The sequence below is a fragment of the Plantibacter sp. T3 genome (genome assembly GCF_902506515.1).
In the GTDB taxonomy this organism is placed as follows: Bacteria; Actinomycetota; Actinomycetes; order Actinomycetales; family Microbacteriaceae; genus Plantibacter; species Plantibacter auratus.
Genome location: NZ_LR733286.1, coordinates 1,864,596 through 1,921,421, shown reverse-complemented (window position 1 = coordinate 1,921,421; position 56,826 = coordinate 1,864,596). Strand labels below are relative to the sequence as shown.

The window sequence follows — 56,826 nt, the reverse complement described above, 5'->3', positions numbered from 1 at the left end:
CGTCCTTCGTGTGGCCCTTCCGCTCCGCCTTCGCGACGTAGAGCGGGTACACGCTGGCGAAGCTCGTCGTGAAGATGCGGTGTCCGGCCATACCGGCCAGTCTCCCACCGTCGAGCGTTCGGGACCAGGCCGATCGCGGGCTATCCATCGCTCGTAGTCCATCGCTCGGGGGACGCGTCCTGTCGCGACGGTTGCCTACCCTGGCAGCATGACGAATCCTGGACAGCACCCGCAGACGCCTTCGCCATCACCATCACCCTCGACGCCAGCCTCGACGCCCGTCGATCCAGCCGTGCCCCAGCGGCAGCTCGCGACCTACGACCACGCCCTCCGCGCCGCACCGGCCTGGTGGCGCGGCGCCCTCGCACTCCTCCTCCTCGTCGTCGGGTTCCTGATCCTCTCGATCGTTCTCGGCGGCATCGCGCTCATCGTGGACGTGGCCACCGGGGCCTACACACTCGACGACGTCGCGAACGGCCTCATGACGCTGACGCCGGTGACGATGCTCGCGAACAACCTGTCGCTCGCCGCGCTCATCCCGGTGTCGATGCTCATCCAGTGGGCGCTCTTCGGCGTCCGGCCGCGGTGGCTGTCCTCGGTGGAGGGTCGCTTCCGCTGGCGCTGGTTCGGGCGTCTCGCGCTCATCATCGTCCCGGTGTGGATCGTGTACGTCGGAGCGTCCGTCCTGCTCTCGCCGCTCGAGCCCATCGTCGTCGACGGCACCATGATCGCGATGCTCGCCGTCGTGATCCTCACGACGCCGCTGCAGTCGGCGGGCGAGGAGTACGGGGCGCGCGGCCTCATCCAACGTTCCGTCGGATCCTGGTTCAGTCGACCGATCACGGCGTTCCTCGTCGGCACGGTCGTCTCCGGCGCGGTCTTCGCCTCGGTGCACTTCGCCGGCGACCCCTGGCTCATCGCCTACTACTTCGTGTTCGGCGCCTCGATGTCCTTCGCCGCACGCGGGACCGGCGGCCTCGAGGCTCCGGTGCTCATCCACGCGACGAACAACGTCCTCCTCCTCGTCCCCACAGCCCTCATGTCGCAGACCGACCAGGTCTTCGAACGAGGCGAGGGCGCCGGCGGACCGTTCATGCTCATCCCGATGGCGCTCTGCGTGGCCGCAGCCGTCGTGAGCACCTGGTGGGGGCGCAAGAATAGCGTGACCGCGACGGCTCCGCTGCCGCCGAGCCGGGTGACGAAGCAGCAGGGGACGCCGCCGGCCGCCATGGCCGCTCCGGTGGCTACACCGACGCAGCTGCCGACGACCCCGCAGGATCCTTCGGCGGCTCCACCGCGATGACCTGCCCGCCGGTCACCCGCACGAGCTCCTCGAAGGTCGTCGGGAACACCGTGTGCGCATGGCCGGCTGCGGCCCAGACCTCCGGGTAGGCGGCGAGCGCCTCGTCCACGTAGGTGCGGATCGGTTCCGGGTGACCGACGGGCGCGACGCCACCGATCACCTGTCCCGTCGCCGCCTTGACGACCTCGGCGTCAGCACGCTTCAGCCGTCCACCGAGCCGCTCGCCGACCCAGGCGGTGTCGACACGGTGGGCGCCGCTCGTGAGGATCAGCGTCGGCTCGCCGTCGAGCGTGAACACGAGGGAGTTCGCGATCGCCCCGACCTCGATCCCCAAGGCCTCCGCTGCGAGCGCTGCCGTTCGAGCAGCATCGTCGAGCCAGGTGACCTCGCCCTGAGCCCCACGATCACGCAGCGTCTGCTCGACGATTGACACGGCAGGATGCGCTCGATCACTCATGCGACCATGCTGCCGCATCGGGCCGTCGGCGCGCGAGTGCCGGGACGCCGCGGGACGGCAGGACGCGGCGCGAGGTCAGTCGCCGAGTGGGACGAGCGTCACCGCGAGTCCCGCTTCTCGGAGGAGCGCGATGGTCTCGGGCGCGGCCCCGTCGTCGGTCAGGAGGGCGTCGAAGGCCTCCAGCCCGGCGATCCGGCCGAGCTGCCGCACCCCGAGCTTCGAGGCGTCGGCGACCACGACCACCCGCTCGGCGGCGCGAACCATCCTGGCCTTCACCTCGGCCTCGGGCAGGTTGACGTTGGTCACGCCATGGCCGGCGTCGACACCGTTGCACCCGATGAACGCGAGATCGGCATGGACCTGGCTGAGCAGCGACCCGGCGAGCGGATCGACGAGCGAATGCTGGAGTGGTCGAAGCGACCCACCCGTGACGATCACCGAGAACCTCGGGATCTCCGACTCGAGTTCGAGCGCGATGGTCAAGCCGTTCGTGATGACCACCACGTCGGCGAGGTCGCGGCGAGCCTTGAGCGCGCGGGCGAGGGCGAGGCCGGTGCTGCCGACGTCGACGATCACGCTCTGACCGGAGCGCACCATCGCGGCCGCGGCCTCACCGATCCGCTGCTTCGCGTGCGCCGAGGTCGCGGTCGCGAGTTCGATCGGCGACTCCACAGCGCCGCGTCCCTGCACGGGCATCGCACCTCCGTGCACGCGGACGGCGTCGCCCTGGTCGACGAGGGTGTCGAGGTCCGTCCGGGCGGTCACCCGTGAGACACCGAAGTCGTCGGAGATGTCGGCCACGCGCACGAAGCCGCGCTCATCGAGGAGCTCGCGGATGCGGTCGCGTCGCAGCGGGGCGGGCAACAGCATCGGCTCGTCGTCGGACATGCTTGAATCTTCGCTGACTTGCCTATACTTTTCAAGGCGAAACGTTGTACGTTTCCTTTCGACAACCCGTTCTGAGGATCCCCATGCCCCCACTCGACGACACTTTCGTCATCGACCCGGCGATCGCGAGCTCGACCCAGCGCCTCGCCGACGGTCGCGAACTCATCTACTTCGACGACGTCGACTCGACGTTGCCCGCGGAGCGACTGCCCGACGCACGCGAACTCGCCCCACGACCGCCGACCGCGTCCATGCGCCAGGACCCGCTGACGGGTGAGTGGATCTCGATCGCCGCCGCACGCCAGAACCGGGTGATGCTGCCCCCGGCGAACCTCGACCCGCTCGCACCCGCGAGTCCCTCGAACCCCTCCGAGATCCCCGACCAGTACGACGTCGCGGTCTTCGAGAACAAGTCGCCGTCCTTCGGGCCGCTCCTGGAAGACGAGAACGCACCGGTCGATCTCGCCGACCTCGAGACGGTCGGGATCGGCCGGACGCGCACTTCGGTCGGCCGCTGCGAGGTCGTGAGCTTCAGCCCGTCGAGCACCGGCTCCTTCGGTTCGCTGTCCCGCACCCGGGCGCGTACGGTGATCGAGGCGTGGGCCCGCCGGACGCACGCGCTGTCGCAGATCGACTCGATCCAGCAGGTGTTCCCCTTCGAGAACCGCGGGGAGCAGATCGGCGTCACGCTCCACCACCCGCACGGACAGATCTACTCCTACCCCTACGTGACCCCGCGCACGCAGCGGCTCATCGCCGCGAGCCAGGCCTACGGTCCCGGGCTCTTCGCCGACATCCTCGCCGCGGAGCAGGCGGACGAGCGCGTCGTCCTCGCCGGCGAGCACTGGACGGCGTTCGTCCCGTTCGCGGCGCGCTGGCCAATCGAGGTGCACCTGCTCCCCCACCGCCACGTGCCCGACTTCGCCGCGACCTCGCTCGAGGAACGGGACGAACTCGCCCTCCTCTACCTGCGGCTGCTGCGCGGCGTCGACGCCCTGTACGACACCCCGACCCCGTACATCGCCGCCTGGCACCAGGCCCCGACCCGAGTCCACCGCGACGAGCTCCGACTCCACCTGCAGCTCACCTCCCCGCGTCGTGGAGCCGATCGACTGAAGTACCTGGCCGGCTCCGAGGCCGCCATGGGCGCCTGGATCGGCGACGTCCCACCGGAGACCACCGCCACCGCCCTGCGCGCCGCGATCGCCGCAGCCGACGAGGAGAACCCCGTATGACCGACCTGCAGCGCACCGCCACGAGCGGATTCGAGAACGCCTTCGGCAGCGAACCGCACGGACTCTGGACCGCGCCCGGCCGCGTGAACATCATCGGCGAGCACACCGACTACAACGACGGCTTCGTGTTCCCGATGGCGATCGACCGCCGCACCGTCGCAGCCGTCCGTCGTCGCGACGACGACCGCATCCGGGTGTCGAGCAGCTTCTCGCCCGAGATCGTCGAGGTCTCAGTGCGCGCGCTCGATCCCGACGCCTTGCACGGCTGGTCCGCCTACCCGCTCGGCGTCGCGTGGGCGCTCGGCCAGTTCGGGGCACCCTTGCAGGAGGTGCCCGGGGTCGACATCTACATCCACTCCGACGTCCCGGTCGGGGCAGGCCTCTCCTCCTCCGCGGCAATCGAGGCCTCGGTCGCCGTCGCACTGAACGAGATCTGGCACCTCGACCACGACCGCCGGACGCTCGCGAAGATCTGCCAGCTCGCCGAGAACCGGGCGGTCGGCGCACCGACCGGCATCATGGACCAGTCGGCGTCGCTCCTCGGCCGGCGTGACTGCGGCGTCTTCCTCGACTGCCGCTCGCTCGAGACCGACGTCATCCCCCTCGGCTTCGAGGAGCACGACCTCGAGCTGCTCGTCATCGACACGCGCGTCGAGCACGCCCACGTGTCGGGCGGGTACGCGGCACGTCGGGCGTCCTGCGAGGCGGGTGCCGCAGCGCTCGGCGCCGACTCGCTCCGCGACGTCACGGTCGGCGACCTCGAGCGCGCTCGTGAGCTGCTCGACGACGAGACCTTCCGCCGCGTCCGTCACGTCGTGACGGAGAACCAGCGTGTCCTCGACACCGTCCGGACCCTGCGCGAGCACGGCCCGACGTCGATCGGCGAGCTGCTCGTGGCCTCGCACGCGTCGATGCGTGACGATTTCGAGATCTCCGTGCCGGAACTCGACCTGGCCGTCGAGACGTCGATGGCCGCCGGTGCGATCGGTTCGCGCATGACCGGTGGTGGCTTCGGGGGTGCGGCGATCGCCCTGGTCCCCGTCGCCCTGGCGTCGGCCGTGGCGGAGGCGGTCACGGCGGCGTTCGCCCAGGCGTCCTTCACCGCCCCGACCATCTTCCCCGTCCGCCCCGCCGCCGGCGCCACCCGAGAATCCTGGCCCTCCCCTCCCCTGCCCGCGAACTGTCACTTCCGGCTAGTCCCGGCCGCTCGGACTAGCGTCGAGTGACAGTTCGCGGGCAGGGTGTGGAGAACTTCCGACGCCGAAGCGCCGCAGTCGGCACCGTGGTGGGATGGTCCGCCGACGTCCCCTCCCCCTCGAACTCAGCAAGCAGCCGTTCTCCATGGCCGACGCCGACGAACTCGGCGTGCCTCGATCGCGGCTACGAGCGGGCGACCTCGCCACGCCGCACCGAGGCGTCCGGGCACCGCTCGACCAGCCCACGGACATCGCCGGACGCTGTCACGCCTATGCCCCGCTCCTGCACGACGGGCAGTTCTTCAGCCACGTGAGCGCGGCGGCCCTGCACTGCCTCCCCGTGCCCACCTGGGAACACGAGGCACCACTCGATGTCGCCTCCATCGCGCCGGCACGCGCGCCTCGAGGAGCGGGCGTGCGCGGGCATCAACTCGACGGGGACCACTGGGAGGTCGTCGCCGTCGAAGGACTGCCGGTACTGACCGCCGTCGACGCCTGGTGTCAGCTCGGAACCCGACTCCCCTTGGACGACCTGGTGATCGCCGGCGACGTGCTGCTCCGCCGCAAGCGACCACTGGCCTCGGAGCAGCAGATCGTCCGCGGGCTGGCACGGATGAACGGCCGTCGCGGCGCGAAACGGCTGCGGCTCGCGTTCTCGATGATGCGGCCTCGGACGGATTCGCCGATGGAGACCGCCTTGCGCTTGCTGATCGTCCGCGCGGGCCTTCCGGAACCGCTCGTCAACGAGGTCATCTCAGACGCCCACGGACGGTTTCTGGCCTTGGGCGACCTGGTGTATCCCGAACAGCGGGTCCTCGTCGAATACGACGGCGGCACCCACTTCAGGGATGAACGGCAGATCTTCCACGACATCGATCGCCTCGACCGAGTCATGGCAGCGGGCTGGCGGGTCATCCGGGTGAATCGCTCACACCTGACGGACCCGTCGCCCATCCTCACCGCCCTGGCTCGCGAACTGTCACTTCCGGCTAGTCGCGGGGCGCCGGACTAGCGTCGAGTGACAGTTCGCGGGCTGGGTTAGGGGGTGGCCATGCGGACGACGTTGGCGAGGAGACCAACGCGGGTCATGGGGCCGACACCACCGGGGTTCGGGCTGATCCACGAGGCGACCTCGGCCACGTCAGGGGCGACGTCGCCGACGACCCGGGACTTGCCGGTCTCGGGGTCGGTCTCACGGCTCACACCGACGTCGAGGACGATCACGCCCGGCTTCACGGCATCGCGCGTGACGATCCCGGGGACACCCGCCGCGGCGACGATCACGTCGGCGGTGCGGAGGATGTCGTCGAGTCCGATCGTTCCCGTGTGCGTCAGCGTGACCGTCGCGTTGTATTCGCGACGGGTGAGCAGCGGGCCGATCGCGCGACCGACGGTGACCCCGCGGCCCACGACGACGACGTGCTTGCCCGCCCAGCTGATCCCGTGACGTTCCACCAGCTCGATGACGCCCTTCGGCGTGCACGGCAGCGGCGTGTGGATCGGACGGTTCACGTTGAGCACGAGACGACCGAGGTTGGTCGGGTGGAGCCCGTCGGCGTCCTTCTCGGGATCGATGCGCTCGAGGATCGCGTCGGTGTCGATGTGCTTCGGCAACGGCAGCTGCACGATGTAGCCGGTGCAGCTCTCGTCGGCGTTGAGCTCGTCGAGGACGGCCTCGAGCTCCTCCTGCGAGACCGTCTCGGGCAGGTCGCGTCGGATCGACTCCATGCCGACCTCGGCACAGTCGCGGTGCTTCCCGGCGACGTACCACTGCGAACCCGGGTCGGACCCGACGAGGACGGTGCCCAGCCCGACCGAGATGCCGCGCTCCTTGAGCGCGGCCACCTCGATCGCGAGTTCGGACTTGATGGCGGCTGCAGTGGCCTTACCGTCGAGGATCTGTGCGGTCATGCGCCCACGCCCTACTGCTGGAGGCCGGGGTAGAGCGGGAAGCGCTCGGCGAGCGCCGTGACGCGCTCTCGGAGGGCTCCGGCCTCGGCACCGTTGCGCAGCGCGAGAGCGATGATGTCGGCGACCTCGGCGAACTCGGTGTCGCCGAAGCCACGCGTCGCGAGTGCCGGCGTACCGATCCGCAGACCGGAGGTGACCATCGGCGGGCGCGGGTCGAACGGCACCGAGTTGCGGTTGACCGTGATGCCGACCTCGTGGAGGAGGTCTTCGGCCTGCTGGCCGTCGAGCTCGGAGGTGCGGAGGTCGGCGAGCACGAGGTGCACGTCGGTGCCGCCGGTGAGGACGTCGATGCCGGCGGCCTTCGACGCCTCGGAGGTGAGCGCCTCGGCGAGGAGCTTGGCACCGCGGAGCGTGCGCTCCTGGCGGTCCTTGAACTCCGCCGTGGCTGCGAGCTTGAACGCCGTCGCCTTGGCTGCGATGACGTGCATGAGCGGCCCGCCCTGCTGGCCGGGGAACACGTTCGAGTTGAGCTTCTTGGCGAGTTCCATGTCGCGGCTCACGATGAAGCCGGAGCGCGGGCCGCCGATGGTCTTGTGCACGGTGGAGGACACGACGTCGGCGAACGGCACGGGCGACGGGTGCACACCTGCGGCGACCAGGCCGGCGAAGTGCGCCATGTCGACCCAGAGCTTCGCGCCGACCTCGTCGGCGATCGCGCGGAACGCGGCGAAGTCGAGCTGGCGCGGGTAGGCGGACCAACCGGCGATGATGACCTGCGGCTTGTGCTCGAGTGCCTTGTCGCGGACGACGTCCATGTCGACGAGGAAGGTCTCGGGGTCGACGCCGTAGGAGACGGCGTTGTAGAGCTTGCCGGAGAAGTTGAGCTTCATGCCATGTGTGAGGTGACCACCGTGGGCGAGCTCGAGACCGAGGATGGTGTCGCCGGGGGTGGCGATCGCCGAGAGGACCGCGGCGTTGGCCGTGGCGCCCGAGTGCGGCTGGACGTTCGCGTACGCGGCACCGAAGAGGCTCTTGGCCCGCTCGATCGCGAGAGACTCGGCGATGTCGACGAACTCGCAGCCGCCGTAGTAGCGACGACCCGGGTAGCCCTCGGCGTACTTGTTGGTGAGGACGCTGCCCTGCGACTGCAGGACGGAGACGGGCACGAAGTTCTCGCTCGCGATCATCTCGAGGGTGTTGCGCTGGCGACCGAGCTCCTGCTCGAGGACCGCTGCGATCTCGGGATCGACCTCGGAGAGTGGCGCGTTGAAGGTGTCGGACAAGACTGGCTCCCTTTTGTGACAGAACGGATGTCGGTGATGTGCCGTTTCGGCCCAGGCGTGCGGCCGAATCCGCCCTTGTCTTCAAGGTGCAGGGTCGCTCCCCGATGGTGAACCATCTGAGGCGGAGCGGAACTCCGTCTATACGCCAGTTGCGACTGCTAGCAGCATAGCAACGGGACGCCCGGCGCGCACCGTCCTGTGGAGAGGCCGGGCAGCGGTGGGGGCCGGTGTGTCAGGATGGCCCGACGCTTGTTCACCCTCCGAACAAAACCCGTTCCAGCCCCCACGATCCCGCGTCGCCGACGCCGAAGGAACCGCGCATGAGCCTGCTGCCCCGCCCCGTCTCGCAGACCACGGACGCCTCCGCTCCCCCGTTCCGGTTGTCGGCAGATTCGGTGATCCGTACCGACCCGTCGGCGGCGACCACGGCCCGGATCCTCGCCGACGCCCTGCGCGCTTCCACGGGGTTCGCGCTCCCGGTCGAGACCACCGGCACGGAGGAGATCGTGGACTCCGTGGGTACGGACATCACGCTGTCGATCGACCCCCGCCTGTCGACGACGAGCGGGGCCTACCGATTGACCGCCGCGGCCTCCGGTGTCGAGATCGTCGGCGCGGACGCCGACGGGGTCCACCACGGCACGCAGACGCTCAGGCAGCTCCTCCCGCCGGCCAACTGGGCACCGACGGCCGGCGCACAGGACTGGACCATCTCCACGACCGTCATCGACGACGCTCCACGCTTCGCCTACCGCGGCGCGATGCTCGACGTCGCAAGGCACTTCTTCACGGTCGCGCAAGTGCAGCGGTTCATCGACCAGATCGCCGCGCTCAAGCTCAACCACCTGCATCTGCATCTCACCGACGACCAGGGGTGGCGCCTCGAGATCGCCGGGTGGCCGGAGCTCACCGGGATCGGTGCGGCGACCGCCGTCGGTGGAGGCTCGGGCGGCTCGTACAGCGCCGACGACTACCGGGCGATCATCGAGTACGCCGCCGATCGCCGCGTCACGATCGTCCCCGAGATCGACGTCCCCGGACACACGAACGCGGTCCTCGCGGCGTACCCGGAGCTCAACCCGGACGGCGTCGCCCGCGAGCCGTACACCGGCACCGAGGTCGGCTTCTCGAGCCTCGACATCCATGCCGAATCCACCTACACGTTCCTCGAGGACGTGTTCACCCAGCTCGCCACGATGACCCCGGGCCCCTATCTCCACCTGGGCGGCGATGAAGCGCTCGCCACCACTGAGGCGGACTTCCTCCACTTCGCCCGTCGGGTGTCCGAGTTGGTCGGCACGACCGGGAAGACCGCCATCGCCTGGCACGAGTTCGGCGCGTCACGCGACCTCGCCCCCGGCACCATCGGCCAGTACTGGAACTACGTCTCCCCCGAGGACGGTCACGCCGACAAGCTGCGCTCGTTCGTGGATCAGGGCGGGCAGGTCATCATGTCTCCGGCAGACGCCGCCTACCTCGACATGCAGTACCCCGACGTCACGACGGCCGGCCTCACCTGGGCGGACGGCCCCACGAGTGTCGAACGCTCCGCCGTCTGGGAGCCGACCGAGATCGTCGAAGGCGTCGGTGAGGGGGACATCCTCGGCGTCGAGGCCCCACTCTGGACGGAGACCGTGGCCGACGTGCAGACGCTCGAGTTCCTCGTCTTCCCCCGGGTCGCGTCCATCGCGGAGATCGGTTGGTCGGAGCGACGCGCGCCGGACTGGAGCGACTTCCTGGTCCGACTGGCCGAGCTTGCCCAGGGCTGGTCGGCCGCGGGCATCGCCTTCCACCGCTCCCCCGAGGTCAGCTGGCTCGACTGATCCGCGCGTCGGACGGGAAAGCGGCCGGGAGTGACGCTCGCCCCCGAGCACCACTCCCGGCCTGTCGACGGGTACGCACGAAGGCGCCCCCTCCCGTCGAGATCTGCAACGTTTCGGGTCCGTTGCCCGATGCACACCGGCCGTGGCGTGCATCGTGGCCGTCCGAGGACGACCCAGCCGGGTCCCCGTCGCCGGGAATCCTGCTGTTCATCCTGAGAGAGTGCCTCCCGAGCAGGTCATGACGCGGTTTCCCAGAACAATCGAAACGGATCTTCCTCGGCGCCAGCGGCTGTCCGCGAGACACCTCGTGCCAAGATGAGGAATCGGCGTCATGATCCCGCTTCACCCGACTCTCTTGAGCGGGCACGGTGCCCGGTAGTGCGCAGCTCGCAGACGGAGGCATCATGAGCCTGGACACATCCCCGGCTTCATCGCTCGCCGAGCGATCGGATGCCGAGCTCATCGAGCACACCCGCACGGGCTCGCAGGACGCCTACGCGGAGCTGTGGCGACGGCACTCGAACGCCGGACGGACCGTCGCCCGGTCCGTCACCTCGAGCCTCGATCCCGACGACCTCGTCTCGGAGTCCTTCGCCCGCATCTATCAGGCGGTCCGCCGCGGGAAGGGACCCACCGGCGCCTTCCGCCCGTACCTGTTCACCACCATCCGGAACACGGCGGCCGCATGGGGCCGGTCGCGTCGGGAGACCTCGCTCGACACCCTGGACTCCTTCGAGGACCCGGACACGAACGAGGCCTCCTCGATCGAGGCCCTCGATCGCAGCCTGAGTGCCCGAGCGTTCCGGAGCCTGCCGACCCGGTGGCAGGAGGTGCTCTGGTACACGGAGATCGAGGCGATGACGCCTGCGGAGGTCGCGCCGCTCCTCGGGATGAAGGCCAACTCGGTGGCCGCGCTCGCCTACCGAGCACGCGAGGGGCTGCGCGAAGCGTGGATCCAGGCGCACCTGCAGGCGGTCGACGACGACTCGGAGCACGCCTTCACGATCAGCAGGCTCGGATCGTACGCGCGCGGGAACCTCTCCGCACGGGACACGGCCAAGGTCGAGTCGCACCTGGACGCCTGTCAGCGGTGCACCATCGTGGCCGCTGAGGCGAAGGAGGTCGGCTCGCGCATGGCGCTCGTCCTCCTCCCCCTCGTCGCAGGCGCCGCCGGTGCGGCCGGCTACACCGCGTGGTTGCAGACGAACGGTGCGTCCACGACCGCGGTCGCCGCGATGCCGGCCGGCGTCACCGGCGGGGTCGCACTGACGGCGCACCTGAGCACCTCGGTGGCGACCTCCGGCGGAGCAGCGGCTTCCGGTGCAGTCGGTTCCAGTGGCGCCGCGTCCGGTGCCGGCGTCGCGTCGGGTGCGGGCGTCGCGGGTGCTGCGACGGCGGGTCTCTCCGGTGGCATCATCGCCGCGATCGGCGTCGGCGTCGTCGCGGTGGTGACCGCCGCCGCGCTCGTCCTGGGTCCGGTGGTGTTCCCGCCCACAGCCGACTCGGCGACCTCCGTCTCCGCCGACGAGACCAGCGACCCCGTCGCCGTGCCGACACCGGGCGCGACTCCGACCACGGGTCCGACGACGTCGCCGTCCGCGCCGACGACCCCGACACCCTCAGGACCGATGCCCACTCCCCGGCCGACGCCCGGCACGGGAGCAACGCCACCTCCGGTCGCCGAGCCGCAGGTCCCGTCGCCGACGGCTCCGCCCGTCGCCCCTCCCGTCGATCCCGTCGACCCGGTGGGCCCCGTGGATCCGACTGACCCCGAGGAGCTCCCGGCGCCGACGATGGCCGCCGACACCGGTGGCGGCTTCCTGTGGCCCGCCTTCAGCGGTACCGCCGCGGCCGGCGCCACCGTCGACATCCTCGACGGAGACGTGGTCGTCGCGTCGACGGTCGTGCCGGCCTCCGCTCGGCGGGCGTCCGCGACAGCCCCTCCCGAGACCGGGACCTGGTCGACCGGCCCGGTCGACCTCGGCCGCACGGGCACCTTCGTCCTGACCGTCCGCCAGACCCTCGGCGACGAGGTCTCCGTGTCCGCCGAACCGGCCACCATGTCGATCAGCGGGCCGGCCGTCACCGGGCTCCGGACGGTGCTGTCGGTGCAGTTCCTCGATCCGACCGGCCCGCTCGTGGTCGTCGGTGCTCCGAACGGTGCGGTCGGATACACGGTCGACGGTGGTGACGAGCAACGCGTCGCGCTCGACGCCGACGGTCGAGCGACGCTCACCGGCGCCGCCGTCGCCGTCGGGTTCCACGAGCTCAGCGTCTGGAGCGTCGCCCCGTCCGACCCATCGCGCGTGGGACCTGCGACCTCCGTCGAGTACCTCGCGCTGACCGGACTCCTGAGTACCGACGCCGCCGTCGATCCGGCGACGGCCCCGCTCCCGGAAGCGGTTCTGGACACCGCACCGGAGGCGGTTCCCGCTCCGGTCCCGGCTCAGACCATCGTCGACCCGATCGCGGACCAGACCCCGGTGGAAGCGGCTCCCGCGACGGAGACGGACGTGCCGAGTACGACCGAACCGGCTCCGACGACGGAGACGGAGACAGAGACGCCGGTGGAGACCGCGCCCGACGTCACCGCGCCCACCGATGGCGCAGACGCCTCACCGGCGCCGACGACGGACGAACCGGCTGTATCGTAAGCGGTCCGCTCAACGCGTCCGCAACGGGTCGTGCTCGATCAGACGGACTCGCGCCTGCGGGTGCGCAGCACGTCCGCCGCGAGGAGCGAGGTCGCGACCACGGCCAGGCACACGTACACCCACGGCAGCACGCCGAGACCGATCTCGGCGAGGAGCAACGCGCCGAGCGCCGAGCCGCCACCGATTCCCGTGTTGAACGCGGTCGTGTAGAACGCGTTCGCGGTGTCGCGGATGCGCGGGCTCGCCGCGTGCAGGAGGCGCGTCTGCATGAGCGGCGGCAGCATGCCGAAGGCCGTCCCCCAGAGGAAGAACGCGACGAGTGCGCCGGGAAGCCAGCCTGCCGAGAGGGCGAGGACGCTCACCATGGCGGCAGACACGGTCAGGGCGACGAACAGGCCCGTGGTCGCACGCCTCGCGAAGACGCTGCCGGTGAGGATGAGGCCGATCGCGCCCGCGACGCCGTAGACGAGGAGGAGGATGCTGAGCTGGCCGGCCGGGACGCCGACCTCGCCGATGAGGAACGGTGCGATGTAGGTGTAGAACGCGTAATGGCCCGCCATGATGACGCCGACCGCGATGCAGACGATCGCGACCGGGACGATGCTCGGATCACGGCCCGTGGCACCCGAGGCGGCCGCGTGCGACTCCTCCCGACCGACGGGCGGCAGCTTCCACCACACGACGACGGCGCCGAGGAGCATGGCCGCTGCGAGGACGCCGAACGCGAGGCGCCAGCCGAGCGCGTGCCCGAGCGCAGTGCTGAGCGGGACGCCGAGGACGAAGGCGAGCGTGCCTCCGGCGATCGTCACGGACACGGCTCGGGCGAGCTGCTCCTTCGGGACCAGGTGACCGGCGTACGCGCCGACGACCGCCCAGAAGACACCATGGGCGAGCCCGCCGAGCACCCGGGTGGCGACGAGGAGTTCGTAGTTCGGGGCGAGCGCGCCGAGACCGGTGCTCACGCCGAGGACGACGATGACGGTGACGAGCAGCGCGTGTCGCGGGATCCGCCTGGTGAGGTGGATGAGCGCGGTGCTCGACAGCACCACCGTGAAGGCGAACACGCTCACGAGGAGCCCGATCTGCGACTCGGTGACGCCGAGCGAGGTGCTCATCTCCGGGAGGAGGCCGGTCGGGATCATCTCGCCGGTGACGGAGAGGAAGGTGCCCGCCGCGAGCGCGATCAGGCCGACCCAGGGGAACGGCGGTGACGACGGCTTGGAGGGTTCGGCGGCGCGCGCCGAGGAGGGCGAAGAGGAGGTCATCGGATTGCTCCAACGATGGCGTTCACTCGTCGGCTGACGTGGCGGACGAGTTCGTCTACGCGCTGATGTGCGCGCCCAGGGTCAACCGACATCCGGCGACCGCGGACGAGTCTACCCGAGGGCGGGAATGCGGAGGGCTCGATCCGACGTTGCAGCTGACGTGAAGGTGACAGAGAGGCCGCTCATGCGCATTGCAGAACTCGCTGAACGAACGGGTGTCCCGGCCACCCGGCTCCGCTCCTACGAGGAGGAGGGACTCCTGGCGCCCGTGCGCGCGTCGCAGGCGCCCGACGAGTACGAACCGTCCGCCATCGACCACGTCGTCACGGTCGACAACCTGTTCGACGCGGGGCTCACGACCCGCCTCGTGCGCGTGGTCCTCGATCTCGACGACGCACGCACCTCGCGCGCCGTGCCCGACTGCTCCCGCGCGACGGCCGAGTCGCTCCACGCGCAGATCGCCTCGATCGACGCCCGCATCGACTGCCTGCGGCAGAGCCGCGAGACGGTGCGGTCGTACCTGCGTCAGTCCTCCCACGCCGACCTCGTCGACGAGCGGTCCGTCCCTGCGGCTTGAGCGGTCGGGTCCCGGTAACCTGAGTCGGTGACGAACTCGACCGATCCCTCCGCTGTGCCCTCGACCACGCACGAGCGCTCCGTCCACTGGGTGCTCTCGATCATCTGCGAGGACCGGCCCGGCATCGTGCACGCCATCAGCGGTGCGATCGTCGAAGCCGCCGGCAACATCACCGAGAGCCAGCAGTTCTCGAGCGATGACACCGGACGGTTCTTCATGCGGCTCCAGGTCGAGGCGGCGGTCTCGCGCGAGCGGTTCGAGGCGGCCATCGCACCCGTCGTCGAGCGATACGCCCTCCAGTGGCGGCTCGACGTCGTCGGTCGTCCGCTCCGGACGCTCGTCCTGGCCTCGACGGCGGCGCACTGCGTCAACGACCTCCTCTTCCGCCAGCGGGCCGGCCAGCTCCCGGTCGAGATCCCCCTCGTGCTCAGCAACCACGGTTCGCTCCGCGATCTCGCCTCCTTCTACGGCGTGCCCTTCGAGGCGCTGCCCGTGACGGACGCCGCATCGAAGGCGGCGTTCGAGGCCAGGGTCGTCGAGGCCGTCGAGGAACACGACATCGAGCTCGTCGTCCTCGCCAGGTACATGCAGATCCTCTCCCCCGAGCTCTGCGAGCGCCTCGCCGGTCGCGCCATCAACATCCACCACTCCTTCCTGCCCGGTTTCAAGGGCGCGAACCCGTACAAGCAGGCGCACGCGCGCGGCGTCAAGCTCATCGGTGCGACGGCGCACTTCGTGACGAGCGACCTCGACGAGGGACCGATCATCGAGCAGAACGTCGTCCGCGTGGACCACTCCCGCTCCCCCGCGGAGCTCGTCGCCATCGGTCAGGACGAGGAGAGCCGCACCCTCACCCAGGCGGTGAAGTGGTTCGCCGAGGACCGCGTCCTCCTCGACGGTGCGCGGACGATCATCTTCCGCTGACCCGGAGCGGGCTCGCGGCCACGCGCCGTAGAATCGTGTGGTGTCTGAACGAACTCCCGCCGACGTGAAGATCGGCCCCAACGAGATCCTGCGGTTCTTTCTCGAACTCTTCGCCTTCTTCTCGCTCGGCTTCTGGGGCGTCGCGGTGTGGCCGTTCCCGCTGAACGTGGTCGTCGGGATCGCCGCCCCGGTCGTGGCGATCATCCTCTGGGCGCTGTTCCTCTCGCCGCGCGCCGTGATCCGCATCGACCTCTACGGCCAGGCGGTCGTCGAGCTCCTCATCTTCGCGGCGGCGGCGCTCGCCTGGTTGCACCTCGGGCAGCCGATCATCGCGACCGTCTTCGCCGTGGTGGCCGTCGCCAGTGGTGTCGTCCGCGGACGGAAGCAGCTCGCATGACCGAGCTCCTGATCCACTCCGCCACCAAGGTCGACGTCGACGGACACCAGGATGCCTTCTGGCTGCACGCGGTCGACGGCGTCATCCGCTCCACCGGCACCGGCGACGACTGGCGGTCCATCCCCGTCGGCGACGGCGCATCCGTCCACGACGCACACGGCGGCCACCTCACGCCGGGGTTCATCGACCTCCACGTCCACGGCGGCGGCGGTTCGTCCTTCGACGACGGACGCGACGCCATCGGACGCGCGCTCGCGGTGCACCGGGCACACGGGACCACGAGGACGCTCATCAGTCTCGTGTCGAACCCGGTCGACGCCCTCGTCGCGAGTCTCGAGGGGATCGCCGACCTCGTCGCCGAAGATCCCCTGGTCCTCGGCGCCCACCTCGAAGGTCCGTTCCTCTCACCGGCCAAGAAGGGCGCGCACGACCCCGGGGCGCTCATCGACCCGAGCCCGGCGGTCGTCGAACGCCTCATCGACGCGAGCCGCGGCACGCTGCGGCAGATCACGATCGCCCCTGAGCTGCCGAACGCCCTCGAGGCGATCCAGGTCCTCGTCGAGGCCGGCGTCATCGTCGCCGTGGGTCACACCGACGCCGACGAGGCACTGACGAAGACGGCGTTCGATCTCGGTGCCCGACTCGTCACCCACGTGTTCAACGCGATGAACGGGATCCACCACCGTGCGCCCGGACCGATCATCGCCTCCTTCGCCGACGAGCGGGTCACGGTCGAGCTCATCCTCGACGGCGAACACGTGCACCCCGACGTCGCCAAGCTCGCCTTCGAGCAGGCCCCGGGCCGCGTCGCACTCGTCACCGACGCGATGGCCGCAGCCGGCTCTTCCGACGGCCGTTACCTCCTGGGCGCGCTCGAAGTCCAGGTGACGGACGGTCTGGCGCGGCTCGTGGAAGGCGACTCGATCGCCGGCTCCACGCTGACGCTCGACCGGGCGCTCCGACTCGCCGTCGCGAGCGGTGTGGCGGCGGACGCGGCGGTCGGTGCCCTCACGAGCACCCCGGCCCGTGTCCTCGGCCTCGCCGACCGCTTCGGTCGACTGGCCCCGGGATACGCCGCGGACGCCGTCCTCCTCGACCACCAGTGGAACGTCCAGGCGGTCTGGGCCGACGGATCAGCCCTGCCGCGATGACGATGCAGACCGTCCTCGACGCCCTCCGTGACGCCCTCGGCGACGCGGTCTCGACGACGGACGCCGTCCTGGCGGACGCACGGTCCGATAAATCGGGTCACGTGTCCGACGCCCCACCGATCGCCGTGGTCTCCGCGCGTTCCATCGAAGACGTCCAGACGGTGATGCGCATCGCCACCGCGACCGGGACGCCGGTCGTGACGCGCGGCGCCGGTACCGGACTGGCGGGCGGCGCGCTCGGCGGCGCGGGCGAGATCGTCCTGTCGACGCTCCAGATGCAGCGCGTCCTCGAGATCAACGAACCCGACCTCCTCGCGGTCGTCGAACCGGGCATCATCAACGGTGCCTTCAACGACCTCCTGCTCGCCCGTGGACTCTGGTTCGCGCCCGACCCGGCGAGCCGCGCGATCTCGACCGTGGGTGGGAACATCGCGACCGGTGCCGGCGGCCTGCTGTGCGCCAAGTACGGCGTGACACGCGACGCCGTCCTCGCCCTCAAGGTCGTCCTGGCCGACGGACGGCTCATCAGCGTCGGGCACCGGAGCGTGAAGGGGGTCACCGGCCTCGACCTCACGAGTCTCATGGTCGGCTCCGAGGGCGTCCTCGGCGTCATCGTCGAGGCGACCGTCCGCATCCGGCGCGTGACGCCGGGCACCGTCGCGACCATCGCCGGGTACTTCCCGAGCGTGGTCTCGGCAGCGGAGGCCACCGCCGCCGTCACCGCGTCCGGAGTCCAGCCGTCGATCATGGAACTGCTCGACCCCGTCGCGCTCGTCGCCGTGCACCGCTACCTGCAGCTGCCGACCCCGACCAGCGGCGAGGCGCACGTCGTGATCCAGACCGACGGCCCGAACGCCGAGGCGGAGGCCGCCGCGATCCTCGAGGTGCTCCACGCCGGCGGCGGGCGTGCCGAGATGTCCACCGACCACGCGACGGGTGAGCACCTGTTGGCCGTCCGCCGCGCCCTGCATCCGTCACTCGAGCAGTTCGGCACCCCGCTCATCGAGGACGTGTCGGTCCCCCGCAGTCAGTTGGCGGCGATGTTCACGGCGATCGGTGAGATCGAGCGCCGGTACGGCATCTCCATCCCCACGGTCGCGCACGCGGGCGACGGCAACCTCCACCCGAACTTCGTCTTCGAGGGTGTCGAGGTACCAGACCTGATCTGGCAGGCCGCCGACGACCTCTTCACCACCGCACTGCGGCTCGGCGGTACCCTCACCGGCGAGCACGGCATCGGCCTGCTCAAGAAGCGCTGGCTCGGCGACGAGCTCGGCGAGGATCAGCTCGCGCTCCAGCACGGGATCAAGCGGCTCTTCGATCCCGAGAACCTCCTCAACCCGGGCAAGATGTTCTGAGGCCCTTCGACAGGCTCAGGGACCGGAGGGTGGCTCAGGGACCGGAACAGGCTCCGAAAACGGGACAGGGCCCAGGGTCCGGACGGATCCGGTCCCTGAGCCTGTCGAAGGGTGTTACGCGAGCGATGCCTGTCGGGCGACGACCTGCGCGAGCACCGCGGGAGCCAGCGGGTGCTCGGGAGCGAGGCCGGTGACCTCCTCGACGAAGGTGCCCGGCGCGAGCTCGTGGAGCTTCGCCTGCAGGTGGACACTCTGCTCGTCGTCGGCGACGTCGAACTCGAGCGCGGCACCGATGGCCGAGACGAGGGCGTCGTGGGCCATGCCGCGCTCCGCCAGCTCCGCGGCGGGTCCGATGAACCGCTCGGTCCGGCTCAGCTTGCGCAGCGGCTGCCGACCGACGCGCTCCACGGTGTCGGGCAGGTGCACGTTCGCGAAGCGACGGAGGATCGTCTCGCGGTACTCGCGTTGCGCGTCGACGTCGAGCCCGTGCTTGGCGACGAGCAGCGCGGAGGTCTCCTCCAGCACCGCACCGACGGCTACGGCGATGGACGGCTCGGCGAGTGCTTCGGCGATGGTCCCGATACCGGCGCGCGCACCGAAGTAGGCGACGGAGGCGTGGCCGGTGTTCACGGTGAAGAGCTTCCGCTCGATGTACGGCGCGAGCTCCTCGACGAAGTGGGCACCGGGGATCGACGGCAGCGAGCCGTTGAACGCCGGGGTCTCGATCGCCCACTCGTAGAAGGTCTCGACGGTCACGTCTATGCCCTGCCCGGCGGGCTGGCCCGGGACGATGCGGTCCACGGCCGTGTTCGCGAACACGGCCCGGGTCGACAGCGACGCCCAGGCCTCGTCGCCGACCGCCTGGCGCACCTCGGTGGCGAGAAGGTCGGTGGCGTTGATCGCGTTCTCGCAGGCCATGACGGCGAGCGGAGCGGCGTCGGCAGGACGGGCGGCGATCCCACGCGCGATGACCGGAGCTACGAAGCGCAGGATGGTCGGACCGACGGCGGTGGTCACCACGTCGGCGGCGGCGATCTCCTGGACCAGGGCCTCCTCGTCGGTGGCGCTGTTGATCGCGCGGAACCCGGTGACGACCGTGTCCTTCGCGCCGTCGCCCACCTCGTGCACCGTGTAGCTGTCGGCCGCGGCGATCGCATCGATGAGCTCGGCGTTGACGTCCGCGAAGACGACCTCGTAGCCGCCCTCGTGGAGGAGCAGGCCGACGAAGCCGCGCCCGATGTTGCCGGCGCCGAAATGGACGGCTCGCATCACTCGTTGACCTCGCTCAGGAGCGCGTAGAGCTCCTCAGGCGTCTCGGCTGCGAGCAGTTTGGCGACTTCGTCGTCCTCGGAGAAGATGATGGCGATCTTGGAGAGGATCTCCATGTGCCCGCCGTCCTTGCCGGCGATGCCGACGACGAAGCGGACCTCGTCGCCGTCCCAGTCGATGGGGGTCTCGTATCGGGTGAACGACAGGGCGGAATCGCGGACCGCCTCTTTCGCGTCGTTCGTCCCGTGCGGGATGGCGAGGAGGTTGCCCATGTAGGTCGACACGGACTGCTCGCGGGCGAGCATGGCCTCGAAGTACTCGTCGGTCACGGCGCCGGCCGCTTCGAGGGCGTCGGCAGCGCGGCGGATGGCCTCCTCCTGCGTCACCGTCCCGGTGACGATGGTGATCCGATCCTGGGTCAGTACCTGCGACATGTCTTCCTCTGCATTCGTCGTGCGGGGCTCCGCCGGTGCGGTCCGGAGCCGGGTGAAGGGCGGTGGATGGAGCCCCGGGGCGCACGCCCTTCGCGTGCGCCCCGGGATCGTTCCGTTGCTAGTGTGCTCCCTCTCCGCGGAGCAACTCCACCACTTCGTCGTACTTCGGAGAGTTCATGAAGTTGTCGACCGACATGTGCACGGCACTCGGGGTCTTCTCCTTCGCGCGCTCCGTCAGCTCGCGCTGGGTGATGACGAGGTCGACGTCGTCGGCGAGGTTCGCGATCGCCTTGTTGGTGACGGTGATCTCGTCGATGCCGGCCTTCTTGATCTTGTTGCGGAGCACCGAGGCGCCCATCGCACTCGAACCCATACCGGCATCGCAGGCGAAGACGATGTTCCGGATCGGGCCGCGCTCGAGCGTCGTGACGACGCCCTCGTCGACGACGTCCGCTCCGGCTGCGGCGCTTCCGGCGGAGAGGTTGCCGAGCACGCTCGACTTCTTACCCTTGGCGGCTTCGGTCGCGGCGACGGCGGCCGAGAGGTCACCGGCGTTCTCGTTCTCGAGGTCGCGCTTCCGGCTGGCCCGCAGGATGATCGCGGAGATCCCGAACGAGACGGCTGCGGCGACGATGACCGACAGGATCACGCCGAAGTAGCTGTCGGGTGCGGTCTGGATGAGCACGGCGATGATGCTGCCGGGCGAGGCCGGGGCGCGGAGACCCGTGTTGAACGCGACGTTCGTCGCCACACCGGCCATGCCGCCACCGATCGCGGCCAGGACCAGCATCGGCTTCATGAGCACGTACGGGAAGTAGATCTCGTGGATGCCACCGAAGAACTGGATGATGACGGCGCCGGGAGCCGACGCCTTCGCGAGACCGATGCCGAAGAAGCAGAACGCGAGCAGGATGCCGAGGCCCGGGCCGGGGTTCGCCTCGAGGAGGAACAGGATGGACTTGCCGGTCTCCTCGGACTGCTGGACACCGAGCGGGGTCAGGACACCGTGGTTGATGGCGTTGTTGAGGAAGAGGATCTTGCCCGGCTCGATGAAGATGCTCGCGATCGGCAGGAGCGAGTTGGCGACGAGCCAGTCGACGATGCCCTCGAGGAAGCTGCTGAGCGCGGTGACGATCGGTGCGATACCGAAGAAGCCGCCGATGGCGAGGAGGGCTCCGAGGATACCGGCGGAGAAATTGTTGACCAGCATCTCGAAGCCGGCCTTGATCTTGCCGTCCCAGATCCGGTCCACCTGCTTCATGAGCCACGCGGCGAGCGGGCCCATGATCATCGCACCGATGAACATCGGGATCGCGCTGCCGACGATGACACCCATGGTCGCGATGGACGCGACGACGCCGCCACGCTCACCGTAGATCATGCGGCCACCGGTGTTCGCGATGAGCAGCGGGAGCAGGTACGTGATCATCGGGCCGACGAGGCCGACGTACTGCGGGAAGGTCGTGCCGTCGTCGGCCTGCGCGAGCGCCGTCGCGGCACCCTGCCAGCCGATGAGGTCGGCGTTGCCGAAGCCGCCGAGGATCCCGTTCGGGAACCAGCCGGTCGCGATGAAGAACGCGGTGATGAGGCCCCAGGCGATGAAGGCCGCGATGTTCGGCATGACCATGCCGGAGAGGAAGGTGCCGAATCGCTGAACGCCGACTCGTGCACCTCCCGGCTTCTTGGGAGTAGACGTCGTTGTCATGATGAGGTTGCCTCTTTCATTTCGGGAGTCGTTGCAGCGGTGGCCGCTGCCCTGGCTTCGGCCGCACCGTCGGCGGCCAGTGCTGCTGCCGCGATGCGCCGTGCATCGTCGAGCGTGTACTGCTGGAGGGAGTGACGGACGTCGGCGAGCGCCGACGGTGACATGGACAGGGTGGTGGCGCCGAGTCCGACGAGGACGACGGCGAGGAGCGGGTCGGCGGCTGCTTCGCCGCAGATGCCGACCGGCTTGCCGTGGTGCTGGCCGGCTTCGCCGACGAGCTGCACGAGGCGGAGGACCGCCGGGTGCCACGGGTCCTGGAACGCTCCCACGGAACCGAGCAGGCGGTCCGCGGCGAGCGTGTACTGCGTGAGGTCGTTGGTCCCGATCGACGCGAATCCGGCGTGGGCGAGGACGCGGTCGGCGAGGAGGGCGCTCGACGGCACCTCCACCATGACGCCGGGCGTCTTCAGTCCGTACTCGGCGGCGATCGCCATGAAGTACTTCGTCTCCTCGACGGTCGACACCATCGGGGCCATGACCCAGAGGTCGGCGTCCGTCGCCGCGTCGGCCTGGGCGAGCGCCGTGAGCTGCTCGCGCAGGATGTCCTCGCTCGCCCGCAGCGCACGGAGGCCGCGGAGTCCGAGCGCCGGGTTGTCCTCGTGCGCGTCGTTCAGGAACGCCAACGGCTTGTCGGCACCGGCGTCGAGGACGCGCACGACGACCTTCTGGCCGGGGAAGGCGTTCAGGAGCTTCTCGTAGTGCGCCCGCTGCTGCTCGACCGTCGGTGCGAGCGCCTGGTCGAGGAAGAGGAACTCGGTGCGGAAGAGGCCGACGCCCTCGGCGCCGAGCTCCGCGGCGGCGTCGGCGTGCTCGGCCGAGCCCAGGTTCGCGAGCAGCGGCACGGGGGTGCCGTCGGCCAGTGCACCGGGGACGACCGGTGCGTTCACGAGCGCGAGTCGATCGGCGATGCGCTGCTCCGTGGCAGCGACGAGCTCGGGGGTCGGATCGACCGTGACCTCACCGGCTGCCGCGTCGACGACGAGCGTCGTGCCGTCGGTCAGTTCGGCTGCTCCGACGACGCCGACGATCGCGACGATCGACTTCTCGCGGGCGAGGATCGCCGTGTGCGAGGTCGGGCCGCCGTCGCTCGTGACGAGGCCCAGGACCAGGTCGAGGTCGAGCAGTGCGGTGTCGGCCGGCGCGAGGTCGCGGGCGACGAGGATGAACGGGTGGCCGGGCGAGGGGACGCCGGGGGCCGGCACGCCCATGAGGTCGGCGATGACCCGCTGCGACACGTCGTCGAGGTCGGCGGCGCGCTCCCCGAGGTAGCCGCCCATCGCAGCGAGCTGGTCGCGGAACGAGGCGAAGGCCGCGTGGACGGCCCACTCGGCGGTCTTGCCGTCCGCGAGCCGCGTGGCGATCTCCTCGGCGAGGGTCGGGTCCTCCGCCATCATCGCCTGGGCCTCGAGGACGTCACGAGCGGCACCACCGGCGGCGGCGCCTCGGGCCTCGAGCTCGCGGGCGACCGCGGCGAGGGAGGTGTTCGCGCGCTCGGTCTCGGTCGCGAGGTCGAGGGTGCTGGCGATGTCGGCGGGCGCGGGGAGCGGGTCGGCCATGCGGGCCACCGGGCCGACGGCGACGCCCTGGCCGATACCGATGCCCTGGAACGCGGTCATCGGACTACTGCTCGTCATGGTCGGTCACCAGGAGCTCGGAGAGCGTGTCGAGGGTGCCCTCGGCTGCGGCGCCCTCGCCGTCGACGGACAGGGTCACGTAGTCGCCGTGCTCGACGGCGAGCGCGATCACGCCGAGGATGCTCGCCGCGTTGACGGGCTTGCCGCTGCCCTTCGCGATCGTCACCGGGACCCCGGCGTCCTTCGCAGCCTGCGTGAACAGCTTCGCGGGCCTGGCATGCAGGCCGTGCGACGAGCCGATGCGGACGGTTCGAGTTGCCATGGGGTTACCTCCTGGTTGGTGATTGGATCGAGAGGACGAGTTCGAGGGCTCGCGCGCCACCCTCGACGCCGAAGACGTCGCCGGGCAGGACGGTGACCGCGGTGCCGGTGGGCTCGGCCGCTGCACGCAACGCGGCCTCGTGGTCGGCGAGGTGGGCGCCGACGAGCAGGACGTCGACACCGTCGAGGGCGATCGTGCCGCCGAGGACCTGTGATTCGGCACCGGCTGCGACGGAGACGTCGATCGATCGATCGGCTGCTGCGCGACGCAGGCGTTGGGCCATGAACGTGCTCGACGCACCCGCGCCGCAAATCACCAGGATCTTCATCGAACCTTCTCCAGAACCGCCGATTGCCTACCAACCCATCATTCCGTCGCGCCCCTCGCGGCTCCACCAGAAGCTCTTCCGCCGGGGCGGAAAGGTCGTCGAACGCGCGGAAGCAGCCGGGAAGGTGGTTGACTCGGTGGAGCGGTTCGCCCGGATCGCGCGACGGCCGACCGACGGAGAGGGCATCGTGGCACGCGAGAAACACGACCGCATGCTCGGCTACCTCGTGGGACGGGACGGTTGGACGACGGCCACGGAGGTCGCGGAGGTGCTCGGCGTCACACCGCGCAGCGTCCGCAGCTACGTCACGGCGGTCAACACGCGCACCGCTCCGCACGATGTCGTCGAGTCCGGGCCGAACGGGTATCGGCTGAACGCCGACGGCTATGCGGTCTACCGGCGACGAGCCGCATCGGCGTTCGAATCGGAGACCCCGCGGGATCGGCTGTATGGGCTCGTCCGGCTGCTCATCAGTGCCCCCTCGGGAATCGACGTGCACGAGACGGCACAGCGGCTCCACGTCAGCGAGTCGACCGTCGAGGGCGACCTGGGCCGGGTCCGCGCCATGCTCGCCGACACCGCCCTCACGCTCGACCGTTCCGGATCGACGGTCACGATGGCGGGCGGTGAGACCGAGCGGAGACGTCTCCTCAGCCGGATGTTCCGCGACGAGACCGATCGCGGCATCGTCGAACTCGAGGCGCTCCAACGCGCGTTCGCGCCGAACGAGTTCAGCCCGTTCAAAGGCGAGCTGCTCGAGGCGTTGACCGCGCGCGGGTACTACGTGAACGAGTACGGCATCGCGAACGTCCTGCTCCACATCGCGATCGCCATCGACCGGGTCACGAAGGACCGTCCGGCGGAACCCGCAGACCATGCTCCGCGCACCCCGGAGGTCGAGGCGGTCGCTGAGGATCTGGCGCGGCTCGTCGACGCCCACTTCCACGTCACGCTCGGCGAGGGCGACCTCGTGTACCTCAGCTACCTGCTCGTGACGCGGGTGGTCACGCCGGGCAGTGGGGCTCCCGCCGAAGTCCTCGTCGACGACTACGTCAACCAGGACGACCTCGCCGCCGTCCGTCAGGCCGTCGACCGTGCCGGCCGCGAGTACCTCGTCGACCTCTCCGACGAGGACTTCATCGTCCGGCTCACCCTCCACGTCCAGAACCTCATCCGTCGTGCGCAGGACCAGTCCTACTCCCGCAATCCGCTGACCCGCTCGATCAAGACCTCGTACCCGATGATCTACGAGCTCGCGGTCTTCATCGCCAGCCAACTGCAGCGGCACGGCTCGATCATCATCAACGACGACGAGATCGCCTACATCGCGATGCACGTCGGCGCCCAGCTCGAGCAGAAGGCCCGCAAGGAGGCCCTCCTCGGCTCCACGATCGTCTCCGCCGGCTACTACGACATGCACGAGGTACTGCGCCGACGCGTCGAATCGCAGCTGGGCGACGTCCTCGACGTCCGATCCGTCATCACCCGCACCGATGTCGACTGGGCCGCCATCGACACCGACCTCGTGCTCACGACGATCGAGCCACCGGCCCCTGCCGACGGCATCGTCGTCATCCAACCGTTCCTCACCGCAGCCGACGTGGAGCGCGTCCGCACCGCGGTCAGCCGCGTCCGTCGATCGTCCCGCTTGTCGGAGATCACCGACGAACTGCTGCAGTACTTCCACCCGGACCTGTTCCTCCGGAACGCGCATGCCGAGGACGAGGAGGGCATGATCCGCTTGCTCGGCGAGCGCATGATCGCGCGGGGGATCATCGACGAGAGCTACCTCACCGCGGCGATCGAGCGGGAGCGCATGTCGTCGACGGCGTTCACCGACACCTTGGCCGTGCCGCACGCCATGGCCATGACCGCGCACTCGACGGCCATCGCGATCGCCGTGAACGAGACGCCGATGGAGTGGGGCGGAGCGCGCGTGAGCGTCGTCGCACTCGTGGCGTTCAGCGAATCGGGTCGTGCCGCGTTCCAGACGGTGTTCGACCAGTTCGTCGAGGTGTTCTCCGAGCGCTCGAGCGTCGCCCGGATCATCCGCCGTTCCGAGGACTTCGCCGGCTTCATCGACGAGCTCGTGCACGTCATCGACGGCTGAGCACCCGTCGCGCGGTCCCGGTCACCGAGCTTGTCGAGGTGCTCAGACGTGCTCGGTGACCACCACCGCGGTCGTACCCGGCTCGAGTGCCTCGAAGACGTGCGGCACGTCCCCGGCGTGGGCGAGGTAGTCCCCCGGTCCGAGTTCGACCTCCTCGCCGACGGGTCCGACGGACGCGCGACCGGTGCTGAGGATCCAGTGCTCGACGACGCCCGGCATGTGCGGCTCCGAACGCCTCGGCTCCCCCGGTTCGACGACGATGCGGTAGATGTCGCGTCGGGCGTTCGGCGGGCACGCGGACAGCACCGTCGCGACGTAATCCGCCCCGGACGCGGCGAGGGTCGGCCCCTCACCGGCACGGATCACCTGGACCGGTCGCCGCACCGGCTCGACCAGGCGGGCGAACGGGACGTCGAGGGTGACGCTGAGCGCCCAGAGGGTCTCGAGACTCGGGTTCCCGAGCCCCGCCTCCAGCTGCGACAAGGTCGACTTCGCGATCCCGGCCCGACGGGCCACCTCGGCGAGTGACAGGCCGGTGCGCTGCCGCTCGCGGGTCAGCGCCGCCGCGACCGCGGCGTGCGGTGCTCCGTCGTCGGATGGTTCGACCTGCGTCATGCGTTCGCTCCAGAGTGTTACGCGTTCGATTTGACGAACGCTTGATCGACGTTCAATATAGTGTACGTGCGTTCGATATGGAGTCACCTCGGTCGGCCGACCACGCGGGCCATCGCGCTGGTCTGCATCGCCGACGGGCTGGTCGGCATCTCCTACGGAGCCGTCGCCGTGCACTCAGGAATCCAGCCCTGGGTCGTGCTGGCGCTCGCCCTGCTCGTCCTCGCCGGCGCATCGGAGATCCTGTTCGTCGGGATCGTCGCGGCCGGCGGGAGTCCGCTCACCGCCGCCCTGGCAGGGTTGCTCGTGAACGCCCGTCACCTGCCGTTCGGCCTCGCGATCCACGAGGTCGTCGGTACGGGCTGGCGTCGCGTGCTCGGGACGCACCTCCTCAACGACGAGTCCGTCGTCTTCGCGCTCGACCAGGACACCCTTGAGCGGAAGCGCGCCGCGTTCTGGGCGTGTGGCCTCGGCATCCTCCTCTGCTGGCCGGCGGGTGCAGCACTCGGAGCGTTCGCCGGCACCGTGATCGAGGACACGGACGCTTTCGGACTCGACGTGATGTTCCCCGCCGTCCTGCTCGCCCTCATCTTCCCCGCCCTCCGCGAGCGCCGGACGCGCCGAGCCGCGCTCGTCGGCGCGGTCGTCGCCGTCGCCGCGACGCCGTTCCTCCCGGCGGGGATCCCCGTCCTGTTGTCACTCGTCGGTCTTCTGTTCGGCTTCGGCCGGAAGCAGCCGAAGCCGGAGGTCACCGCGTGAACCAGTCGATGCTCGTGCTGGTCGGGATCGTGATCCTCGCGGTGGGCACCTACACGTTCCGCCTGGCCGGGCCACTCCTGCGGACCCGAACCGAGGTCTCGGAACGGGTCGAGACGCTGCTCGCGGACGCCGCCATCGTCCTGCTCATGGCGGTGCTCACGACCACGGCCCTGACCCAGGACCAGCAGTTCGCGGGATTCGCGCGACTCTCGGGCGTCCTGGTGGCCGGCGTCCTCGCCTGGAGGAACGCACCGTTCGTCGTCATCGTCCTCGTGGCAGCCCTCACCACGGCGCTCCTCCGCCTGGCGGGCGTCGCCTGAGCCGTCAGATGCCCTGCCAGGCGGGCTTGTTGGCGTACGCGTAGCGGTAATAGTCGGCGTGCTGCAACTCGGACGCCGCCGCTTCGTCGAGGACCACCGTGGCGCGCGGGTGCAGCTGCACGGCCGAACCGGGGAGGTTCGCGGAGAGCGGCCCCTCGAGCGCGGCGGCGATCGCAGCGGCCTTCCCCGCACCGAAGGCGAGGAGGACGAGGTGTCTCGCGCGGAGGATGGTGCCGAGCCCCTGGGTGATGCAGTGCATGGGTACGTCGTCGATCGAGTCGAAGAACCGTGCGTTGTCCCGGCGGGTCTGCTCCGTCAGGGTCTTCACGCGGGTGAGCGAGGCGAACGACGAGCCCGGCTCGTTGAACCCGATGTGGCCGTCGGTGCCGATGCCGAGGATCTGCAGATCGACGCCGCCGGCGGCCTGGATCGCCGCTTCGTAGTCGGCGCCGGCGTGCTGGATGGTCTCGGCCGCACCGTTCGGCACCTGGATGCGCTCTGGCACGAGGCCGAGCGGCTCGACGACCTCACGCGTGATGACGGAACGGTACGACTCGGGGTGCCCGGCCGGCAGGCCGACGTACTCGTCGAGGGCGAACCCGCGGACCTGGGAGAGGTCGAGGCCGCGGGACCGGGTCGCAAGGGCCTCGTAGACGGGGAGCGGTGTCGAACCCGTCGCCAGCCCGAGGACGGCGTCTGGACGCTCCTCGATCAGGGCGACGATCGCCTCCGCGACGAGGGCGCCTGCGGCACCGCTGTCCCCCACGATCACGACTTCAGCCATGCGACGGTTCTCCTCTTCCCACGAGCGCTGCGCCGATCGCCGCGACGGGGGATCCCGTCGGCACGAGGCGCACACGCTGTTCCAATTGCAATGATGCGACGAATCGAGACCCGGCGGCGGATTCGGCCAGAGCCTCGCGGATGACGACGAGCAGTCGCTCGCCGAGAGCGGTGAGTCCTCCTCCGAGGACGATGTCGTCGGCGTCGACGGTGAGGGTCAGGATGCGGACGGCCGCGGCCGCACCGTGACCGAGGCGTGCGCGGAGGGCGATGGCCCGCGGGTCCCCGGCGTCGGCGTGGTCGAAGAGGTCGAGCACCGGCAGCGCCACGTCGGCTCCCCAGGCGGCGGAGACCGCGCCACCGGCGGCCATGGTCTCGACGCACCCGCGCTGCCCGCACCCGCAGCGGTCGCCGAGCGGATCGACCGACAGATGCCCGACCTCGCCGGCGACCCCGCTCGAGCCCTGCCAGAGCCGGCCGTCCGTGACGATGCCGGCGGCGACGCCCGTGCCCAGATTGAGGTAGGCCATCGTGCCGGAACCGTCGAGCAGCTGCCAGGCGCCGAGCGCGGCCGCCTTCACATCGTTCTCCACGGCGACGGGGGCCCCGAGGCGCTGGGCGAGGATCGCACCGAGCTCGAGTTCCTCCACGTCGAGGTTGACTGCGTGGGTCACGCGGCCGGTGCCCGGGACGATGAGGCCGGGGATACCGACGCCGACCGACGTGAACGCGTCGATCGGACGCGCGACGGCGTCGGAGAGCCGGCTGACGGCCTCGACGGCGGTTTCGACGACCGCTTCCGGACCGCGTCCGGTGACCAGCCTGAGCCGGTGCAGGAGCGCGCCGTCATCCGTCACGACGACGGCATCGGTCTTCGTGCCGCCGATGTCGAGTCCCACCCTCACGCGGTTCGTCTCCGGAGGGCGTCGTGGCGCGTCTGCATGCTGTGGTTCCTTCGATCCGTGGTGCGACCCGCTCGCACCACCGGTTTGTTCGCCAAGCTTACAAATAAACGGGGCTCGCGTCCATGCCGACGACGACCGCACACGATGATCGGGCCGCGCACGCCTGCGGGTGGCGGGCTCCACCGGGTAGCCTGGAGGCCGACCCGCAGCGCGCGGGCGGGCCCGCCACGGGCACCGAACACGGGGGAATCACACCACCATGAAGAAGAACGCAGCAGCATTCCTCGGCGCGATCGCCGTCTCGGGCCTGCTCCTCACCGGCTGTGCCGGCGGCGCCCAGAGCAAAGAGGATGCGTGCAAGCTCATCCAGTCCGAGGTGACGGAGTCGGCTTCGCAGCTGCAGTCGGGCCTGAGCTCGCTGTCCTCCGACCCTGAGGCGGCCGTCACCCAGCTCGACGACTTCTCCGGAACGTTCAAGGCGGCGGCCGACAAGGTCACCAACGACGAGGTGAAGACCGCGGCGAACGACTCGGTGAAGGCGCTCAACGACTTCATCGACGTCGCGAAGACGGCTGTCGACGACCCGCAGAACGTCGACCAGACCGGGCTCACCGATTCACTCACGAAGCTCCAGGACGAGTTCACCACGCTCGGCAACACCTGCAGCCTCTAGCTCGACACGACTGACGACGGGCCCCGGATCGGCTGATCCGGGGCCCGTCGCCGTCTCCGGGCCGACGGCTACTTCACGGATCCCTCGGTGAGCCCGCCACGCCAGAAGCGTTGCAGCACGATCATCGCGATCGCCAGCGGGATGATCGACAACAGCGCGCCGCCGGTCGTCAGCTCGTAGAACTCCGGCAGGCGGTCGACCTGGCTCCGCCAGTTGTTGAGGCCCAGGGTGATCGGGTACAGCGTGCTGTCGGACAGCATGACGAGCGGCAGGAAGTAGTTGTTCCAGATGCCGACCAGCTGGAAGAGGAAGACGGTCACGAGCGCGGGCGTGAGGATCTTCAGCCCCACGGTGTGGAAGATCCGCAGCTCGCTCGCGCCGTCGATCCGTGCCGCCTCGATGAGCGAGTCGTCGATCGTCGCGTCGGCGTAGATCCGGCAGAGGAACAACCCGAACGGCGAGACGAGCGACGGCAGGAGCACCGACCAGTACGTGTTCGCGAGCCCCATCTGACTGAAGAGCAGGAACAGCGGGAGCGCGGTGGCCGTCCCCGGCACGAGGACCCCGCCGAGGATGGCGCCGAAGACGAGGTTGCGCCCGCGGAACCGGTACTTCGCGAGCGCGTATCCCCCTGCGGCGGCGAGGTACGTCGCGATGAGTGCTCCCACGCCCGCGTACAGCACCGAGTTGCCGAACCACCGGACGAAGATGCCGCCGTCGTAGGTGAGCACCTCGTGGAGGTTCGACCACAATGAGAACTCGGAGCCGAGGAGGAAGCCGTTGCTGCCGAACAGATCCTCGGTGCTCTTGGTCGCAGCGATCACCACCCAGTACACCGGCACCAGGAAGTAGACCGCGACGACGACGAGGATGCCCGTCACGAGCACCCGCATCGCCCTGGATCCACCCGGCCGACCCTGCTGATCGCTCAGCCGCTGGGCTCGCTTCGACGAGGTCGCGGTCGTGATGCTCCGGGTCTCGCTCATGATGCCCTCCTCGACGTCAGACGCAGGAAGATGAACGACAGCGCGAACGCGACAACGGCGATGAGCACCGCCTGCGCTGCGGCGACGTTGTAGTCGTTGTAGGCGAACGCGGTCGTGTAGGCGCTGAGGTTCGGCGTGTACTCGTTGTCGATCGCGGGCGACACGGTCTGCAGCACCTGGGGCTCGGCGAAGAGCTGGAGCGTGCCGATGATGGAGAACACGGTCGTGAGGATGAGCGCCGGCCGGATGAGCGGGAGCTGGATGCTCATCGCGACGCGGAACGGCCCGGCGCCGTCGACCTTCGCGGCTTCGTACACCTCGCCGGGGATGGCCTTCAACTGGGCGACGATGATCATCATGTTGTAGCCGGTGTAGGTCCACGTCACGATGTTGGCGATGGACCAGAGCACGGTGCCTGCGCCGAGGAAGTCGAGCTCGATCCCCATCGCCCCGGCGATGTCGATGATCGGGCTGAGTCCCGGGACGTAGAGGAACGACCAGAGGATCGTCGCGATCACGCCGGGGATGCCGTAGGGCAGGAAGTACACGGCCCGGAAGAAGCCCGGCCATTTCGCGGAGGCGGACTCGAGGAGGAGCGCCAGCAGGGTGCACAGGGCGATCATGACCGTGACCTGCACGACGCCGAAGAGGAGCATCCGGCCGATCGAGGCGATGAAGTTGCCGTTCTCCAGGGCCTGGGCGTAGTTGGAGAACCACGCGAACTCGGTCGTGACACCTTCCTCGCCGAAGACGCCCTTCCGTGAGACCCGGAGGAAGCTGCTGCCGATCGCGACGATGATCGGCAGGATGAAGGTGAGGACGAAGAGCGCCAGGAACGGTCCGAGGAGCACCCACGGAGCCGCGACCGAGGTCCGGCGTCGTCGTTGCGCTCCCGACCGCGACGGGTCGTCCGCCACACCTCGCGCCGGGCGTTCCGTGACGGCGCTCACGACGCCGCCTCGATCCGGAGGCCCTTGTTGCGGAAGGCGGTGATGACGTCGCGCTGTCCCTGGACCACGGCGTCCACGAGGGTGCCGCCCGAGGCCTTGGCCCGGAACCCGTCGGCGAGGATGTTGAAGGTCTGCTGGGTGAGTGGCCACCACTGCCACTCGTTGTTCTGTTCCTTGGCCGCCGGCACGAAGACCTCCTCGTTGTAGTTCTGGCCACCGAAGAACTCGCTCGGTTGCTGTCGGCGGGCACCGATGTAGGCGTCGTTCGGCGACCACCCGATGCCGGAGTGCTCGATCATGGCGTCGATGCCGGCGTCGCTCGTGGTCATCCACACGGCGAATTCGAGCGCCTCCCTCGGGTGGGCGCTGTTCGCCAGGACGGCAGCCGTGGACCCGCCCTGGAAGGTCGAGCCGTACCCCTCGCTCCCCCACCGGGGCAACGGCGCGACCCGCCACTTGCCCTCGGCCCCCGAGACGCCCTGCAGGAGGGCGTCTCCCCAGCTGGCTCCGGCGAGCGACGCGATCGAGTCCTTCGCCGCAGCGGCGAACCAGGCCGGTGAGAATTGACTGTAGGAGGTGGTCATGACGCCCTCGTCGATGGCCCGGTCGAAGAATCTGGCCGTCTCCAGGGTCGCGTCGTCCGTCATGTCCACGATCCACCGGTCGCCGTCGACACGGAACCAGGACGCGCCGGCCTGGGTCGCCATGGCCGCGAACCACGAGGCGTCGTCGAGGGCGAAGCAATCCAGGTACATGTCGGCCTCGCGCACCGCCCCCGCCACCTGCAACCACTCGTCCCAGGTGGCCGGGGGCTTCGCGCCCACCCGGTCGAGCAGGTCCGGGCGGTAGTAGAGCGCCATCGGACCGGAGTCCTGTGGGATCCCGTAGACCCCGTCGACGTAGGAGACCTGGTTCCAGAGGGTCTCGTTGTACCGCGACGCGACCTCGTCCGCGCCGTAGCGCCGGAGGTCGACCAACCCGTTCACGAGCAGGAACTCGGGGAGCGTCCGCATCTCGACCTGTGCGAGGTCCGGACCACCACCCGCGGCGAGCGCCGAGTAGAGCTTCTGATACCCGCCGTCGTTGCCTCCGGGGATCCAGACCGCCTCGACCTGCACGTTCGGGTGGTCGGCGTTCCAGACGTCCGCGACCTTCTGGAGGTCCTTCAACCAGGCCCAGTACGTGAGCGTGATCCGTTCGCCGGCGGCTGCCGGGGCGATCGTCGGACCGGTGTTCGGCGACACCGTCCCCGGGGTGGAACAGCCCGCCAGGAGCGCGGTCGCACCACCCGCTGCAGCCCAGGCGAGCAACTGTCTTCTCGTCATCGGTGACATCGATGGTCCTCACTTCGTCGTCGAGGTGGTCCATCGACGCTAACACGACCGTTGGCACCGGCGTCGAGACCCGAACGGCGGACGGGGCCCGGGAGCGTGTGCTCCCGGACCCCGTCCGTGTGGTGCTGGTGTCGGTCAGGCCGACGTCATCAGGCCAGGCGTGCCTTGAGGTTCGCCGAGATGGTCTCGAGGAACTCCTCAGTCGTCTGGTAAGCCTGGTCGGGGCCGACGAGGAGCGCGAGGTCCTTCGTCATGGCGCCGGACTCGACCGTCTTGATGACGACGTCCTCGAGGGTCGCCGCGAACTCGATGAGCTCCTGGTTGCCGTCGAGCACGCCGCGGTGCTGCAGGCCACGGGTCCACGCGAAGATCGAGGCGATCGGGTTCGTCGATGTGGGCTTGCCCTGCTGGTGCTGGCGGTAGTGGCGCGTGACGGTGCCGTGTGCGGCCTCCGCCTCCACGATCTTGCCGTCGGGCGTGGCCAGCACGCTCGTCATGAGACCGAGCGAGCCGAAGCCCTGCGCCACGGTGTCGGACTGCACGTCGCCGTCGTAGTTCTTGCAGGCCCAGACGTAACCGCCCTCCCACTTCATGGCCGAGGCGACCATGTCATCGATGAGTCGGTGCTCGTAGGTGATGCCGGCAGCCTCGAACCGCTCCTTGAACTCCGCGTCGAAGATCTCCTGGAAGATGTCCTTGAACCGGCCGTCGTAGGCCTTGAGGATGGTGTTCTTCGTGGAGAGGTACACCGGGTAGTTGCGGTTCAGGCCGTAGTTGAGGCTCGCACGCGCGAAGTCGCGGATCGACGCGTCGAGGTTGTACTGCACCTGTGCGATACCGTCGCCGGGCGACTGGAAGACCTCGAACTTCTGCGGCTCCGAACCGTCGTCGGGCGTGAACTCGACCGTGAGCTTGCCCTCGCCCTTGAACAGGAAGTCGGTCGCGCGGTACTGGTCGCCGAACGCGTGGCGGCCGATGATGATCGGCTTGTTCCACCCGGGCACGAGACGCGGGATGTTCGAGATGATGATGGGCTCGCGGAAGATGACGCCGCCGAGGATGTTGCGGATGGTGCCGTTCGGGCTCCGCCACATCTTCTTGAGACCGAACTCCTCGACACGGGCCTCGTCGGGGGTGATGGTCGCGCACTTGACGCCGACGCCGTGCTTCTGGATGGCGTGTGCGGCGTCGATCGTGATCTGGTCGTCCGTCTCGTCACGCTTCTCGATGCCGAGGTCGTAGTACTCGAGGTTCACATCGAGGTAGGGGTGGATGAGCGAGTCCTTGATGAACTGCCAGATGATGCGAGTCATCTCATCGCCGTCGAGTTCGACGACGGTGCCTTCGACCTTGATCTTCGACACTGGTTGTCCTTTCTGATGCCGCCCTGAGCCGAGCGGCCTACGGAGGTGCGCACGCGGTGGAGTGCTCCGCATGGCATGGAGGAGACCGCATCCGAAAGGTGGACGGCACGGCCACGCCCTAGCTTACAAGACCCGCCAGGTCTCTTGACGTCGAGACAGTTGCGGATGGCCTGGTTCCGTCCACGACCCCAGCTGTGGGTCGGCCGTGGAAGTCGGCGGTCACCGCGTGTCGCCCGGGGGCCGGACTATCCGCGGTCGGCTCGACCGGTTAGCCTAAGGACATGGCTGAGCTGCGTCTGGAAGAACTGTCCGCATCGACGATCGTGGCGGTCAACGCGCTCACCATGAAACCCGGGCAGGAGCAGTTCATCGCCCCGGTGTCCTACGCGGTCGCCGCCGCGGTCGTGAACCCCGCCACCTCCTGGCAGCGCGTCATCCTCGACGGCGACGAGGTCGTCGGCTTCATCTCCGCCAACTTCGACCACGAGTCGACGCAGGAGGAGTTCCGCTCCGCCCTGTGGCGCATCAACGTCGACGCCGACGACCAGGGCCGGGGCGTCGGCCGGTTCGCGGTGGCCTCGCTCATCGAGGAGGCCAAGCAGCGTGACTTCGACCACGTCAACGTCATCTACGAGCCCGGTGATCTCGGTCCGGAGGCGTTCTTCCTCCGCGTCGGGTTCACCCCCGTCGGCGAGACCCAGTACGGCGAGACCATCGGCAGCATCAGTCTCTGAGGCCGTGAGCGGGTCGTCACCGACGGACTCGGCTGAGGCGTTCGCCGAGGCCGTACTGGCCGTCGTCGCCGACATCCCCGAGGGTTGCGCCCTGAGCTACGGCCAGGTCGCGTCGATCATCGGGTCGAAGTCCGCGCGCGGCGTCGGTCGTGTGATGGCGCAGTACGGGCACGCCGTGCCCTGGTGGCGAGTCGTCCGGTCGGGCGGTCTCCCTCCGACGGGGCACGAGGATCGCGCGCTCGAGCACTACGAGGCCGAAGGCACACCGATCGTCCCGATGAGCGGCGGGCGATACCGCCTGGGCCGCGAGGCGCTACTGTACTGACCGGATTCGCGCCCGATCAGCCGGGAAGGTGGATCGAGACGACCGTCCCGGCACCGACCGGGCTCTCGACGCGCATCGTCCCGCCCACGGCGTCGACCCGGTCCGCGAGGCCGCGCAACCCACTCCCCCGCGCAGGATCGGCACCGCCGACCCCGTCGTCCGCAACGACGACCCGGAGCCCGCCGTCGGGGTCGTCGGAGACGACCACCTCGCAGCTGGACGCCCCGGAGTACTTCGTGACGTTGGCCAGGCACTCCGAGACGACGTAGTAGACGGTCGCCTCGATGAGTTGCCCGGGCCGCTCGCGCAGCTCGACGGTGACCCTGGTGACGACGGTGCACCGGCGCCCGAGTTCGGCGATCGCCGGCACCAGTCCCCCCTCGGCCAGGAGCGCCGGATGCAGTCCTCGGGCGAGCTCGCGGAGCTCCTTGATGGCGCTCGCGAGCTGATCGATGGTGGTCTCGAGGCCGTCGGCCAGGGCGAGTTGGCCGTCGGCGCGTGCCGCGTCGCTCGCCATCCGGAGTCGCAGGGCGACGGAGAACAGCTGCTGCTGCGAGCCGTCGTGCAGGTCTCGCTCCGCCCGCCGTCGCGCTTCGTCGGCCGCCTGCACGATGCGCAACCGCGATCGGCTCACCTCCCGCAACGAGTGGCGGAGTTCAGCGGTGAGTCGTTCGTTGTCGATCATGATGCGCAGCGACGCCGACACCGACCGGAGCAACTGCGGGTTGTCGAGCAGTGCCGCGTCGTGCTCGATGTACACGAGCGGCGCGTCCGCATCGCCGACGCTCGACATCGCCCGACCGCGTGGGTCCCGGTCGGTGGTCCGCTGCGATCCCGGCCAGACGAGCCGGGCGGTGCGGTCGCCGAGGACGGTCTTCACGGCACCGTCCCAGCGGTCGTGGCCGGTCTCGCTCAGCTGTCCGGTCTGCACCAGGTCGACGGCCCTGGCGCGGATCGTCCGCATCCGGATGAGACCCGTCGCGTACGCCGCGGGAACGAGCACCACCGAGAACGCGTTGAGGTCTTCGACGAAAAGCCGGAGATGCTCCGGCCATCCCCCGAGGCGGACGAGGGACCACGCCACCCCGATGACGAGCCACAGCACGAACGCGACCGGCATGATGAAGGCAACCTGTCTGGCCGCTCCGCTGCTCCGCGCCCATCGAAGCAGCACGACACCCGCGACGACGACCGCGAAGGCCCCCATGACACCCGCATGGACCCGACCGAGCACGTCGGCCACGTCTCCGGCGGCGAGGACGGCGTACCGACTCCGCTCGTGGCTCGCGTCGAGCACGTGGTTCGGCGTCACCAGGAGCGTCACGATCGCATAGGTGACGAGGTAGACCGATGCGGTGATGACGAGCCGCCGGTCGAAGCCGCGCCGCAGCCGGCCGGCCGGGAAGGCCAGCGCGAGCCACACCAGCGCGACCCCCGGGAGCACGGAGATCGACATGAGGAGCGGCCACAGCCAGCCCGCGTCGACGCCGTACGCCCACATGTAGGCCGTCTCGGCCAGCGCGTACCCGACGATCACCCACCCCGGAGTGGCCGTCGGAGCCAGCCACCAGATCAGCCCCGCCGCCACCAGCGCCGCGAGGTGGCCCACCAACCAGGGCAGACCGTTGCCGTCGGCGACGCCCGGCTGGACGACGCCGAACACGACCGACAGGACGCACACGAGCGCGGCGGCGAGCAGGATGCCGAGTCGCAGCGGCCACGGCAGTCGACCGCGGCCGGCCGGTGCCGGGATCGGCAGCGATGTCGCCCGTCCGTGTGGGCGACCGTCAGCCATCCGCGTGTTCCAGCCATCGCACGACCGCGAGGACGCGGCGGTGGTCCGCCGGAGAGTCCTCGAGTCCGAGCTTGGCCAGGATGCGGCTGATGTGTGCTTCGACGGTCTTCAGACTGACGACCAGCGCCTTCGCGATGCCGGAGTTCGACCGCCCCTCGGCCATGAGGGTGAGGACTTCACGTTCCCGCTCCGTGAGGTGGTCGAGTCCGTCCGACCGGGTCCGCTCCGCGACGAGGAGGGAGACGACCTCGGGATCCACGACGGACTCACCCGCCGCCACGCGCTCCACGGCGTCGACGAGCGTCCCGGAGTCGGCGACGCGATCCTTCAGCAGGTAACCGGTGCCACCACCGGAGCCGAGCGCGCGGACCGCGTAGGACGGCACGGCGTAGGTGCTCAGCAGGAGCACCCCGGCGGCGAAGCCCGACGCCCGCAACTGCTCGAGGGCGACGATGCCCTCGTCGGTGTGGGTGGGCGGCATCCGGATGTCGAGCACGACGGCGTCGAGCTGCAGCCCCGCGTCGATGCGATCGACCAGGTCGACCGCCGAGCCGAACGAGCCGACCACGTCGTGACCACCCGCCTTGAGGATCTGCGCGACACCCTCACGGAGGAGCACCGCGTCGTCCGCGACGGCGACACGGAGCGAACGCGGTTCCAGACTGGTCATCCGCTCATTGTGGCAGGTCGACGAGACGAGGTGTAGTGCCCACGGGGTCACTCCGTCACCGGAGGACCCCGTGGACACGCCTGCGCGGTCCTGGTCAGCCGACCGAAGACCGCCAGGCGGCGTGCATCGCGGCGAACCGACCCGTCCCGCCGATGAGCTCCGCGGGCGCGCCGTCCTCGATCACCCGGCCGTGCTCCATCACGAGCACCCGGTCGGCGATCGCGACGGTCGACAACCGGTGCGCGATGATGATCGCGGTACGGTCCGCGAGCAGGGTCTGCAGCGCCTCCTGGACGAGTCGCTCGCTCGGGATGTCGAGCGAAGCGGTCGCTTCATCGAGGATCAGCACGGCCGGATCCGCGAGGAACGCCCGTGCGAACGACAGGAGCTGCCGCTGGCCGGCCGAGACCCGACCACCGCGCTTGTTCACGTCGGTGTCGTAGCCGTTCGGCAGCGCCTCGATGAAGGTGTGCGCGCCGACGGCCTTCGCTGCGGCGGTGATCTCCTCGATCGTCGCGTCGGGCTTGCCCAACGCGATGTTGTCGGCGACCGAGCCGGAGAACAGGTACGCCTCCTGCGTCACCATGACGATCGCCCGACGGAGGTCCTTCGGGTGCAGGTCGCGCAGGTCGATGCCGTCGAGGCGCACCGCACCGTCGGTCGGGTCGTAGAACCGACTGATGAGCTTCGCGAGCGTCGATTTGCCCGCACCGGTCGTGCCGACGAGCGCGATGGTCTGCCCTGCGGGGATCTCGAGGTCGAACTTCGGGAGCACCACCCGGTCGGCGGCGTACGCGAACGTCACGTCGTCGAAGGTGATCCGTCCCTGCGACGTCCACAGGTCGACCGGCGCGACCGGGTCTGGCACCCCGGGACGCTCCTCGAGCACGCCGGAGATCTTCTCGAGTGCCGCCGCGGCCGACTGGTAGGAGTTGTAGAACATCGCCATCTCCTCCATCGGGTCGAAGAACCGGCGCGTGTAGAGGAGCGCCGCGAGCAGCGCTCCGATCGCGAGCTGTCCGTCCGCGACGCGGAACCCGCCGACGAGGAGCACCACGGCGACGGAGACGTTGCCGATGAACACCAGTCCGGGATCGAACACCCCGAACAGCTGGATGACCCGGGCGTTGGTGTCGCGGTACTGCTCCACGAGCTCGCCGAACGCGCGCTCGTTCCGCCGCTCCTTCCGGAACGCCTTCACGGCGCGGATGCCGGTCATCGCCTCCACGAAGAACACGATGAGCTTCGCCGACCGGACTCGCGACTCGCGGAACATCCGCTGCGAGCGGAGCTGGAACCAGCGCGTGAGCACGAACAGCGGGATGAGCGACCCGAGCAGCACCAGCCCGCTGACCCAGTCCACGAGGACGAGGGCCACGGCCGTGAACCCCATGTACAGCACGCCGGACACGAGCTGGTTGATGCCGGAGTCGAGCAGCTCGCGGATGGAGTCGAGGTCGCTCGTCTGCCGGGAGATGATGCGACCCGAGGTGTAGCTCTCATGGAAGTCGAGGCTGAGCCGCTGTGTCTGCAGGAACACGCGCTTCCGCAGGTCGATCAGGATCGCCTGGCTGATCCGAGCGGCGAGCACGGTGTACCAGGAGATCAGCGTCGCACCGGCGGCGCCGGTCAGCAGGTACGCGCCGACCACGAGGAAGGCCGGCATCCAGTCGGCGCGTTCCAGGACGGCCGGGAGGGCGCGGTCGATGCCGAGGGCGATCAGCGCGGGCCCGGCGACCTGGGCGGCGGTCGACACCACGACGATGGTCATGGCGGCGATCACGCGCAGGCGCAGGGGCGCGAGCAGCGATCCGAGCAGGCGCAGCGAACGGCGCCGGATGTGCGCGGACTCGTCACGGGTGAGGTCGTCGCGCTCCTCACCCTCCACTCCGTGGACGGTCGTCGGCGGGGTCACAGGTTCACCTCCTGGCGGTTGGACTCTCGTTCGTCGTCTTCCAGACTCGAGATCACGTAGCGGTAATGGGCGTTGTGCTGCAACAGCTCACTGTGGCGACCCACGGCGGTGATGCGACCGTCCTCCAGGAGGGCGACGCGGTCCGCCAGGGTGACGGTGCTCGGCCGGTGGGCGACGATCAGGGCCGTGGTGGAGGCGAGCACTCGGCGGAGTGCCGCCTCGACGAGCGCCTCGGTGTCGACGTCGAGCGCCGACAACGGATCGTCCAGCACGAGCACCTCCGGCCGCGCGGCCACCGCACGCGCGAGTGCGAGCCGCTGACGCTGCCCACCGGACAGGCTGAGCCCCTCCTCACCGACCATCGTCTCGACGCCGTTCGGCAGTTCGTCGACGAACCCGGCCTGGGCGATGTCGAGCGCCTCGCGCAGGATCCGATCGGCCTCCGCGGAGTCGAGGTCGATGTCGTCCCGCCCGAGGAGGACGTTCTCCTTGACGCTCGCGGAGAAGAGGGTCGCATCCTCGAACGCCATCGCGATGTGCCGGCGCAGGTCCTCCCGCGTGAGCGCCCGGATGTCGACCCCGTCGAGCAGGATCCGCCCGCCCGTGACGTCGTACAGGCGGGTGGTCAGTGCCGTGATGGTCGACTTCCCGGAGCCCGTCAGACCGACGAGTGCCATGGTCTCCCCCGGCTCGAGCCGGAGGTCGACGCCGTTCACCACGTCCGCGTAGCGGTCGGGTGCGTCCTGGTAGCGGAAGTGCACGTCCTCGAACACGAGCTCACCACGCGGTTCACGGATGCGCTCGGGGTGTTCGGGGTCGGTGATCGTGTTGACCGAGTCGATGACCTCGAAATACCGGTCGGTCGCCGTCCGGGTGTCGAAGGTCATCGCGAGCAGGAAGCCGATCGACTCGATCGGGAACCGCAGGATCGTGGCCGTCGCGAAGAAGGCGAACAGCTGACCGACGGTGAGTTCGCCGATCGACGCGAGCCAGACCCCCGCCAACAGGCAGAGCGCGAAGGCGACGTCGGGCAACAGGACCAGCCAGAACCAGATCCCCGCGATGGCCTTCGCCTTCTCGATCTCGGTGCCCCGCAGGTCCTCGGCGCGCGACGCGAAGCTCCGCAGGGCGTGCTTGCCGCGACCGAACGCCTTGAGCACCCGGATGCCGTGGACGGACTCCTCGACGGCGGTCGCCAGGTCACCGGCCTGGTCCTGGCTGCGCCGGGCGATCACCGAGTACCGCCCCTCGAAGGTGAACCCGAACACCCACACGGGGATGGCGAGCGCGATGAAGATGAGTCCGAGCAGCCAGTTCCAGGTGAACAGGATGACCGCACCGATGACGATCGTGACACCGTTGACGATCAGGAGCACGAAGCCGAACGAGATCCACCGGCGGATGAGTCCGAGGTCGCTGACGGCGCGCGAGAGCAGCTGCCCGCTCTGCCAGCGGTCGTGGAAGGTCACGGGGAGGTCCTGCAGCTTGGCGAACAGCGCATTGCGCATCCGCGCCTCGACGTGCGTCCCAGGAGTCAGGACGAACCAGCGGCGCAGCGCGATCATGACCGCCTCGAGGACACCGAGCGCGAGGACCACGAGCACCGCCGGCCAGATCTGCGAGGAGTCGCCGGTCGAGAGCGGGCCGTCGACGAGGGCCTGCAGCACGAGCGGGATCGCGAGCGCCACCAGGCCGGCGACGAGCGCGGCGACCATGCCGAGCACGATCCGCGGCATGGCCGTCTTCGCGAACGGGTAGATCCGCATCAGGGCACGGAAGGTGCTCTGACGCGGTTGGACAGGACGGCGTTCATCGCCGAGCGGAGTCATTGCGAGGATTCCTTGCGAGAGTGTCGGTGACGTCGATCACCGACGGAATGATGGTCGTGGAACGGCCGGACGGCGAGGTCGCTGTGCGAGGTCGCAGCATCCGGTGACGGGCCCGGACGAGGCCGGACGGATGGTGAGGTGGACTGCCTGGCGCTCGTGCTAAGCGTCGGCGTCCGCTGCGGCGTCGCGTCCGGCTGGCGCCGGGACGGCCACCGGGCGGCGGCTCGAGGCGGAGCGTGCACGATCGACCGTCGGCGCGAGCGCGGTGTGGTTCGAGAGCGTCATGGCATCCTCCTCATCCTGTGGGGCGAGAGCCGCGGGCCGGGTGCACAGGTCGCACTCGAACGCGGACGGCGACCGATCACGGTGAACGAGGTTCGGCGCAGCAGACCAGACTATGGGAATCGGCCGTCGGGCTGCAAGGGATCCATGCGGTTGCACGCACCGGACCGGGTGCGCTCGTCGTCAGGAGGTCGGTTCGTCGACGATGCCGACGAAGGCTCCGATGCCGTCGACCTCGCGCCGACGGGCGCCCTCAGGCACCGGAGGCAGCTCGTCGGCGCCGTGCCAGGAGCAGCTCACCATCGAGAACTCCGGCCACCACTTCTTCGGGCGGAGCGTCTCACTGGTGCCGCAGATCGTGCACCGCAACTCCACCCAGACCGGCCGTTTCCCGGTCCGGTTCGCGCGTGACTGCACGTACCAGGCCGGCGGGTCGGCCAGGAACGCCGCCAACTGGTCCGTCGACCAGAACGGCGGGATCCCGTGGTGCCTGGCCATCTCGAGCGGGATGTCCAGTCGCTGCGCGACGGTCCTCCGGCTCAGATCCCGACCCCCGCGCGCTCCAGCCTGCTGCTCCACGATCGACTCAGCTGACCCGCACGGACAGGCAGGTCACGCAGCCCTCGAGCTTCTCGAACTCGCTGATGTCCACCTGGACCACGGTGTAGCCGCGGTCCTCGAGCAGCGCAGCCGTCTTGGGAGCGGCTGCGGAGATGAGCACGGTGTCCTCCGCGAGTTCGACCACCGCGACGCCCTCGCGCTCGGGCACGACGAGGTGGCGACCGAAGAAGGACGGGTCCTCGACGAGGTCGGGGTGGACGAGCACGGTCCCGTCGGGGAGCGCGGTGACGGTCGACTTCAGGTGGAGGGCGGTCGTGACGGGGACCGCCACGACGTCGAACCCGAGCGGCGCGAGGATGGCTCGGAGCTGCCGGACGCCTTCGGCGTTGGTGCGGCCGCTGCGACCGACGTAGACGGTCGTGCCGACCCGGAGGACGTCGCCGCCCTCGAGGGTGCCTTCGCCCTCGATGCGGTGGATCCGGAGGCCGAGCTCACGGGCGGTGGTCTCGGCTGCGACGACCTCGGGGCGACGGCTCTCGGCGCCCGGTCGGGTCACCACGGCGACGTCGCCGATCACGATGACGGCGTCCTCGATGAAGACGGAGTCGGCGAGCTGGTCGGCCCAGGAGACCTCGGTGGTGTCCCAGCCGGCGGCGTCGAACGCTGCGACGTACGCGTCCCACTGCTTGTCGGCGAGTTCGGTGTCGATCGGCGTGCGCTCCAGGTGCGTCACGAGGCCTTCAGCAAGGTTGGAGGCGGGCATCCGCACGAGTGCGATGCGGCGTCCGTCGTCGAGCACGGCGTCCTGCGTGCGGACGACCATCCAGTACACGGGGTATCCGATGAAGGCCGCGGAGAGCGCGACGACGACCACGAAGACGAGGTTGAGGCTGATGAGCGTCGCGACGATGCTGCCGAGCACGGTGCTGTCGATGGGCTGCCCCGTCGTCGCCACCTGGACGATGAGCCCGAGGAGCGCTCCGATGACGGCGAGGGCGGCGCCGCCCAGCAGGGCGAGGAGTCGGTACCGGTAGAGGCCGACGACGCCCACGATCAGCAGCAGCACGAAGGTGATGATCGTGCTCTCGAAGAAGTACGGACTCGCCTGGGCGAAGATCGTCCCGGCGAACTGGTAGCCGACGAACGTGACGAACATGACCCCCAGGAAGCCCACGACGATGGTCGCGACGGCGGCGGCGGCGGATGCGATGAGCTTGCGGCTCCAGGTGGCAGTCATTCGACAACCGTAGCTCAACGACACAGCGGCGTCGGGCCACGAGGGTCCGACGCCGCTGGGAGATCACCACGAGCCTGCCCAGAACCCCCACAGGGGCGGGCGGCACGGCCTAGTGGAAGAAGTGACGCTCCCCCGTGAAGTACATGGTCACGCCGGCGGCTTCGGCCGCAGCGATGACCTCTTCGTCGCGGACGGAACCACCGGGCTGCACGACCGCGCGCACGCCGGCGTCGAGCAGGACCTGCAGGCCGTCGGCGAACGGGAAGAAGGCGTCCGAGGCCGCGACGGAACCCGCGGCACGGTCACCGGCTCGGCTCACGGCGAGGTGGCAGGAGTCGACGCGGTTGACCTGCCCCATGCCGACGCCCACGCTCGCGCTCCCCTTGGCGAGCAGGATGCCGTTGGACTTCACCGAGCGGCACGCCTTCCACGCGAAGATGAGGTCGAGCAGGGTGTCGTCGTCGGCGGGTTCGCCAGTGACAAGCGTCCAGCCCTTGGCGGTGTCCTGGGGGTCGTCGGCGAAGCGGTCCGCGTCCTGGTAGAGCAGGCCACCCGAGATCTGCCGGACCTCGCGGTCCTCGCGCACGAAGTCCTCCGGCAGCTGCAGGAGCCGCAGGTTCTTCTTCGTCTTGAGCACCTCCAACGCGGCGTCCTCGAAGCCCGGGGCGACGAGCACCTCGGTGAAGATCTCCTTGACCGTCTCGGCCATGCCGAGGGTCACGACGCGGTTGGCCGCGATGACGCCGCCGAAGGCGGAGACCGGGTCGCACTCGTGCGCCCGACGGTGGGCCGAGGCGATCGGGTCGGGTGCCTTCGGGTTCGCGAAGGCGATACCGCACGGGTTCGCGTGCTTGATGATCGCGACGGCGGGGTTGGCGAAGTCGTAGGCCGCGCGGACTGCCGCGTCGGCGTCGACGTAGTTGTTGTACGACATCTCCTTGCCGTGCAACTGCGTCGCCTGGGCGATCCCGGCACCGCCCGGACGGACGTACAGCGCCGCGGCCTGGTGCGAGTTCTCGCCGTAGCGCAGCACCGCCTCGCGACGACCGGTGACGGTCAGCGTGCTGGGGAAGGCCTCGGCTGCGGTCGTCTCCGTGCTCGCGAACCACGCGGACACAGCCGCGTCGTAGGAGGCGGTGTGGTCGAAGGCCTGCGCGGCGAGCGAGCGACGCTGAGCGAGCGTGGTGCCGCCGGCGGCGACGGCCTCGGTGATCAGCCCGTAGCGCTCGGGAGAGACCACGATCGCGACGTTGGCGTGGTTCTTCGCCGAGGCGCGCACCATCGCCGGTCCACCGATGTCGATCTGCTCGACGACGTCGTCACCGGCTGCGCCGCTCGCGACCGTCTCGACGAAGGGGTACAGGTTCACGACGACGAGCTGGAACGGCTCGATGCCGAGCTCGGCGAGCTGGGCCTCGTGGGATTCGAGCCGCAGGTCGGCGAGGAGTCCGGCGTGCACCGAGGGGTGCAGGGTCTTGACCCGACCGTCGAGCGACTCGGGGAATCCGGTGACCTCGGACACATCGGTCACCGTGTGGCCCGCACCGCGGATGGTCGCCGCGGTGGACCCGGTGGAGACGATCTCGACGCCCGCTGCGGCGAGTGCGCCGGCGAGCTCGAGCAGCCCGGTCTTGTCGCTGACCGAGATCAGCGCCCGGCGGACGGGGACGAGGTCGCGTTCGCGGTAGAGGCTGTGGTCGTGGCTGGGACCGCTCATGACTGGGGTGCTCCTTCTGCTGGCGGGCGGGACGCCGTGGAGAGCGCCTCGAGGTCGATGGTTCCGGTGGCGAGGTCGCGGACGGCCTGGACGAGGAGTCGACGCTCCACCGGCTTGATCCGCTCGTGGAGGCTGTGCTCCGTGTCTTCGGGCAGGACGGGGACGCGCTCCTGCGAGATGATCGGTCCAGCGTCGACGCCGTTGTCGACGACGATGATCGATGCCCCGGTCTGCGAGGCGCCTGCCGCCAGGGCGTCCCGGACGCCGTGCGCACCCGGGAACTCGGGGAGGTACGCGGGGTGCGTGTTGATGATGCGCGGCGCGAGGGCGTCGACGACGACGGGCGGCAGGAGGCGCATGAGGCCGCTGAGGACGAGGACGTCCGGGTTCCAGACCCGGATCTGTTCGAGGAGGGCCGCGCCCCATTCCGCCCGCGAGTCGAAGGACGAGTAGGGGACGGTGAACGACGGGATGCCGAACTCCTCAGCGTGGGCGAGGCCGTCAGCCTCCCGATCGGCACCGACGGCGATGACGCGAGCGGGGAAATCCGCGTCGCGTGAGGCTTCGAGGAGGGCGCGGAGATTGGATCCGCCACCGGAGATCAGCACGACGAGTGACAGCACCAGAGCATCCTATCGGTCGCGGGCACCCCGGCCGCTCGGCTGGGCGTGCAGCTCCGGGAGGCGGTCCTCCTCGGCGAGATGCGTCGGACCGGCCGCCATGCCGACCACGGCCGCGATCCCGACCGTCAGCGTGGTCCACAGGCCCGTCGCCCAACCGTTCGGGCCGACCTCGATGAGGCGGCCTGGGCCTGCCGCGCCCGCCGAGAGGGCGGCGAGGACACCGACGATGATGCCCGCTGTGACCCCGACGCCGAGACCGACGACCGCCAGCCGTGCGAGCCCGCCACGCCCGTCGAGGTCGACGAGCAGACGACGGCGCAGCACCACGGCAGCGGCGAATCCGATGACGACCGGGACCACGAGGACCGCGAAACCGAGTGGGCTCTCCCCCGTCGGGATGGCGCCGAGGACCGGCACGGCCGGCATGGGCCCGACGAGCGTGCCGATCGGCGAGATCGCCGTGCCGCTCCCGATGGCGAAGCCCGCGCCGGTGATCCAGCTCATGGCCCAGATCACGAGGTTCGGCAGGTACAGGAGTTCGGCGCCGGTGACGATGGCACCGCCCAGGACGCCGAACTGCGCGCTCTCATGCAGGGAGATGATGGCGCCGTAGCCGACGGCGATGAGGATGGCGGTCAGGACCGCGGAGACCGCCACGAGTCCGGTGGCGGCGAGTGCTCCACCACGCAGCGCCGCGACGACCATCGACCAGGTCCCGTCCGGCATCCGGTCCCGCATCGCGCGGAGTCCGTCGAGGATCGGATCGACCGCGTCCTGCTCTCGGAACCGGACCCACAGCGCGGCGACCACGACCCCGCCTGCGAAGCGCACGGTCGGCGCGAGGGTCCCCTGGACGATCGAGGGACGCACCGCCGGGTGGAGGGCGGTGAGGGTCACGAGGAACGAGAGCAGGGCGAACACGAGCACCGACAGCACGACGGCACCCTGCCACCAAGTGCTGCGTGCCGCGCGGGCCCCGGTGCGCAGGCCGAACAGGACCGTGCCGATCGTGAAGGCGAGGGGCGCCAGGGAGACGAGGAACGGTTCCATCCCGGCAGGCAGGCCGAGCTGCGTGACGAGGGCCGTGTCGAGGGAGATGCGCATGCTCGAGCCGTTGCCGAGCGCCCAGATGTCGACGGCCCCCCGCCAGAGCGCGGCGGGGTCGACGTCCAACTGGAAGTGCAGGGCCCACAGGGCGAGGAGTGGGACGAGTGCGACACCGATGCCGATGGCCACGGCGAGGGTGGCATCGAGGGCGGCGAGGAGGGCGACGGTCAGACGGTTCATGCGCCTTCGACCCTACCTGGAGCCGCGCGTGCGGACGGTCAGGCACACGGCGTGCGTGGGCCGAAACGCCACGACGCGACGCCCGATCCGGGCGTCGCGTCGTGGTCGCAGTCGAGCTGCGGGTGTTACAGCGAGGCGATGATCTCGCGCATGAGGTCGGCGGTCTCGCTCGGCGTCTTGCCGACCTTGACGCCGGCGGCCTCGAGGGCCTCCTTCTTCGCCTGCGCGGTACCTGCGGAGCCCGAGACGATCGCGCCGGCGTGGCCCATCGTCTTGCCCTCGGGCGCGGTGAAGCCCGCGACGTAGCCGACGACCGGCTTCGTGACGTTCGCCTTGATGAAGTCGGCCGCGCGCTCCTCGGCGTCGCCACCGATCTCGCCGATCATGACGATGGCCTTGGTCTCGGGGTCGGCCTCGAACGCGGCGAGCGCGTCGATGTGCGTCGTGCCGATGATCGGGTCGCCGCCGATGCCGATCGCCGTCGAGAAGCCGATCTCGCGCAGCTCGTACATCATCTGGTACGTGAGGGTGCCCGACTTCGACACGAGGCCGATCGGTCCCTTGCCGGCGATGTTCGCGGGCGTGATGCCCACGAGCGACTCCCCCGGCGTGATGATGCCGGGGCAGTTCGGGCCGATGATGCGGGTCTTCGAGCCCTTCGACTGGGCGTAGGCCCAGAACTCGGCGGAGTCGCCGACCGGCACACCTTCGGTGATGATGACGAGCAGCGGGATCTCGGCGTCGATGGCCTCGATGACCGCGTCCTTGGTGAATGCCGGGGGCACGAAGGCGATCGACACGTCTGCGCCGGTCTCCTTGATGGCCTCGGCGACCGTGCCGAACACGGGCAGCTCGACGCCGCCGTCGTGGGTCACGGTCGTGCCGGCCTTGCGGGCGTTCACGCCACCGACCACCTGGGTGCCGGCCTTCAGCATGAGCGCCGTGTGCTTGGTGCCCTCACCGCCGGTGATGCCCTGGACGATGACCTTGGAGTCCTTGTTGAGGAAGATTGACATGCTTGTGCGATCCCTTACTTCGAAGCCAGCTCGGCGGCCTTGTCGGCGCCTTCGTCCATGGTTGCGGCGAGCGTGATGAGCGGGTGCGCGGCGGCGGCGAGGATCTCGCGGCCCTCCGCGACCTTGTTGCCGTCGAGGCGGACCACGAGCGGCTTCGTCGCTGCGTCACCGAGGATCTCGAGCGCCTTCACGATGCCGTTCGCGACCGCGTCGCAGGCGGTGATGCCACCGAAGACGTTGACGAACACGCTCTTCACCTGGGCGTCGCCGAGGATGACGTCGAGGCCTGCTGCCATGACCTCGGCCGAGGCGCCGCCGCCGATGTCGAGGAAGTTGGCCGGCTTCACGCCGCCGTGCTGCTCGCCCGCGTAGGCGACGACGTCGAGCGTGGACATGACGAGTCCAGCGCCGTTGCCGATGATGCCGACCTCGCCGTCGAGCTTGACGTAGTTGAGGTCGTTCTCCTTGGCCTTGAGCTCCAGGGGGTCCTCGGCTGCGGTGTCTTCGAGTTCGGCGTGGTTCGGGTGACGGAAGGCGGCGTTCTCGTCGAGCGAGACCTTGCCGTCGAGGGCGACGATGCGCCCCTCTTCCGTGAGGACGAGCGGGTTGACCTCGACGAGCGTCGCGTCCTCACCCTTGTAGACGTCGTAGAGCTTCACGAAGACGTCGGAGACCTGGTCGACGAGCTCCTCGGGGAAGTTCGCAGCCTTCGCGATCTCGACCGCGGCCGCCTTGTCGACACCGGTGAGCGGGTTCACCTCGATGCGCGCAAGCGCCTCGGGCTTCTCGACCGCGAGCTGCTCGATCTCCATGCCGCCCTCGACGCTCGTGAGCGACAGGTAGGACCGGTTGGCGCGGTCGAGCAGCACCGAGAAGTAGAACTCCTGGGCGATGCGTGCGCCGGCCGCGACCATCACGCGCTTGACGACGTGACCCTTGATGTCGAGTCCGAGGATGGCCTTCGCCGCCTCGTAGGCCTCGTCGGGGGTCTTGGCGACCTTGACGCCACCGGCCTTGCCGCGGCCTCCGACCTTCACCTGGGCCTTGACGACGACCACGCCGCCGAGACGCTCGGCCGCGGCACGCACCTCGTCCGGGGTGTCGGCGATGATGCCGGCGAGGACCGGCACCTCGTACTGCTCGAACAGGTCTCGTGCCTGATACTCGTAAAGATCCACGTGTCATTCCCATCCGCGCTTCGCGCGTTCTGCTGTGATTGTCGTGGCGATTTTCGGCCGCGCGTTATCTCGGCGGCGAGAGAAAAAGGGCCAGTGACGACTCTACCCCCAGCGCTGCGCCGCAACCGGACGTTCACAGTGAACGACTAAGGTCGGGTCCATGACCGGCATGGCGGACCTCGCTCGCGAGGGCATCCTCGTCGCCGGCGCCGGACGGGCCATCCTGCTGCAGATCGCGGACCCCTCGGTCGCCGCCGGGGTGGCGCGGCACAGCGACTTCGGTTCCCGCCCGCTCGACCGGCTGCACGCCACCCTCACCTTCGTGTACGCGCTCGCCCTCGGCACGCCGGAGGAGCAGCGCAGCGTGGCACGGCGGGTGAACCACGCCCACGCGCCGGTCCGTGCCCGGCCGGGCGAGGCCGCTCCCGGGTACTCGGCGTTCGACCACGACGCGCAACTCTGGGTCGCGGCGACGCTGTACGACACCGCCGTCCAGGTCTACGAGCTCGTGCTCGGTCCGCTCGACGAGGAGTCGCGGGAGCGCCTGCACCGTGAGTACGCGATCGTGGGGACGAGCCTGCAGCTCCCGCCCGACCGCTGGCCTCCGACCCGGGCCGCGTTCGACGAGTACTTCGCAGCCCGGGTCGCGGGACTCCACGTCACCGCGGAGGCGCGCCGCGTCTCGATCGAGCTCCTGACCGCTCGCGCGGCACCGCTCCCCGTCCGGTGCCTGCTCCCGCTCGTCCGGCTCGTGACGGCGGGACTGCTGCCCGACGGCTTGCGGAGCGCCTACGGGTTCCGCTGGACGCCGCGTCAGCAGCGTCGCTTCGCGCGGCGGGTCGCCGTCGCGCGGGCCGTCTGGCCGCGTCTTCCGCAGCGACTCCGTGCGGCACCCTCCGCCTGGTACCTCCGGGTGATGCGAGAGCGGGATCGCACGGAGGCGGCCCGCCACCTCGGCTGACGACGTTCCAGCACCGCCCTCCACAGCCCATTGGCGGAGCCGTCCCGTCCACATTCGGATTCCCGCCCGGCTGACCGAGGTGCCGTGGTTCGCACGATGGGGGCATGACAACACACCACCTCCCCCAGACCGGCCGCCTCCTCGGCGGCAGACCGCGGATCCTCCGGCTCCTGGCAGCCGTCCCGATCCTGCTCACGCTCGTCCTCGGCATCGTCCTCGGCGGCGCGACCGCATCCTCCGCACTGACCGCCACCGGCGCCGCCTACGGTCACCGCGACGCGTCGAACGGCCGCTGGCTCGGCTCGTGGGCCTTCGACGACGGGACGGTCGGGTTCTGCATCAACCTCGACCTCCCGATCCCGCCGGGTCACGCCTACGAGCACGTCGACGGATCATCGCTCGGGTGGTTCACCCCCGAGGACGCCGCCCGCCTGGCCTACCTGTCGCGGCACTGGGGCGCCAGCCAGGACGCCGACGAGGCAGCTGCGGGCCAGCTCGCCACCTGGATCATCACCGGCCTGAACGGGTGGACGCCGGCGCAGATCGCCGCTCGGGCAGGAGCGAGCGCCGACCGCGTGCTCTCCCGGGCCCATCAGATGCTCGCCGAGGCCGACGGCCCCGGCGGCGCGAGTCGGGGAGCGAGCGCCACCATGTCCATCGAACGCGGCGAGGACGGATTCGACCTCGTCCGAACCGAACTCGCCGTCGACTTCATCTCCTCCGGCGTCACCACCCTGCCACCGGGCACCCACACCGGGACCGTCACCCTAGACGGCGCTACCTTCGAGGACGGCACGTCCGAGCGGGCCGTCGGGAACGGTGAGAGCCTGCGGATCCTGCCGAGCACCGATGCCGCCGTCGTGGCGTTCTCAGCGAACGCCACGTTCGGTGAGCTGCCCTACGGTGCCGGCCTCACGATCGCTCGAAGCGCCGCCAACGTGCAGAGCGTCCTCATCGCCCGCCCGATCACGGTCGCGGCCGGAGCGAGCGCCGACCGCGAGCGCCCCACGCCACTCCCCTTCCAGCCGGTCGTCGTCACCACCACCTCGCACGCGACGGCGACACCGGGAACAGAGGTCACCGACCGGCTGTCCGTCGGGATCGCGACCGACACCGGCCTCGCAGCGGAGTGGGGCCTCATCGGGCCGGAGGGTGGACCGTACACGCCGATCCCGGTGACCGTCCGAAGCCAGTTGCTCGGTCCGTTCGCGGAGCGCCCGGTCGAGGCACCGGAGGTCCCGCTCGGAGCACCGGTGGTCTGCGAGGTCGAGACGCTCGTGGATGCAGGCCCCGGCGAGTACACGACGCCGTCCTGCGTCCTCCCCGAGGACGGCTACTACGTCTGGGTCGAGCGCATCGAGCCAAGCGACACCCTGCCGGAGAACGGCGGCACGATGATCCGCCCCTGGCGATCCGCCTTCGGCGTCGCCTCGGAGATCACCCTCGCCTCGACGCCGACCGTGCCCGAAGCGCGCCTCGCCGAGACCGGCGCCGACGACCGCTCCCTGCTCCTGGCCGGCTCCGCGGCGATCGGAGCGCTCGCGCTCGGCGGCATCCTGCTCACCCTCCCTGGGCGGATCACTCCGAGTGGTGCGGGTGCGGGGCTCAGCGCACGTCGAGGAGGGGTGCGAGCTGGGCGCGGTCGACGTCCAGCCACGGCGCCGCAGGGTTCACGATGATCCCGGTGATGCCCTCGTCGCTGCGGAGCGCGGCCGCGAGTTCCGCTGCGGTGACCGGGTACGCGTCATCCCCTCGTCCCAGTGCAGCGATCTCGATGGGCGAGGTGAAGACCTCCAGCAGTCGACGGTCGCCGAGGCGGGTCTCCGCGATGCCGACGGTCTTGCGGTTGCCGTCCTCGTCGACCTCGGCGCGACCGGCTACGAACCCGCCATGTGCAGCGAGTGCGGCGACCAGCCGCTGGAGGGCATCGGGTTCTCGCGGCTGGGCGAGCGCCTGCTTCGCGAGGTCGTTGTTCCGGCCGTCCCCGAACAGACGCACGATCAGCGTCTTCGGGACGACCGCACTCGCCTTACCGTCGGCGGGGTTCAGGACGATGCCGGCGTACCCGTCGCCGGTCGCCTGACGGAGTGCCCAGACGGCGTCCACCGCGACCCCGGTGACCGGCCCGTCCGCCGTCCGCGTCTTCTCGAGCTCACGCGACGAGGTGAAGGCGAGGAGGTAGACGGCGCCCTCCGGGTCGCGGTGGACGCCGAGCGGGATGCGCCCGGCAGCCTTGTCCTCCTCCGAGACACCGTCGAGGCTCGTGGACAACAGCAGCTTGCCCTGGATGCTCTGGCGCAACACGTGCATCATCGCCCGTTCATCGCCACCCTCCGCCAGCGCTGTGAGCGCCTGCGCGAGGTCGACGTTGGAGTCAGGCTCGACGGGAGCGGGCGCCCGGGCCGGCGCCGGGGCCGCAGCAGGCACGGAGACAGGCGCCTCCGGTGTCCGAGCGGCTGCGTTGACCGTCGTGACCGAGATCGACACCTGCGGCACGGTCTCCGGGGCTTCCGCGGCCGGATCCACCTCATCCTCAGGTGCCGATGTCTCGGCCTCCACGGCTGCAGATCGGGCATCGGACGCGTTGCGCTTGGAGAACAGACCCATGATGCATCAGCCTAGATGCTGGATTCCGCTCAGGGAACCGGCCGGACCGACGGTGCGCGCCTCAGCGCAGTCAGTCGAGCTTCTCGATGGGCGCGATCTTGATCAGCAGCTTCTTCGCTCCGGCTGACTCGAACTGGACATGGGCGATGCGCTTCGCGCCTTCACCGGTCACCGCGTTCACCCGGCCCGGTCCGAAGTCGGCGTGGGAGATGCGGTCGCCGGGAACGAGCTCGAGGTCGCCGTTGTCGCGGACCTTCGCGGTGATGCGATTGGCCCAGGCCGTCTCCGGCTTGCTCGAACCGCCGGAGAACCGCGTGTCGCCCGCGGAGGCGCCCTCGGGGAGCGAGCGGACCGACCAGCGGTCGCTCGAGGGGGCACGGCGGGCGTTCAGGGCACGCGACTGCGTGCCACCACGACCGTTGACGTTGCCGGGCGACTGACGCCACTCGATCAGTTCGGCCGGGATCTCCTGCAGGTAGCGGCTGGGCATGGCGACGGCCGTCTCGCCGTACTGGGCACGCGTCATCGCCAGCGAGAGGTACAGGCGCTTGCGGGCGCGCGTGATGCCGACGTAGAACAGGCGTCGCTCCTCGGCCGGGCCACCCGGCTCGTTCGCCGACATCCGGTGCGGGAGGAGGTCTTCCTCGATGCCGGTCAGGAAGACCGCGTCGTACTCGAGGCCCTTCGCCGTGTGCAGGGTCATGAGCGACACGCTGCCCGTCGCGTCGTCGAGGTCGTCGGCCGCGGCGACGAGCGAGACCTCGGTCAGGAAGTCGACGATGCCGCCGTCGGGGTTGTTCTTGGCGAACTCCTTGGTGACGGCGATGAGCTCGTCGACGTTCTCGGCGCGTGCCTCATCCTGCGGGTCGCGACTGTTGCGCAGTGAGTCGAGGTAGCCGCTCTTCGTCATGAGGAGCGACAGGACGTCGCCGACGGCGGTCGCGGACGCCGTCGGGCGGTCGGCTGCAGCGGCGTCGTCGAGCGCGGCCTGCGCTTCGTCGAGGAGAGCCGACAGCTGCAGGATCGCGCTCGTGACCTTCGGCCCGAGCCCGAGGGCGTCGGCGCGCCGCATGGCCTCGCGGAAGGTGACGCCGTTGTTCTCGGCGAAGCTCGCGAGTGCCGTCTCCGTCGCCGGCCCGATGCCACGCTTGGGCGTGTTCAGGATGCGCCGCAGCGCCATGATGTCAGCCGGGTTCGCGACCGACACGAGGTAGGCGAGGGCGTCCTTGATCTCGGCGCGTTCGTAGAACTTGGTGCCGCCCATGATCCGGTACGGGAGGGCCGCACGGATGAAGATCTCCTCGAGCGCACGGGTCTGGGCGTTCGTCCGGTAGAACACAGCGATGTCGCTGTAGGCCGTTCCCGCGTTCCGGAGCTTCTCGATCTCGTCGGCGATGAACTGCGCCTCATCGTGCCCGGAGTACCCGGTGAAGCCGACGATCTTCTCCCCGTCGCCGACGGCCGTCCAGAGCTTCTTGTCCTTGCGGTCGAAGTTGTTGGAGATGACCGCGTTCGCCGCCGAGAGGATGTTCTGCGTGGAGCGGTAGTTCTGCTCGAGCAGCACCACCTTGGCACCCGGGAAGTCGCGCTCGAACTCGGTGATGTTCCGGATGTCGGCCCCGCGGAACGCGTAGATCGACTGGTCCGAGTCACCGACGACGGTGAGCGAGGCACCCTCGGTGCGGGTGGTGGCGAGCTGATCCGTGCCTGCCTCAGGCGCGCGGGTGAGCTCCCGGATGAGCGAGTACTGGGCGTGGTTGGTGTCCTGGTACTCGTCGACGAGGATGTGGCGGAACCGCTGCTGGTACTGCGCCGCGACGTGCGGGAACGCCCGGAAGAGGAACACCGTCTGGCTGATGAGGTCGTCGAAGTCGAAGGCGTTCGCGTCGGCCAGCGCGCGCGTGTACTTCCGGAAGACCTGCAGGAACACGAGTTCCTGCGGGTCGTTCGTGTTGATCGTGCGGGAGTACGACTCGACGTCCGACAGCTCGTTCTTGAGCTTCGAGATCTTCGCCGAGGTGTTCGACGGCGTGAAGCCGTATGCGTCGGCCTCGAGCTCCTTGATGATGCGCTTCAGGAGGGCACGTTGGTCGCCGCTGTCGTAGATCGTGAAGTTCTTGGTGAAGCCGAAGTGCTCGGCCTCGCGGCGGAGGATGCGGACGCAGGCGGAGTGGAAGGTGGAGATCCACATGCCCTGCGCGGCCTGGCCGACGAGCGCCTGCACCCGCTCGCGCATCTCGGCGGCGGCCTTGTTGGTGAACGTGATCGCCAGGATCTGGCTCGGCCAGGCCTCCCGCTGCTCGAGCAGCAGCGCAACGCGGCGGGTGAGCACACTCGTCTTGCCGGACCCGGCACCGGCGACGATGAGCAGGGCCTGGCCCCGGTACTCCACCGCGATCCGTTGCTGCGGGTTGAGTCCCTCCAGCAGCCGACTCCCGCCGGCACGCTCGCCGGAGGACGACTCGGGAACGGTTACCGTGGGCCAGCCGACGATCACCGGTTGCACGGCGTCGGCGTTCGAAGAAGGAGAGCTCGCCATATCGCCTGCAAGTCTAGGCGCTGCCTCCGACATCGCTCGGCCGAGCACCGCCGTCGCGGTGATCCGCACGGTCGCCGGCCGCCGACCGCGCGGCGACACCGAGGTCGGCCTGGTCGACGAAGAAGCCGTCGACCCCTGAGGAGAGCACCAGGACGAACTCCTCGAGCCAGCGGCCGACCGCTGCCGGATCGGACCCGTCCCGGAAAGGTGGCGCGAGGAACCGGTTCTCGGGGCGGAGCGTCCAGGTGTAGACGCGCAGGCCCACGGCGTGGGCGCGCTCGACGAGGTCCGTCGGGTGTGCGCCGTCGTCGTCGCCCAGGTCGATGAGCATCGCCTTGTCCACACTGATGGCGTCGACCTCGAGGGCGAGCGCCGCGAGTCCTGCGTCGGTCATCGCGTCGGCGTAGGACGGGGCCGAATCCCCCAGCCGGGCGACGAGATCGCTCGGCCTGCCGGACCGCTCGATGAGGTACGCGAACTCCGCCTGCACCCGACGGGCCTGCAACGCCATGAGGACCGACTGCTCGAACGACTCGATGATGAGCGGCTCGGCATCGGGATCGGTGCCGAAGCCCAGGGCGGCGAGCTCCTCGGCGAGGAGCCGATCGAGCGGGAAGCCGATCGACGCGAAGTAGTCGGC

The 56,826-nt window shown here is 69.8% G+C and carries 53 protein-coding genes and 1 riboswitch (2 of these 54 running past the window's edge); of the genes, 19 read left to right on the top strand and 34 right to left on the bottom strand.

Going from position 1 to position 56,826, the window contains the following annotated elements; genetic code table 11:
- Positions 1–91 carry the start of a DUF2200 domain-containing protein gene (locus GV015_RS09235; protein ID WP_159878045.1) on the bottom strand. Its footprint begins 266 nt before the window's first position, so 91 of the gene's 357 nt are visible here — the first part of the coding sequence; the start codon lies at positions 89–91; its stop codon lies off the left edge, out of view.
- Positions 92–208: 117 nt separating this feature from the next.
- On the opposite strand from GV015_RS09235, the gene GV015_RS09230 reads away from it, so the two are divergent.
- Positions 209–1,303, top strand: a complete 1,095-nt coding sequence (locus tag GV015_RS09230) for a CPBP family intramembrane glutamic endopeptidase (RefSeq protein WP_159878043.1) — start codon at positions 209–211, stop codon at positions 1,301–1,303.
- On the opposite strand, the gene GV015_RS09225 is transcribed toward GV015_RS09230, so the two are convergent.
- Together GV015_RS09225 and GV015_RS09220 are read right to left on the bottom strand one after the other, a co-directional pair.
- Positions 1,245–1,760 (bottom strand): YbaK/EbsC family protein, encoded by a 516-nt coding sequence (locus tag GV015_RS09225; RefSeq protein WP_159878041.1) that lies wholly within the window; start codon positions 1,758–1,760, stop codon positions 1,245–1,247. The genes GV015_RS09230 and GV015_RS09225 overlap by 59 nt on opposite strands.
- A 75-nt stretch (positions 1,761–1,835) precedes the next feature.
- The gene (locus GV015_RS09220) at positions 1,836–2,648 is read right to left on the bottom strand and encodes a DeoR/GlpR family DNA-binding transcription regulator (protein WP_079705319.1); all 813 of its coding nucleotides are present in this window, start codon (positions 2,646–2,648) and stop codon (positions 1,836–1,838) included.
- 83 nt (positions 2,649–2,731) lie between these two features.
- Between GV015_RS09220 and galT the strand changes: the two genes are divergently transcribed.
- The 3 genes from galT (at position 2,732) to GV015_RS09205 (ending at position 6,091) form a co-directional block, all read left to right on the top strand.
- Positions 2,732–3,883 (top strand): galactose-1-phosphate uridylyltransferase, encoded by a 1,152-nt coding sequence (galT, locus tag GV015_RS09215; protein WP_159878039.1) that lies wholly within the window; start codon positions 2,732–2,734, stop codon positions 3,881–3,883.
- Positions 3,880–5,109 (top strand): galactokinase, encoded by a 1,230-nt coding sequence (gene galK / locus GV015_RS09210; RefSeq protein ID WP_159878037.1) that lies wholly within the window; start codon positions 3,880–3,882, stop codon positions 5,107–5,109. The genes galT and galK overlap by 4 nt, the downstream gene beginning before the upstream one ends.
- Before the next feature lie 64 nt (positions 5,110–5,173).
- Positions 5,174–6,091 carry a hypothetical protein gene (locus GV015_RS09205; RefSeq protein ID WP_159878035.1) on the top strand — a complete coding sequence of 306 codons (918 nt, stop codon included), beginning with the start codon at positions 5,174–5,176 and terminating at the stop codon, positions 6,089–6,091.
- 26 nt (positions 6,092–6,117) lie between these two features.
- On the opposite strand, the gene GV015_RS09200 is transcribed toward GV015_RS09205, so the two are convergent.
- Positions 6,118–6,990, bottom strand: a complete 873-nt coding sequence (locus tag GV015_RS09200; RefSeq protein ID WP_159878033.1) for a bifunctional methylenetetrahydrofolate dehydrogenase/methenyltetrahydrofolate cyclohydrolase — start codon at positions 6,988–6,990, stop codon at positions 6,118–6,120.
- Positions 6,991–7,001: 11 nt separating this feature from the next.
- Positions 7,002–8,273, bottom strand: a complete 1,272-nt coding sequence (gene glyA, locus GV015_RS09195; RefSeq protein WP_064296623.1) for a serine hydroxymethyltransferase — start codon at positions 8,271–8,273, stop codon at positions 7,002–7,004.
- Between the two features lie 42 nt (positions 8,274–8,315).
- Positions 8,316–8,434, bottom strand: a riboswitch (ZMP/ZTP riboswitch).
- A gap of 159 nt (positions 8,435–8,593) precedes the next feature.
- On the opposite strand from glyA, the gene GV015_RS09190 reads away from it, so the two are divergent.
- Entirely contained in the window at positions 8,594–10,096 is a 1,503-nt protein-coding gene (locus GV015_RS09190; protein WP_159878023.1) for a beta-N-acetylhexosaminidase, read from the top strand.
- A gap of 404 nt (positions 10,097–10,500) precedes the next feature.
- Positions 10,501–12,750: a sigma-70 family RNA polymerase sigma factor gene (locus GV015_RS09185; RefSeq protein WP_159878022.1), complete on the top strand. Its 2,250-nt coding sequence runs from the start codon at positions 10,501–10,503 to the stop codon at positions 12,748–12,750.
- Between the two features lie 38 nt (positions 12,751–12,788).
- Here the strand turns inward: GV015_RS09185 and GV015_RS09180 are convergent, their stop codons facing one another.
- Positions 12,789–14,015, bottom strand: coding sequence for an MFS transporter (locus GV015_RS09180; protein WP_159878021.1), 1,227 nt, complete (start codon positions 14,013–14,015; stop codon positions 12,789–12,791).
- Positions 14,016–14,199: 184 nt separating this feature from the next.
- Here GV015_RS09180 and GV015_RS09175 point away from each other — a divergent pair, with 184 nt between their 5' ends.
- Genes GV015_RS09175 through GV015_RS09155 form a run of 5 tightly spaced genes read left to right on the top strand, consistent with a single transcriptional unit; the run spans position 14,200 to position 18,422 of the window.
- Positions 14,200–14,592 (top strand): MerR family transcriptional regulator, encoded by a 393-nt coding sequence (locus tag GV015_RS09175; RefSeq protein ID WP_159878020.1) that lies wholly within the window; start codon positions 14,200–14,202, stop codon positions 14,590–14,592.
- Between the two features lie 27 nt (positions 14,593–14,619).
- Complete coding sequence (gene purU, locus GV015_RS09170; protein ID WP_371413636.1) at positions 14,620–15,516, top strand: formyltetrahydrofolate deformylase; 897 nt, start codon at positions 14,620–14,622, stop codon at positions 15,514–15,516.
- A 40-nt stretch (positions 15,517–15,556) separates the two neighbouring features.
- Positions 15,557–15,913 carry a YrdB family protein gene (locus GV015_RS09165; protein WP_234993927.1) on the top strand — a complete coding sequence of 119 codons (357 nt, stop codon included), beginning with the start codon at positions 15,557–15,559 and terminating at the stop codon, positions 15,911–15,913.
- Complete coding sequence (nagA, locus tag GV015_RS09160) at positions 15,910–17,064, top strand: N-acetylglucosamine-6-phosphate deacetylase (protein WP_159878019.1); 1,155 nt, start codon at positions 15,910–15,912, stop codon at positions 17,062–17,064. The genes GV015_RS09165 and nagA overlap by 4 nt, the downstream gene beginning before the upstream one ends.
- Positions 17,065–17,066: 2 nt before the next feature.
- Positions 17,067–18,422 carry an FAD-binding oxidoreductase gene (locus GV015_RS09155; protein ID WP_159880215.1) on the top strand — a complete coding sequence of 452 codons (1,356 nt, stop codon included), beginning with the start codon at positions 17,067–17,069 and terminating at the stop codon, positions 18,420–18,422.
- A 114-nt stretch (positions 18,423–18,536) separates the two neighbouring features.
- On the opposite strand, the gene GV015_RS09150 is transcribed toward GV015_RS09155, so the two are convergent.
- The 6 genes from GV015_RS09150 to GV015_RS09125 form a co-directional block, all read right to left on the bottom strand.
- A complete protein-coding gene (locus GV015_RS09150) occupies positions 18,537–19,691 on the bottom strand; it encodes a mannitol-1-phosphate 5-dehydrogenase (protein ID WP_079705308.1) in 1,155 nt (384 codons plus the stop codon).
- Positions 19,691–20,125 carry a PTS sugar transporter subunit IIA gene (locus GV015_RS09145; protein WP_064296632.1) on the bottom strand — a complete coding sequence of 145 codons (435 nt, stop codon included), beginning with the start codon at positions 20,123–20,125 and terminating at the stop codon, positions 19,691–19,693. The genes GV015_RS09150 and GV015_RS09145 overlap by 1 nt, the downstream gene beginning before the upstream one ends.
- Before the next feature lie 118 nt (positions 20,126–20,243).
- On the bottom strand, positions 20,244–21,830 hold the full coding sequence (locus tag GV015_RS09140) for a PTS mannitol transporter subunit IICB (RefSeq protein WP_085510292.1): 1,587 nt from the start codon (positions 21,828–21,830) through the stop codon (positions 20,244–20,246).
- Complete coding sequence (ptsP, locus tag GV015_RS09135) at positions 21,827–23,506, bottom strand: phosphoenolpyruvate--protein phosphotransferase (RefSeq protein WP_159878017.1); 1,680 nt, start codon at positions 23,504–23,506, stop codon at positions 21,827–21,829. The genes GV015_RS09140 and ptsP overlap by 4 nt, the downstream gene beginning before the upstream one ends.
- A gap of 4 nt (positions 23,507–23,510) precedes the next feature.
- Positions 23,511–23,786, bottom strand: coding sequence for an HPr family phosphocarrier protein (locus tag GV015_RS09130; protein ID WP_064296634.1), 276 nt, complete (start codon positions 23,784–23,786; stop codon positions 23,511–23,513).
- 4 nt (positions 23,787–23,790) lie between these two features.
- Positions 23,791–24,114: a PTS sugar transporter subunit IIB gene (locus GV015_RS09125; protein ID WP_159878015.1), complete on the bottom strand. Its 324-nt coding sequence runs from the start codon at positions 24,112–24,114 to the stop codon at positions 23,791–23,793.
- Positions 24,115–24,238: 124 nt separating this feature from the next.
- Here GV015_RS09125 and GV015_RS09120 point away from each other — a divergent pair, with 124 nt between their 5' ends.
- Entirely contained in the window at positions 24,239–26,224 is a 1,986-nt protein-coding gene (locus GV015_RS09120; RefSeq protein ID WP_371416551.1) for a PRD domain-containing protein, read from the top strand.
- A 42-nt stretch (positions 26,225–26,266) separates the two neighbouring features.
- On the opposite strand, the gene GV015_RS09115 is transcribed toward GV015_RS09120, so the two are convergent.
- Positions 26,267–26,839 (bottom strand): helix-turn-helix domain-containing protein, encoded by a 573-nt coding sequence (locus GV015_RS09115; protein WP_086474425.1) that lies wholly within the window; start codon positions 26,837–26,839, stop codon positions 26,267–26,269.
- 66 nt (positions 26,840–26,905) lie between these two features.
- Here GV015_RS09115 and GV015_RS09110 point away from each other — a divergent pair, with 66 nt between their 5' ends.
- Positions 26,906–27,595: an AzlC family ABC transporter permease gene (locus GV015_RS09110; RefSeq protein WP_159878013.1), complete on the top strand. Its 690-nt coding sequence runs from the start codon at positions 26,906–26,908 to the stop codon at positions 27,593–27,595.
- Positions 27,592–27,915 (top strand): AzlD domain-containing protein, encoded by a 324-nt coding sequence (locus tag GV015_RS09105; protein ID WP_124768854.1) that lies wholly within the window; start codon positions 27,592–27,594, stop codon positions 27,913–27,915. Before GV015_RS09110 ends, GV015_RS09105 begins: the two co-directional genes overlap by 4 nt.
- 4 nt (positions 27,916–27,919) lie before the next feature.
- On the opposite strand, the gene GV015_RS09100 is transcribed toward GV015_RS09105, so the two are convergent.
- Positions 27,920–28,699, bottom strand: a complete 780-nt coding sequence (locus GV015_RS09100) for a glucosamine-6-phosphate deaminase (protein WP_159878011.1) — start codon at positions 28,697–28,699, stop codon at positions 27,920–27,922.
- A complete protein-coding gene (locus GV015_RS09095) occupies positions 28,692–29,603 on the bottom strand; it encodes an ROK family protein (RefSeq protein ID WP_159878009.1) in 912 nt (303 codons plus the stop codon). The genes GV015_RS09100 and GV015_RS09095 overlap by 8 nt, the downstream gene beginning before the upstream one ends.
- A 259-nt stretch (positions 29,604–29,862) precedes the next feature.
- Between GV015_RS09095 and GV015_RS09090 the strand changes: the two genes are divergently transcribed.
- Positions 29,863–30,276, top strand: coding sequence for a hypothetical protein (locus tag GV015_RS09090; protein ID WP_064296639.1), 414 nt, complete (start codon positions 29,863–29,865; stop codon positions 30,274–30,276).
- A 68-nt stretch (positions 30,277–30,344) separates the two neighbouring features.
- Here the strand turns inward: GV015_RS09090 and GV015_RS09085 are convergent, their stop codons facing one another.
- From GV015_RS09085 to GV015_RS09070, 4 genes are all read right to left on the bottom strand, one after another.
- Complete coding sequence (locus tag GV015_RS09085) at positions 30,345–31,169, bottom strand: carbohydrate ABC transporter permease (protein WP_228501806.1); 825 nt, start codon at positions 31,167–31,169, stop codon at positions 30,345–30,347.
- A gap of 89 nt (positions 31,170–31,258) precedes the next feature.
- Positions 31,259–32,212 (bottom strand): carbohydrate ABC transporter permease, encoded by a 954-nt coding sequence (locus GV015_RS09080; protein ID WP_370582582.1) that lies wholly within the window; start codon positions 32,210–32,212, stop codon positions 31,259–31,261.
- Positions 32,209–33,546, bottom strand: a complete 1,338-nt coding sequence (locus GV015_RS09075; RefSeq protein WP_159878005.1) for an ABC transporter substrate-binding protein — start codon at positions 33,544–33,546, stop codon at positions 32,209–32,211. The genes GV015_RS09080 and GV015_RS09075 overlap by 4 nt, the downstream gene beginning before the upstream one ends.
- Positions 33,547–33,695: 149 nt before the next feature.
- Positions 33,696–34,910 (bottom strand): NADP-dependent isocitrate dehydrogenase, encoded by a 1,215-nt coding sequence (locus GV015_RS09070; RefSeq protein WP_064296642.1) that lies wholly within the window; start codon positions 34,908–34,910, stop codon positions 33,696–33,698.
- A 281-nt stretch (positions 34,911–35,191) separates the two neighbouring features.
- On the opposite strand from GV015_RS09070, the gene GV015_RS09065 reads away from it, so the two are divergent.
- Together GV015_RS09065 and GV015_RS09060 are read left to right on the top strand one after the other, a co-directional pair.
- Positions 35,192–35,644: a GNAT family N-acetyltransferase gene (locus GV015_RS09065; protein ID WP_079705295.1), complete on the top strand. Its 453-nt coding sequence runs from the start codon at positions 35,192–35,194 to the stop codon at positions 35,642–35,644.
- Positions 35,645–35,648: 4 nt separating this feature from the next.
- On the top strand, positions 35,649–35,969 hold the full coding sequence (locus GV015_RS09060; protein WP_064296644.1) for an MGMT family protein: 321 nt from the start codon (positions 35,649–35,651) through the stop codon (positions 35,967–35,969).
- A 16-nt stretch (positions 35,970–35,985) separates the two neighbouring features.
- Here GV015_RS09060 and GV015_RS09055 read toward each other — a convergent pair whose 3' ends face one another.
- The 12 genes from GV015_RS09055 to sucC form a co-directional block, all read right to left on the bottom strand.
- A complete protein-coding gene (locus GV015_RS09055; RefSeq protein WP_159878003.1) occupies positions 35,986–37,764 on the bottom strand; it encodes a histidine kinase in 1,779 nt (592 codons plus the stop codon).
- A complete protein-coding gene (locus GV015_RS09050) occupies positions 37,757–38,434 on the bottom strand; it encodes a response regulator transcription factor (protein ID WP_124768848.1) in 678 nt (225 codons plus the stop codon). Before GV015_RS09050 ends, GV015_RS09055 begins: the two co-directional genes overlap by 8 nt.
- 94 nt (positions 38,435–38,528) lie before the next feature.
- Entirely contained in the window at positions 38,529–40,349 is a 1,821-nt protein-coding gene (locus GV015_RS09045; protein WP_124768847.1) for an ABC transporter ATP-binding protein, read from the bottom strand.
- Positions 40,346–42,178, bottom strand: coding sequence for an ABC transporter ATP-binding protein (locus GV015_RS09040; RefSeq protein ID WP_159878001.1), 1,833 nt, complete (start codon positions 42,176–42,178; stop codon positions 40,346–40,348). Before GV015_RS09040 ends, GV015_RS09045 begins: the two co-directional genes overlap by 4 nt.
- A 159-nt stretch (positions 42,179–42,337) precedes the next feature.
- The gene (locus GV015_RS19240) at positions 42,338–42,463 is read right to left on the bottom strand and encodes a hypothetical protein (protein ID WP_256377204.1); all 126 of its coding nucleotides are present in this window, start codon (positions 42,461–42,463) and stop codon (positions 42,338–42,340) included.
- Between the two features lie 180 nt (positions 42,464–42,643).
- The gene (locus GV015_RS09035; RefSeq protein WP_159880207.1) at positions 42,644–42,958 is read right to left on the bottom strand and encodes a hypothetical protein; all 315 of its coding nucleotides are present in this window, start codon (positions 42,956–42,958) and stop codon (positions 42,644–42,646) included.
- An 88-nt stretch (positions 42,959–43,046) separates the two neighbouring features.
- Positions 43,047–44,258 (bottom strand): dimethylargininase, encoded by a 1,212-nt coding sequence (ddaH, locus tag GV015_RS09030; RefSeq protein WP_159877999.1) that lies wholly within the window; start codon positions 44,256–44,258, stop codon positions 43,047–43,049.
- A 109-nt stretch (positions 44,259–44,367) separates the two neighbouring features.
- The gene (gene purH, locus GV015_RS09025) at positions 44,368–45,975 is read right to left on the bottom strand and encodes a bifunctional phosphoribosylaminoimidazolecarboxamide formyltransferase/IMP cyclohydrolase (protein WP_159877997.1); all 1,608 of its coding nucleotides are present in this window, start codon (positions 45,973–45,975) and stop codon (positions 44,368–44,370) included.
- Positions 45,972–46,598 carry a phosphoribosylglycinamide formyltransferase gene (gene purN, locus GV015_RS09020; protein WP_159877995.1) on the bottom strand — a complete coding sequence of 209 codons (627 nt, stop codon included), beginning with the start codon at positions 46,596–46,598 and terminating at the stop codon, positions 45,972–45,974. The genes purH and purN overlap by 4 nt, the downstream gene beginning before the upstream one ends.
- A gap of 9 nt (positions 46,599–46,607) precedes the next feature.
- Positions 46,608–47,885: a DUF6350 family protein gene (locus GV015_RS09015; protein WP_159877993.1), complete on the bottom strand. Its 1,278-nt coding sequence runs from the start codon at positions 47,883–47,885 to the stop codon at positions 46,608–46,610.
- A 125-nt stretch (positions 47,886–48,010) separates the two neighbouring features.
- Positions 48,011–48,901: a succinate--CoA ligase subunit alpha gene (gene sucD, locus GV015_RS09010; RefSeq protein ID WP_064296653.1), complete on the bottom strand. Its 891-nt coding sequence runs from the start codon at positions 48,899–48,901 to the stop codon at positions 48,011–48,013.
- Positions 48,902–48,915: 14 nt separating this feature from the next.
- Entirely contained in the window at positions 48,916–50,079 is a 1,164-nt protein-coding gene (gene sucC / locus GV015_RS09005) for an ADP-forming succinate--CoA ligase subunit beta (RefSeq protein ID WP_124768842.1), read from the bottom strand.
- 160 nt (positions 50,080–50,239) lie between these two features.
- On the opposite strand from sucC, the gene GV015_RS09000 reads away from it, so the two are divergent.
- Positions 50,240–51,040, top strand: a complete 801-nt coding sequence (locus GV015_RS09000; RefSeq protein ID WP_159877991.1) for an oxygenase MpaB family protein — start codon at positions 50,240–50,242, stop codon at positions 51,038–51,040.
- A gap of 104 nt (positions 51,041–51,144) precedes the next feature.
- The gene (locus tag GV015_RS08995; RefSeq protein ID WP_159877989.1) at positions 51,145–52,719 is read left to right on the top strand and encodes a hypothetical protein; all 1,575 of its coding nucleotides are present in this window, start codon (positions 51,145–51,147) and stop codon (positions 52,717–52,719) included.
- Here the strand turns inward: GV015_RS08995 and GV015_RS08990 are convergent.
- The 3 genes from GV015_RS08990 to GV015_RS08980 all read right to left on the bottom strand — a co-directional run.
- A complete protein-coding gene (locus GV015_RS08990) occupies positions 52,646–53,647 on the bottom strand; it encodes an SseB family protein (protein ID WP_139382416.1) in 1,002 nt (333 codons plus the stop codon). The genes GV015_RS08995 and GV015_RS08990 overlap by 74 nt on opposite strands.
- Positions 53,648–53,717: 70 nt before the next feature.
- A complete protein-coding gene (locus tag GV015_RS08985) occupies positions 53,718–56,186 on the bottom strand; it encodes an ATP-dependent helicase (RefSeq protein WP_201299380.1) in 2,469 nt (822 codons plus the stop codon).
- A 13-nt stretch (positions 56,187–56,199) separates the two neighbouring features.
- Positions 56,200–56,826 carry the 3' portion of a glycerophosphodiester phosphodiesterase family protein gene (locus tag GV015_RS08980; protein ID WP_159880205.1) on the bottom strand. 453 nt of this gene lie beyond the right edge of the window, so the window shows 627 of its 1,080 coding nt (coding positions 454–1,080); its start codon lies beyond the right edge, outside the window; it ends in the stop codon at positions 56,200–56,202.

Excerpts from the sequence above, each read along its gene's own strand:
- GV015_RS09230 (WP_159878043.1), top strand. The coding sequence starts at position 209 with ATGACGAATCCTGGACAGCACCCGCAGACGCCTTCGCCATCACCATCA.
- GV015_RS09225 (WP_159878041.1), bottom strand. The coding sequence starts at position 1,760 with ATGAGTGATCGAGCGCATCCTGCCGTGTCAATCGTCGAGCAGACGCTG.
- GV015_RS09220 (WP_079705319.1), bottom strand. The coding sequence starts at position 2,648 with ATGTCCGACGACGAGCCGATGCTGTTGCCCGCCCCGCTGCGACGCGAC.
- galT (WP_159878039.1), top strand. The coding sequence starts at position 2,732 with ATGCCCCCACTCGACGACACTTTCGTCATCGACCCGGCGATCGCGAGC.
- galK (WP_159878037.1), top strand. The coding sequence starts at position 3,880 with ATGACCGACCTGCAGCGCACCGCCACGAGCGGATTCGAGAACGCCTTC.
- GV015_RS09205 (WP_159878035.1), top strand. The coding sequence starts at position 5,174 with ATGGTCCGCCGACGTCCCCTCCCCCTCGAACTCAGCAAGCAGCCGTTC.
- GV015_RS09200 (WP_159878033.1), bottom strand. The coding sequence starts at position 6,990 with ATGACCGCACAGATCCTCGACGGTAAGGCCACTGCAGCCGCCATCAAG.
- GV015_RS09190 (WP_159878023.1), top strand. The coding sequence starts at position 8,594 with ATGAGCCTGCTGCCCCGCCCCGTCTCGCAGACCACGGACGCCTCCGCT.
- GV015_RS09185 (WP_159878022.1), top strand. The coding sequence starts at position 10,501 with ATGAGCCTGGACACATCCCCGGCTTCATCGCTCGCCGAGCGATCGGAT.
- GV015_RS09180 (WP_159878021.1), bottom strand. The coding sequence starts at position 14,015 with ATGACCTCCTCTTCGCCCTCCTCGGCGCGCGCCGCCGAACCCTCCAAG.
- GV015_RS09175 (WP_159878020.1), top strand. The coding sequence starts at position 14,200 with ATGCGCATTGCAGAACTCGCTGAACGAACGGGTGTCCCGGCCACCCGG.
- nagA (WP_159878019.1), top strand. The coding sequence starts at position 15,910 with ATGACCGAGCTCCTGATCCACTCCGCCACCAAGGTCGACGTCGACGGA.
- GV015_RS09155 (WP_159880215.1), top strand. The coding sequence starts at position 17,067 with ATGCAGACCGTCCTCGACGCCCTCCGTGACGCCCTCGGCGACGCGGTC.
- GV015_RS09150 (WP_079705308.1), bottom strand. The coding sequence starts at position 19,691 with ATGCGAGCCGTCCATTTCGGCGCCGGCAACATCGGGCGCGGCTTCGTC.
- GV015_RS09145 (WP_064296632.1), bottom strand. The coding sequence starts at position 20,125 with ATGTCGCAGGTACTGACCCAGGATCGGATCACCATCGTCACCGGGACG.
- GV015_RS09140 (WP_085510292.1), bottom strand. The coding sequence starts at position 21,830 with ATGACAACGACGTCTACTCCCAAGAAGCCGGGAGGTGCACGAGTCGGC.
- ptsP (WP_159878017.1), bottom strand. The coding sequence starts at position 23,506 with ATGACCGCGTTCCAGGGCATCGGTATCGGCCAGGGCGTCGCCGTCGGC.
- GV015_RS09130 (WP_064296634.1), bottom strand. The coding sequence starts at position 23,786 with ATGGCAACTCGAACCGTCCGCATCGGCTCGTCGCACGGCCTGCATGCC.
- GV015_RS09125 (WP_159878015.1), bottom strand. The coding sequence starts at position 24,114 with ATGAAGATCCTGGTGATTTGCGGCGCGGGTGCGTCGAGCACGTTCATG.
- GV015_RS09115 (WP_086474425.1), bottom strand. The coding sequence starts at position 26,839 with ATGACGCAGGTCGAACCATCCGACGACGGAGCACCGCACGCCGCGGTC.
- GV015_RS09100 (WP_159878011.1), bottom strand. The coding sequence starts at position 28,699 with ATGGCTGAAGTCGTGATCGTGGGGGACAGCGGTGCCGCAGGCGCCCTC.
- GV015_RS09090 (WP_064296639.1), top strand. The coding sequence starts at position 29,863 with ATGAAGAAGAACGCAGCAGCATTCCTCGGCGCGATCGCCGTCTCGGGC.
- GV015_RS09085 (WP_228501806.1), bottom strand. The coding sequence starts at position 31,169 with ATGCGGGTGCTCGTGACGGGCATCCTCGTCGTCGTCGCGGTCTACTTC.
- GV015_RS09075 (WP_159878005.1), bottom strand. The coding sequence starts at position 33,546 with ATGTCACCGATGACGAGAAGACAGTTGCTCGCCTGGGCTGCAGCGGGT.
- GV015_RS09065 (WP_079705295.1), top strand. The coding sequence starts at position 35,192 with ATGGCTGAGCTGCGTCTGGAAGAACTGTCCGCATCGACGATCGTGGCG.
- GV015_RS09055 (WP_159878003.1), bottom strand. The coding sequence starts at position 37,764 with ATGGCTGACGGTCGCCCACACGGACGGGCGACATCGCTGCCGATCCCG.
- GV015_RS09050 (WP_124768848.1), bottom strand. The coding sequence starts at position 38,434 with ATGACCAGTCTGGAACCGCGTTCGCTCCGTGTCGCCGTCGCGGACGAC.
- GV015_RS09040 (WP_159878001.1), bottom strand. The coding sequence starts at position 42,178 with ATGACTCCGCTCGGCGATGAACGCCGTCCTGTCCAACCGCGTCAGAGC.
- GV015_RS19240 (WP_256377204.1), bottom strand. The coding sequence starts at position 42,463 with ATGACGCTCTCGAACCACACCGCGCTCGCGCCGACGGTCGATCGTGCA.
- GV015_RS09035 (WP_159880207.1), bottom strand. The coding sequence starts at position 42,958 with ATGGCCAGGCACCACGGGATCCCGCCGTTCTGGTCGACGGACCAGTTG.
- ddaH (WP_159877999.1), bottom strand. The coding sequence starts at position 44,258 with ATGACTGCCACCTGGAGCCGCAAGCTCATCGCATCCGCCGCCGCCGCC.
- purH (WP_159877997.1), bottom strand. The coding sequence starts at position 45,975 with ATGAGCGGTCCCAGCCACGACCACAGCCTCTACCGCGAACGCGACCTC.
- GV015_RS09015 (WP_159877993.1), bottom strand. The coding sequence starts at position 47,885 with ATGAACCGTCTGACCGTCGCCCTCCTCGCCGCCCTCGATGCCACCCTC.
- sucD (WP_064296653.1), bottom strand. The coding sequence starts at position 48,901 with ATGTCAATCTTCCTCAACAAGGACTCCAAGGTCATCGTCCAGGGCATC.
- GV015_RS09000 (WP_159877991.1), top strand. The coding sequence starts at position 50,240 with ATGACCGGCATGGCGGACCTCGCTCGCGAGGGCATCCTCGTCGCCGGC.
- GV015_RS08995 (WP_159877989.1), top strand. The coding sequence starts at position 51,145 with ATGACAACACACCACCTCCCCCAGACCGGCCGCCTCCTCGGCGGCAGA.
- GV015_RS08990 (WP_139382416.1), bottom strand. The coding sequence starts at position 53,647 with ATGGGTCTGTTCTCCAAGCGCAACGCGTCCGATGCCCGATCTGCAGCC.
- GV015_RS08985 (WP_201299380.1), bottom strand. The coding sequence starts at position 56,186 with ATGGCGAGCTCTCCTTCTTCGAACGCCGACGCCGTGCAACCGGTGATC.